Origin of the sequence: Immundisolibacter sp. (genome assembly GCF_014359565.1) — a bacterium.
Lineage (GTDB): Bacteria > Pseudomonadota > Gammaproteobacteria > Immundisolibacterales > Immundisolibacteraceae > Immundisolibacter.
The window spans coordinates 57,672-113,254 of record NZ_JACIZD010000004.1 but is presented as its reverse complement, the minus strand read 5'-3'; the positions used below and the strand labels follow the sequence as shown (position 1 = coordinate 113,254).

The following is a 55,583-nucleotide window of genomic DNA, read 5'->3' as shown; positions in this document are numbered from 1 at the left end:
GCGGCACCCCAGGCACACGGCATCTGACCCATGGAATTCATGCTTCCCGATCTGGCCCCGGCCCTGCCGGAAATGGTTTTGCTGGCGATGGCCTGCGTGGTGTTGCTGGTCGACCTGTTCTGGCCGGGCCGCGAGCGCAGCAACACTTATGTCGTATCCCAGCTGTCGCTGCTGGCAACCTTGCTGGCGGTTGCGCAGGGTTACCACGGGCCGGTCACCACGTTCAGCGGTCACTACACGGTCGACGCCGTTGCGGTCGTGATCAAGGTGGTGGCGTTGCTGATCATGTTCGGCGTGTTCCTGTATGGGCGGGATTACCTGCGCCAGCGGGCTCTTTTGACCGGCGAGTTCCTGCTGCTGTCGCTGTTCGCCACGCTCGGCTTGTTGGTGATGGCCAGTGCCGGCAGCCTGCTGGTGCTGTATCTGGGCCTTGAGGTGCTGTCGCTGTCCTCGTATGCGCTGGTCGCGCTGCACCGCGACAATGGCGACGCCAGCGAGGCCGCGATCAAGTATTTCTTTCTGGGCGCGCTGGCCTCGGGTCTGCTGCTGTACGGCATGTCGCTTCTGTACGGATTGACGGCGTCGCTCGACCTGTCCACCGTGGCGCAGGTGGTGGGTGAACACGCCCGTGCCGGTGACTTCAGCGCCCTGATGGGCCTTGCGCTGGCCATGCTGGTGGTGGGGATCGGCTTCAAGCTGGGCATCGCACCGTTTCACATGTGGTTGCCGGACGTGTACCACGGCGCGCCGACCGCGGTGACGGCGTTTCTGACCACGATCAGCAAACTCGCGGCCTTCGTGCTGGTGGTGAAACTGCTGGCCGGTGCCGCAGCGCCGCTGGTCCAGCAGTGGCAGCAAATGCTGGTGGTGGTGACCGTGCTGTCGTTGGCGGTCGGTAATCTTGTCGCCATTGCGCAGGTCAACATCAAGCGCATGCTGGCCTATTCGACCATCTCGCACATGGGTTTTTTCCTGCTCGGCATCCTGGCCAACAGCCCGGCCGGCATGGCGGCAAGCCTGTTCTACATGATTACCTATGCCCTGACCGGCCTGGCCGCCTTTGGCATGATCATGCTGCTGAGCCGCGCCGGCTTCGAAGCCGACCGGATCGAGGACTTTCGCGGCCTCAACCGGCGCTCGCCGTGGCTGGCGCTGGTGATGATGGTGATCCTGTTCTCGCTGGCAGGCGTGCCGCCCACGGTCGGCTTTTACGCCAAGCTTGGCGTCATCCGCGCGGTGATGCAGCACGACCTGCTGTGGCTGGCCATCATCGCGGTGATCTTTTCGGTCATCGGTGCGTTCTATTACCTGCGCGTCATCAAGGCCATGTACTTCGATGCGCCAGAGGAGCAGCCGGCCATCTCCCCGGCCCTCGACGTGCGCGTGTTCATGGGTGTGAACGGCGCTCTGCTGCTGGGTCTAGGCGTGTTCCCGGCACCGCTGCTGGCGCTGTGCCAGGCGGTTTTTTAGGTCGATCCGGCAGTTCGGGCTTGCCCTGACGGGCAGTTGCCAGTATCATGCGCGGCTCGGTTGCGGGGTGGAGCAGTCCGGTAGCTCGTCGGGCTCATAACCCGAAGGTCGTAGGTTCAAATCCTGCCCCCGCTACCATCCGAAACAGGCAAAAAGGCCAGTCCACAAGACTGGCCTTTTTGCTTTCCGGGGTTTGTCTGCATCGATCGTGTGATCCGCCGATAGTCGCCGGGCTGACCCGGCGCCTTCCCTGCGGTTTTTGGATGGCACGCAAAATCGGCAGTCTGCAGGCACCGCTTTTGGCAGCGACGCCCGGTCGTGAGAATCAGCCCAACGACGGGCGTGCTGCGCTCCGCAGAACCTACGGGCTGGGTATGGTCGCGAAGCGGTAGACGGACACTTCGAGTTGGAAGGTACCGTCACTGCGTTGCGGGGCGACGCGGGACAGTTGCACGCTGAATGGCGCAGTGTCACCGGCCGGGATGGTCACGTTCACGGGGTGTATTTCGACCCAGCTCGGGTCGTCGGTGCCGGGATGCAGCTCGTCAGCCCACAGCCAGCGGTGACGCACCAGAAGTTCGGCTCCAATCAGCGTCGCATCGGTTTGATTGTGAATCTCGCCTTGCAGGCCGGAACCGCTAACGCGCACGTCGGGCACGGACACTTCGACGGCATCCTGTGTCGTGAGAACGGTTTCCGCAGAGATCGACGGGGTGCACAGCACGACCGCGGCGAACGCTGCCGCAAATTTCAGGGCTGAACGCGAAATATGCATGGCTTACTCCTTCACTCGGGCCAAGGTATGGATTGTTTGACCTTGCTCGAAGCCGCCGAGTTCGCGACCGTGGGCACTGCGATGGACTGTCGCACAGGCGGCATCGTATTCGGCGGCTAGCCCCATCGGGGCCGGATGTGTATCAGTGCATGGCAGAGCGGCGTGGGGTGGCGGACACTGTGCCCCTCAAGCTCGCATGAGAGGTCGCGCCATGTTGTTCATAACCAACCGTTTCCCGACGCAGAGCATCAAGAGCCGCGTCGGCCGTGTCTTCGACTTCGATCTCAAGAACAACGCAGCCTCCAACTCAGTGTTCTATTGCCGGCGGCTGGGCAAGGATAAATACGAGGAAATCGGCGGCTTCAATCTGATGTCCGAGCTGAAGTCCTCGCCGTATCGGCAGTTGCTGGTGTACCTCCATGGCTTCTCGAATCTGCCCGAGGCGGTGTTCGACGGGGCGGCGGAATTGCAGGCACTGTGCGACAAAAAGAAGCAAAAGGAGCTGCTGGTGCTGCCGGTGGTATGGCCCTGTGACGATGACCAGGGAATCGTCAAGGACTACTGGGACGACCAGAAGGCGGCCGACGCGAGTGCCTTTTCCCTGGCCCGGGTGCTGGGGCACTTCATGAAATGGCGCGATGACACCCAGCGCAACCCGGCCGACGATCCGTGCCTGAAGCGCATCAACATGCTGGCGCACTCCATGGGCAATCGCGTACTACGCGAGACGCTGTGTGCCTGGGATAAGTACGACCTGCCAAGCGGCGTGCCGCTGCTGTTTCGAAACACCTACCTGGTGGCGGCGGATATCGAGAACGAATCGGTGCACAAGGGGCACGCCGGTGAGCTCATCAGCCACGCATCGCGCAATGTGGTGGTGTATTACGCATCGGACGACCTGGCGCTGCGTTCAAGCAAGGTGGCGAACCTGAAGAACAAGATCGCCTCGCGTCGCCTGGGTCATACCGGCCCCGAGAACATGGCCCTCACGCCAACGAACGTCTACGCCGTGGATTGTGACGACGTGAACACCGCTTACGACACACCCCTGGGCCACAGTTATTTTCGGTCCGGCAAGAAGCCCGGCGAGCCGGGCAAGGTCTTCGACCACATCTGGCAAACCATCATGACCGGCCGCGTGTTCCCGGATGATGAGAATCGCCGCACCAGCATCATCAGGGACTGACGCGGCGCTGACCGTGAGGCTCAGGCGCTGGACTGAAAGCCCTCCGGACGACTCAGGAACTGCGCCAGATCCTGCAGAAACACAGCCGCCGGCACGCCGTCGGCGATGCGATGATCGAACGTCAGGCTCACGGTCATGCATTGGCGCCAGGCGATTCCGTCACCGCTGCGCTGCGCCACCTCACGCACCCGGCCAAGGCCCAGAATGGCAATCTGCGGCGGGTTGATGATGGGCGTGAAGGCGTCGATGCCGTGGCCACCCAGATTCGAGAGGGTGAAGGTGCCGCCGTCGACATCCTGTGGGCGCAGCGTTCCGCTGCGGGCGCGGCTGACCAGCTCGGCCGTCAGTTCAGTCAGGTTCTGCAGGCTTTTGCTGCCGGCGTCGTGAATGACCGGGGTGACCAGGCCGCCTTCCAGGGCCACGGCAAAGCCCAGATTCACCTGCGAGCCGATGCGGACGCGGTCGCCCTCGACGGTGCCGTTGAACGGCGGATGCCCGCCCAACACGCGGCTGACGGCGTAGCCGACGAGGTCGCCCCAGCCCGCACGAAAGGGCAAGCGGGCGCGCCAGTCGGTCAGGTCCGTGACGTCAATGTCCCGGCTCAGCGTCAGCTGTGCGCTGCCGTGCAGGCTGGCGAGCAGGCGCTCGGCAATGCGGCCACGGCGCTGGGCCAGCGAATAGGTTCCGTCGCTGACTTGGCCCAGCAGGGCCTCGATGTCGGCCTCCACGATGCGTCCGTCAGGCCCGCTGCCGCGCACCTGCGTCAGGTCGATGCCGTGCTCGACAGCCAGCTTGCGTGCGCGCGGCGTGACCTGCGTGGCGTTCCCGGCGGACGGGGCTGGGCGCTGCGGGGCAGGCGCGATGGGCGTGGAGGCGGCGTCCCGGGCAAGGGCTGCACCGGCATCGATACGTTCGCCCGGCGCGCCGATCAGGCACAGCGCCGTGCGCACCGGCACCACCTCGCCGACCTCGACCAGCGCGCGCAGGAACACGCCTGCGCGGTCTGCCAGCAGCTCGCCCGCGACCTTCGATGACTCCACCTCGGCGATCGCCTCGCCGTCGGCGACCGGATCGCCCGGGGCCTTCAGCCAGCGTGTGACCTGGCCGTCCTGCATGCCCATCGACCACTGCGGCAGCAGGACTTCATGCGCCATGCGACGGGTACCGATGGTGAGCGGCCTTGGCCCGTCGCGGTAAGACCGCGGGCAGGACGGTGCACGACGGCGCTGGAAACGGGGGCCGGTCGCGCGCCCGAGTGGATGTTGCTGAAATCTTGTGCTGTTTCATTTGTGTTACCGAAAGGCTGCGGTGATGCGCCGATGAGGCAGCGAGTCGATCGTGATGCCGGGAATCGGCGGGTGACTGTAAGGGAACTGTAAAGGTCCGCGGCGAGCATAGCGCCTTGGTCTAAACCGCTTGCGCCTCGCGCCAGCGTCCGGAGGATTGAGACGGCATGAAGGTGGCGAGCAGCGCGGGGCCGCAGCGCTTACCGGCACGCGTGGCCGCCGTGCTGTTTGCCGGGCTCCTGGCGCAGGCCTGCTTCGACCTGTGGCGCAGCCGGCAGGAGGTCCTGGAAGGCCCGGCCGCCGCGGTGCGGGCCGAGCCTGTGGCGTCGCCGTCCGGGGCCGATGTTTCGTTGATCATCGACCGGCATCTGTTCGGTCAGCCGGCGTCCGATGCCGTGGCGCAGGCGGCGCCTGAAACCCGGGCCAACCTGGTGCTGGGGGGTATCTGGTTCGCGCCGGGAACCGAAGGCTACGCCCTGATCGGCGAGCCTGGCCAGCGGCAGCGTCTGTACCGCGTCGGCGCGCAGCTGCCGGCGGAGGCGCAGTTGCTGGAGATTCAGGCCGATCGCGTGCTGCTGCGCCGTCACGGGCAGCGCGAGCTGTTGCTCCTGCGCCCGCAGGTGCCCGAATCCGCCTCGCCCTCCGCGAGCGCGGCCACCCCTGTCGAACTGATGAGAAAAAGGTTTCGATGACCGTTGCTGCGCTGCGTGCCCGCCTGGCGGGACTGTTCCTGGCCTGGTGTGCGCTGACTGCGGTAGCCGAGCCGGTGACGCTGAACCTGAAGGACGCCGACATTCTGGCGCTGGTGGAGCTGGTGGCCGAGGCCACCGGCCGCAGTTTCATAGTCGATCCGCGGGTCAAGGGCACGGTCAACGTCGTATCGCCCGGCCCACTGGACAAGGACGCCCTGTATGAGGTGTTTCTGTCGGTGCTGAAGGTCAACGGTTTCGTGGCCGTGCCCAGCGGCGCGATGACCAAGATTTTGCCGGACACCAGCGCCCGCACCGAGGCGGCCTTCGGCGCCGCGCCGGAAGCACGGGGCGACGCGCCGGCGACGCGGGTGATCAAGCTCGAAAATGTTCCGGCGGCGGCGTTGGTGCCGGTGCTGCGGCCGCTGCTGTCGAAGGACGCGCACCTGGCGGCGGCGCCGGCCAGCAATACGCTGATCATTTCCGACGCCGCCGCCAACGTGGAACGCCTGTCGCAAATCGTGCGCCGCATGGACCTGCCGGCCAGCGGCGACGTGGAGACGGTGGCCCTGCAAAACGCCACCGCCACCGAGGTCGTGCGCGTGCTGGAAACGCTGCAGCAGCGCACCGCCGGTGGCGAAGGCGGCAACGCGCGCGGCGCCTTCGTGGCCGATGAACGCAGCAACAGCGTGCTGATCGGCGGCAGTCGCGACACGCGCCTGGCCCTGCGCGCCATCATCGCCAACCTGGACCTGCCGCAGGCCGACCGCAGCGGCAACATCCACGTGGTCTACCTGCGTTATGCCAACGCCGAGGACATGAAATCGGTGCTCGAGGGCGTCATCAATGCCCTGCAGAAAGTGCCCGCAGCGCAGGGGGAGACGGATCCTTCGGGCGGTCTGTCCACGGTGCAGTCGGACCCGGGCACCAACGCCCTGATCGTGTCCGCCCCGCCCAGGCTGTGGTCGTCCATCGAGGCGGTGGTGCAGAAGCTGGACATTCCGCGCGCGCAATTGCTCGTGGAGGCGGTGGTGGTGGAGGTGTCGAGCACGCTGGCGCGCGAGCTTGGCGTGCAGTGGCGCGGCAGCGCGGATTACGACAACAACCGCGGCGTCGTCGGTGGCACGAGCTTCGACAATACCGGCGCCGGGGCGGATCGCAGCAACCTGAATCCGTTCGGCAACCTGGGCGATGGCCTGAATCTGGGATTTCTGGACGGCACGCGCAGCATCCTGGGCGCCAACATCACCATGGGCGTGCTGGTGCGGGCGCTGCAGGCCGATACCGGCAGCAATGTGCTGTCCACGCCCTCGCTGGTGACACTCGACAACCACGAGGCCGAGATCATCGTCGGCCAGAACGTGCCGTTCATCACCGGCTCCTACAGCACGCCGGCCAATGTGGACAACGCGCCGTTCCAGACCATCCAGCGCGAGGACATCGGCCTGAAGCTCAAGGTCAAGCCGCAGATCAACCAGGATGGCACCGTGCGGCTGGAGATTGCGCAGGAGGTGTCCTCGATCAGCGACGCCACGGTCGGCTCGGACATCATCACCAACAAGCGCGCCATCACCACCACGGCGGTGGTGCAGGACCAGCAGATGGTGGTGCTCGGTGGCCTGATGGACAGCAGCCTGCGGCGCAGCGAATCGCAGGTGCCGGTGTTGGGCTCCATTCCGCTGATCGGGCGCATGTTCCGCTACAGCTCGACCACCGGCGGCAAGACCAACCTGATGGTGTTCATCCGTCCGCAGGTGCTGCGTGATGCCCAGGTGACCGCCCGCGTCACCGGCGACAAGTACGACGCCCTGCGGCGCCTGCAGCGTCTGGATGCCCAGGACCGGGAACAGCTGGCGCCGGGTGCGGCGCCGGTGCTGCCGGCGCTCGAGGAGGTGCTGCGTGGAGCCGAAGGCGCCGCCGCTGCCGCCCCCTGACGCGCCGGCTGTCCCGACGCTGCCGTTCGCCTACGCCAACCGGCACGGCGTGCTGCTGGGCGAGGCGGATGCCGACAGCGCGCTGCTGTTGTACCGCCCCGGCCTGCAGGCGCACACGCTGGCCGAGGTGCGGCGCCTGCTGCAGCGTCCGCTGCAGCTGCAGGCAGTCACGGCCGATGCCTTCGAGGCGGCGCTGCGCCGCGCCTACGAGGACGGCGGCCGCGCCAGCGCGCAGGTGATCGACGACATCGGCGACAGCGCGAACCTGGACGACCTGGCGCAGGCGCTGAGTCAACCGCAGGATCTGCTCGACAGCGCCGACGACGCGCCGATCATCCGTCTGCTGAATGCCCTGCTGGCCGAGGCCATCCGCGAGGGGGCGTCCGACATCCACATCGAGCCGTTCGAGCAGCACCTGGTGGTGCGGTTCCGGGTCGACGGCGTGCTGCGCGAGGTGCTGCGTCCGCAGCCGGCGCTGGCCAGCCTGGTCATCTCGCGCGTCAAGGTAATGGCCAGGCTCGACATCGCCGAAAAGCGTCTGCCGCAGGATGGCCGCATCTCGCTGCGCGTGGCCGGTCATGCGGTCGACGTGCGCGTGTCGACCATCCCCTCGGCGCACGGCGAGCGGGTGGTGCTGCGCCTGCTGGACAAGCAGGCCGGGCGGCTGGACCTGACCCATCTGGGTCTGCCGGACAGCCTGCTGACGCAGGTCGATGCGCTGATTCACCGCCCGCACGGCATCCTGCTGGTGACCGGCCCCACCGGCTCGGGCAAGACGACGTCCCTGTACGCCATGCTGACGCGGCTGAACGACCGCTCGCGCAACATCCTGACGGTCGAGGATCCGGTCGAGTATTACCTGGACGGCATCGGCCAGGTGCCGGTCAACGCGCGCATCGACATGAGCTTCGCCCGCGGCCTGCGCGCCATCCTGCGCCAGGACCCGGACGTGGTGATGGTCGGCGAAATCCGCGACCTGGAGACGGCGCAAATTGCCGTGCAGGCGAGTCTGACCGGTCATCTGGTGCTGTCCACGCTGCACACCAACACGGCCGCCGGTGCCGTCACGCGGTTGCGCGACATGGGTATTGAGCCGTTCTTGCTGGCCTCCAGCCTGATCGGCGTGATCGCCCAGCGCCTGGTGCGCAAGCTGTGCCCGCACTGCAAGCGGGCCTATACCGCCAGTGCCAGCGAGTGCACGTTGCTGGGCATGGATCCGGCCGAGCCGCCGACGCTGCACGCCGCCGTCGGGTGTGCGCAGTGTCTGGACAGCGGCTACCGCGGCCGCAGCGGCGTGTACGACCTGGTGCTGGTGGACGAGACCCTGCGCGGGCTGATCCATGACGGCGCCGCCGAGGCGGCGCTCGAAGAACACGCCCGGCGCCATACACCGAGCCTGTTCGACGATGGCCGCCGCCGCCTGCTGGCCGGCGACACCAGCCTTGACGAGCTGCTGCGCGTCACGCAGATGCAGTGACCATGGCCGCCTATCAATACACCGCGGCGCGTCCGGACGGCGCCAGTACGCGCGGCCTGATCGAGGCCGACTCGGCGCGCCTGGCGCGCGCCGAGCTGCGCCGTCAGGGCCTGCTGCCGCTGGAGCTGACCGAGGTGCGGGCCAGCCGCGCCGGGGCCGGCTTCGCGCTGCGCCGCGAGCACCTGAACGGCCAGGAACTGGCGCTGCTGACGCGCCAGCTGGCGGTGATGGTCGACAGCGGCCTGCCGCTGGAAGAGACCCTGCGCAGCGTGGCCGAACAGGCCGAGGCGCCGCGCCTGAAGCGCGTGCTCACCGCCGTGCGCAGCCGCGTGCTGGAGGGACATTCCCTGAACGCCGCGCTGGCCGAGCACCCGCACAGCTTTGCCGAGTATTACCGCGCCGCGGTCAGTGCCGGCGAGGCCGCCGGGCGCATGGGGCCGGTCATGGATCGCCTGGCCGATTTCATGGAACAGCGCCAGGCGCTGCAGCAGCGGGTGATGCTGGCGCTGTTCTACCCGGCCACGCTGACGGTGGTGTCGATCGCCGTCGTGATCGGCCTGCTGACCTACGTGGTGCCGGAAATCGTGCAGGTGTTCGACCGCATGGGCCAAGCGCTGCCGTGGATCACGCGCGCCATGATCGCGGTCAGCGACTTCCTGCGCACCTGGGGGCTGGCGCTGCTGGTGGCGCTGGCGGCGGCGCTGATCGGCACGCGACTGCTGCTGCGCGTGCCGGCGCTGCGGCTGCGGTTTGCGGCCGGCGTGCTGCGCCTGCCGCTGCTCGGGCGGCTCATGCAGGGTCTGGACGAGGCGCGCTTCACCGGCACGCTGGGCACGCTGGTCGGTGCCGGCGTGAATCTGGTCGATGCGCTGCGCGTGGCGGCGCGGGTGGTCGGCAACCGGCACCTGCGGGCGGGCTTCGAGGCAGCGGCGGAGCGCGTGCGCGAGGGCGCGGCGCTGAACCAGGCGCTGCGCCGCGAACGCCTGCTGCCGGCCATGAGCCTGCGCTTGATCGCCAGCGGCGAGGCCGGCGGCGAACTGGGTGCCATGCTCGAACGCGCCGTCACCCTGCAGGAGCGGGCCTTGCAGAACACCGTGGCGGTGCTGCTGGGCGTGTTCGAGCCGGCGCTGATCCTGTCCATGGGCGGCGCGGTGCTGGTCATCGTGCTGGCCATCCTGATGCCCATTTTCGAACTCAACCAACTGGTGAAGTGATGCGTGCTGACAAGCGGAGTGAGAGCGGTTTCACCCTCATCGAGGTGATGGTGGTGGTGGTCATCCTGGGCATCCTGGCGGCGCTGGTGGTGCCCAAGATCATGGGCCGCCCGGACGAGGCGCGGGTCATCAAGGCCCGGCAGGACATCCAGGCCATCGAGGCGGCCCTGAACCTGTACCGCCTGGACAACCACGTGTATCCGGGCACCGACCAGGGCCTGAAGGCGCTGGTCGAGAAGCCCTCCGGCGAGCCGCCGGCGCCCAACTGGAAGGCCGGCGGTTACCTCGACCGCATGCCGCAGGACCCGTGGGGCCGCGACTACCAGTACCTGAACCCCGGCCTGCACGGCGAGATCGACATCTGGAGCTACGGCGCCGACGGCCAGGAAGGCGGCGAGGGCGTGAATGCCGATCTTGGCAACTGGGCGAAGCCCTGAGCCTGTGTCGATGCACCGTCAGCGCGCCTTCACCCTGCTCGAACTGGTGGTCGTGCTGGCGCTGATCGGTGTGATCCTGTCGTTCGCGCGCCTGTCGCTGGGCGATGGCGGCGCCGCGGCGCGGCTGGAGCAGGACGCCCGCACGCTGGCGGCGGCGCTGCGCCTGGCGCACGACGAGGCGGTGCTGGACGGGCGCGAGTTCGGCCTGCGCCTGGCCGCGGACGGCTACGACTTCATGCAGTTGTCGGGCAAGACCTGGCGGCCCCTGACCGGTCGCCAGCCGCTGCGGGCGCGCCGGCTGAGCGCAGGCCAGCAGCTGACGCTGCGCGTCGACGGCTACCCGGTGGCGCTGGAAGAAAGCCTGGACGGCGTCGACCGGCCGCAGGTCTTTCTGCTGTCGAGCGGCGAGGCGACGCCGTTTTGCGTCGCCGTCGAGGGCCGCGAGCAGCGCGCCTGGCAGGTGTGTGCGCAGGCCGACGGAGAAATTGCCGTGACCGCGCCCGAGGTCGCCGGCTGATGCACGGGCCGATGCGCGGCTTCACGCTGCTGGAGGTGCTGATCGCGCTGGTGGTGGTGGCGGTCACGCTGGCGGCCGCCACGGCGGCGATCGGCGGCGCGGCGCGCCGGCAACGGGGCCTTGAGGAGCGCACCTTTGCCACCTGGGCGGCGCACAACACGCTCGGGCGGCTGCGTCTGGACGGTCTGCCGGGCGATCACGTCGAGCGGCAGCAGGCAATGGCGGGGGAGCGATTGCAGGTCACGGTGCAGGCTCACGACGAGGAAGCGTTGCGGCGGCTTGAGCTGGTGGTGCATCGGGTCGGCGAGGATGAAGTTTTGGCGCGCCTGACCGGATTCCTGCCGCTGCCGACGGTGGAGCCGCTGCCAGGGGCCGAGTCGCCGCAGCAGCCGGCGCCCGCTGGGGCATCGGGGCCGGTACCGGAGCCGCCGCCGTGAGGACGGCCCGCGGCTTCACGCTGCTCGAACTGGTGGTTGCCCTGGCGGTGTTCGCGGTGCTGGCGACGCTCGCCTACGGCAGCCTGGCGCGGCTGCTGTCCGCGCGCGAACAGCTCGCCAGTCGGGCCGAGGCGCTCGGCCGCCTGCAGCTGGCTTACTCCCTGCTGGAGCGCGATTGTCAGGCGCTGGTGGCGCGCCCGGTGCGGGACGAACTGGGCGATCCGGAGCCGCCGCTGCGCCGGGCGCCGGACGGCAGCCTCGAGATCACCCAGGGAGCCTGGAGCAACCCGCTCGATCAGCCGCGCGCGCAGCTGCAGCGCGTGCGCTGGCAGGTGCGAAACGGCGTGCTGTACCGCGATGCCTGGCCGGTGCTGGACCGGGTGCCGGGCAGCCGGCCGCGTTCGCAGCGCGTGCTGGACGAGGTACAGCGCTTCGCGGTCGGCATCGAGACGGGTCGGACTGAGCGGGCCGTGTCGGTAAGGCTCGATGGCCGGCCGTTCGGCCCGATCGAGTGGCTGTTCGTGGTCGCGGGGGACGCATGATGCGTTCCCCGCAGCGCCAGCGCGGCGTGGCCCTGATCCTCGCCCTGCTGCTGATGACGATCGCCACCGTGGTGGCGGTGGCGGTGGCCTCGAACGAGGAATTTGCCATCCGCCGCAGCAGCAACGTCCTGCGCCGCGCGCAGGCCAGCGAGTACCTGACCGCCGGCGAGTATCTGGCGATGGCTCGGCTGCGGCCGGCACCGTCGGATGCAGCGGCGCCGTCACCGGTACGCATCGAGCTGCCCTGGCCGCTGGACCTGCCGGGCCAGGCGCAGGTCCAGGACGCACAGGGCTGTTTCAACCTGAACGTCCTGTCGCTGCCGCCCGGTGAGACGGACCTGGCCGAACAGCGCTTGCGGCGCCTGCTGGAGCTGCTGGACCTGCCGCCCGACATCGCCGACCAGCTGCTCGACTGGCTGGACGAGGACACCAACGCGCGCTTTGCCGGCGCCGAGGACGATGTTTACAGCCGTCGCCGGCCGCCCATGCGCACGCCCAACGCGCCGCTGGGCGACGTCTCCGAGCTGCGCCTGCTGCCGGCCATGGACGCCGAGGCCTACGCCGCGCTGGCGCCGCTGGTCTGTGCCCTGCCGGCACAGGCGGGGATCAACGTCAACAGCGCGCCGCCGCTGCTGCTGATGGCGCTGGCCGAGGGTCTGCGCCCGGGCCAGGCACGCGATCTTGCCGCGCGCGCCGCGGCCACGCCGTTTGCCAGTCTCGACGCCTTCTTGGCGGACCCGGCGCTCAGCGGCGTGCTGCTGGACGGCGGCGGGCTCACGGTGCGTTCGGACTGGTTCACGGTGCGGGCGCAAGTCACGCTCGACCAACTGCTCCTGCAGCGCGACAGCCTGCTGCAGGTGCAGGACGGTCGGGTGCGCGTGCGCCGGCGCCGCGAGCAGGTGGCGGGCTGATGGCGCTGCAGTATTTCCGCTGGGATGGCGCCGATGCCTGGCAGTGGCTCGAGCGCGGCGCGCTGCAGCAGGGCGATACCGCGGCCGCCGCGAGTGCCGCCGGCGGGGAGCCGGTGGGCGTCGTGCTGGCCGCGCCGCAGGTGTGGGTCAGTGCGCAGACCCTGCCGCGCCTGCCGGCCGCCCGGCTGGCCCGGGCGGCGATGTTTGCGCTCGAGGATCAACTGGCGAGCGATCTGGACGCCGTGCAGGTGGCGGTCGGCAAGCGCCGCGCCGACGGCCTGACCGAGCTGGCCGTGATCGGCCGTGCGCAGCTCGATGCCGCGCTTGCCCGCCTGCGCGAAGCGGGGCTGAAGGTCGCCGGCATCACGCCGCTGGCGGCCCTGCTGCCGGTCGACGCCTGTACCGTGCTGGCTGAGCCCACTTGCCTGACCGCGCGCCTGGGCGCCCAGGCCAGCCTGTGTGGCGCCCCGCAGGAGATCGGGCCTCTGCTGGCGGCCTTGGCTCCGGCGAACCTGCGTTGGCTGCAAACGCCAGGCGGGCCGCCGCCCGAAGTCGATGCCGAGGTAATCGCCGTGCCCGCCGAGCAGGCGCTTTGCCTCACCCCCACGCCGGCCAGCCCCGACTTGCTGCAGGGCGCCTACGCACCGGCGCGGCCGCCCGGCCAGTGGCGGCCGTGGCGCCCGGCGGCGGTGCTGGCCGGACTGTGGCTGGCGCTGCTGCTGGCCGGCGGGCTGCTCGAAACGGCGCGCCTTGGCCGGCAGAACGCTGCCCTGCGGACCGCCATCGGTGAGGAATTCACGCGCCTGTTTCCCGAAGAAGGTCGCCCGGTCAGCCTGCGGGCGCAGGCCGAGCGGCGCCTGAAATTGCTGGATCGGGGCGCCCGCGGCGGCGCGCTGCCGCTGCTGACCGTGGCGGTGCGTGCGCTGCCGCCCGGGCAGACGCTGACCGCACTCGATTACCGGGACGGTGCCCTGACGCTGGAATTCGGCCTGCCGGACGTGGCGGCGGTGGAGGCCTTGCGAACCCGCCTCGCGGCCGAGCGCGCGGTAAAGGCCGAGCTTCCGATGGCGGTGGCCGAAGGCGGCGTGGTGCGCACGCGACTGGTACTGCGCCCGGCGCCCGGCGCCAGCGCTGTGGCGCGGCAGGAGGGGCCATGAGTCGCTGGCCGGCTCTGACCGCGCGCTGGCGCCAGCTCGCACCGCGCGAACAGCGCTTGCTGCTGTTGGCCGCGGCCGTGCTGGCGCTGCTGCTCGGTTACGGCCTGCTGTGGTCGCCGTGGCAGGCGGCGCGCGAGCGCCTGCGCGCCGAAAATGCCCGCCTGCGCGCCGACCTTGCCTGGCTGCAACAGCTGGCGCCGCAGGTGCAGGCGCTGCGCGCCCGGCAACCGGCGGCGGGCGCGCCAGCCGGCGTTCCGCTGCCGGTGCGCCTGGACGCCAGCCTGCGCGCGGCGGGTCTGGGCGAGCATCTGTCGAGGCTGGAGCCGGCCGCGGACGGCAGCGTCAAGCTGTGGCTGAACGATGCACCGGCGGACGGCGTGCTGGCCTGGTTGGCCGAACTGGCCGCCCAGGGCGTGGCGGTGGAGTCGCTGGGTCTGGGACCGGGCGCAGGTCCCGGCCTGGTCAATGCCCGCGCGACGGCGCGCGAGTGATGGCCGGGCCGGCGCAGCGGCCGGACGTTGTTATTCCTGTAGCAGGCGCCGGGCGGCGTCCACGATCTGCGCCGCGTCCGGGTAGAAGCCTTTTTCGAGCGCCGGCGAGAACGGTATCTGCATGTCCGGCGCGGTCAGGCGCCGCAGCGGCGCGCGCAGGGACCAGAAGCCGTCCTCGGCGATGGTGGCGAGGATTTCGCTGGCCACGCCACAGCTTTTGTGGCCCACGTCCACCACCAGTGCGCGGCCGGTTTTCGCGACTGATGCCAGGATCGTCGGGCAGTCCAGCGGCACCAGCGTGCGCGGGTCGATGACCTCCAGCGAGATGCCCTCCCGGGCCAGCGTGTCGGCGGCCGTCAGTGCCTCGCGCACGCGCGAGCCGATGGCCACGACGGTCAGGTCGCTGCCCTCGCGGCGCACGGCCGCCTGCCCGAACGGGATCAGGTAATCGTCCTGCGGCACCTCGCCGCGGCTGCCCCACAGCGCGCCATCCTCGAACATGAGCACCGGATCGTCGTCGCGCACGGCGGTCTTGAGCAGTCCCTTGGCGTCGTGGGGCGTGCTCGGCACGGCGATCCTCAGGCCAGGCACCTGCATGAACATGGCGTAGTTGCGGTCCGAGTGCTGCGCCGCCAGGCCGCCGTTGTAGAACAGCGCGGCGCGGAACACCGCCGGTACGTGCGCCTGCCCGCCGTACATGTAGGCGGTCTTGGCGGCCATGCTGACCAGCTGGTCCATGGCCAGGTACATGAACGAGGCGATGGTGAAATCCACGATCGGCCGCATGCCGACCAGCGCCGCGCCGATCGCCACGCCGGTGAAGCCGGCCTCGCTGATCGGCGTGTCGCGCACCCGCTCCAGGCCGAAGCGCTCGGCCAGACCGCCGGTGCTGCCGTAGACGTTGAAGGACACGTCCTCGCCCAGGATGAACACGCGCGGATCGCGCGCCATCTCCTGCTCCTGCGCCTCGCGGATGGCCTCGAGAAAGGTCAGTTCACGCATGGTCGAAACCCGCAATCGGCGTGCGGTACAGGCCGCGGTGGGCCTCGGCCGGATCCGGCCAGGGGCTTTGTTCGGCGAATTCGAGCGCCGCGGCGACCTCGGCGGTGATGGCGTGCTCGATGCTGGTCAGTGTTGCCGTGTCAGCGATGCCGGTGTCTTCAAGATGCCGGGCGAACAGCGGCAATGGATCGCGCGCCTGCCAGGCGGCCAGTTCCGATGCGTCCCGGTAGGCGATGGCGTCGTACAGCGGACCTTCGGAGTGGTGCGGGTAGCGGTAGGTCTTGGCCTCGATCAGGCTGGGACCGGCGCCGTCGCGGGCGCCTTGCACGGCCTGCGCGACGGCAGCATGGACAGCCAGCGCGTCCTGGCCGTCGACGATCTGGCCGGGAATCCCGTAGGCCGCCGCGCGGGCTGCCACGTCCGGCACGCGGCTGATGCTGCTGAACGCGGTAGTCACGCCGTAGCCGTTGTTCTCGCACAGGAACACCACCGGCACCTGCCAGGCGCTGGCCATGTTCAGCGCCTCGTGGAAATAGCCCTCGTTCGAGGCGCCGTCGCCGAAGAAACACAAACACACGCGGTCGCTGCCCTGCATTTTGGCGCCCAGTGCGGCGCCGACCGCCACCGGCAGGCCGGAGCCGACGATGCTGCTCTCGCCCAGGCTGCCGACCGAAAAATCGGCCAGGTGCATTGAGCCGCCCTTGCCGCCGTTCACGCCGGTGGCCTTGCCGAGGATCTCCGCCAGCAGCGGACCCAGCGCCGCGCCCTTGCCGATGGGGTGGCCGTGCGAGCGGTGGTTGCCGACCATGGTGTCGTCAGTGCGCAGGGCCATGCAGGCGCCGACGACCTCGGCCTCCTGGCCGATCGACAGGTGCACCGAGCCGGGGATGCGGCCACGGCCGAACAGCGTCTTGACGGTCTCGTCGAAACGCCGGATGCGCAGCATGCGCCGGTACATTTCGAGCTGCGTGGCAGGATCGGGCGTGGACATGGGCAGGCGTGCCTGGCGGGTGATTTCGAGGCGCCGGAAATCTCGCACCGATGCGGCGGCAGGTAAAGCGCGGGCCGGGCGCCTGTGCATCCGGCCCGCGTGCGACTGCCGCCGGTCAGACCCCCGCCGCGGCGTGCGAGCGCGCCGCCAGCACCAGGTTCAGGCAGTTGACGTAGGCCTTGGCCGACGCGATCACGATGTCGGTATCGGAGCCGGAACCGTTCACGGCCATGCCGTCGCGCGCCAGGCGCACGCTGACCTCGCCCTGCGCGTCGGTGCCGGAGGTGATGCTCTGCACCGAGTACAGCTGCAGCTGCGCGCCGGAATTCACGATTGCCTCGATGGCCTTGAAGGTGGCGTCCACCGAACCGTCGCCTTCGGCGGTGGCGCTGCGCTCCTCGCCGTCGACGACCAGCGATACGGTGGCCTGCGGCGTCTCGCCGATCTCGGCACAGGCCTTCATGCCGACCAGCTTGATGCGCTCGTTGGCCTGGCTCAGGTCCATGTCCGTGACCAGCGCCATCAGGTCCTCGTCGAAGATCTCGCGCTTCTTGTCGGCCAGCTCCTTGAAGCGCCGAAAGGCTTCGGCCATTTCTTCCTGGCTGGCGAACTCGAAGCCGAGCGCGGTCATGCGCTGCTTGAAGGCGTTGCGCCCGGACAGCTTGCCCAGCGTCAGGCGGTTGTCCTGCCAGCCGACGTCCTGCGCGCGCATGATCTCGTAGGTCTCGCGGCTCTTGAGCACGCCGTCCTGGTGAATGCCGGACTCGTGCGCGAAGGCGTTCAGACCCACGATGGCCTTGTTCGGCTGCACGTGAAAGCCGGTGATGGCGGCCACCAGCTTCGAGCAGGCCAGCAAGTGCCGGGTGTCGACGCCCACGTCGCAGGGGAACAGGTCCTGGCGCGTGCGCACGGCCATGACGATCTCCTCCAGCGCCGCGTTGCCGGCCCGCTCGCCAAGGCCGTTGACGGCGCATTCCACTTGCCGGGCGCCGGCCATCACGGCGGCCAGCGAATTGGCCACGGCAAGGCCCAGATCGTTGTGGCAGTGGGCCGAGAAGATGGCCTTGTCCGAGTTGGGGATGTTCTCGATCAGGTAGCGGAACTTCTCGCCGAACTGCTGCGGCAGGTTGTAGCCGACCGTGTCCGGCACGTTGATGGTGGTGGCACCGGCGTCGATCACCGCCTCGAAGATGCGGCACAGGAATTCCATCTCCGAGCGCCCGGCGTCCTCGGCCGAGAACTCAACGTCGTCCGTGTACTGGCGCGCCCGCTTGACCGCCCGCACCGCCGCCTCGACCACCTGGTCGGGCGTCATGCGCAGCTTCTTTTCCATGTGCAGCGGCGAGGTGGCGATGAAGGTGTGGATGCGCGGCGCCGCCGCCGGCTTGATGGCCTCCGCGGCGCGGTCGATGTCGGCATCGCCGGTGCGCGCCAGGGCACACACACGCGCGTCCTTGATGATCTCGGCCACCGCCTTCACGGAGGCGAAATCGCCGGGGCTGGAGGCCGGGAAGCCGGCCTCGATGACGTCGACCTTCAGCCGCTCCAGGGCGCGGGCGATGCGCAGCTTGTCCTCGCGGCTCATGGCGGCGCCGGGGCTTTGCTCGCCGTCGCGCATGGTGGTGTCGAAAATGATCAGTTTGTCCTTGCTCACGACCGGTCTCCGGAACAGTAACGGGCGGCCGCGCAGGCTTGCCGCCGCGGCCTTGTTGTCTGAGTGAGTGTGCGTACTGGGGGCCCTCGCCAGGGCATGCGTGTGTCTGCCTTACGGCAGTCGCAGCGTCAGTGGCAGGAGGCCGTGCGGCCGGCAGGTCAGGGCAGCGGACGCACGCGGGCCGGCGCCGCGCGGGGCGCGGGCGGGGAGGGCACGGACAGGCGGGCGGTTGCGGGTCATGGAATTTGCAATTGCGAGGAGCGCCGGCACTATAGCACTGCGTTTTGACGCTGCAAACGCAGTTTTTACCGCTCCGGATCAAGCTGATGAACGATTCTGCAGGTTTCGTGGCCCACGCCCGCTGGGTGATTCCGGTCGAGCCCGCCGGGCGGGTGCTGGACCATCACGCCGTGGTCGTTCGGGACGGGCGCATCCTGGCCGTGCTGCCCAGTGCGCAGGCGCGCGAACAGTTCGCGGATCGGGTCCAGGTAGAACTGCCGCGCCATGCCCTGATTCCCGGTCTGGTCAACGCCCACACGCACGCCGCCATGACGCTGCTGCGCGGCCTGGCCGACGATTTGCCGCTCATGCCCTGGCTGCAGCAGCACATCTGGCCGGCCGAGCAGCGCTTCGTCGGGCCGCAGTTCGTGCGTGACGGCAGCGCGCTGGCGGTGGCGGAGATGCTGCAGGCCGGCGTGACCTGCTTCTCGGACATGTACTTCTTTGGCGAGGAGACGGCGCAGGTGGCCGCCGCGGCCGGCATGCGGGCGGTGGTCGGCCTGATCGCCATCGATTTTCCGAGCGCCTACGCCGCCGATGCCGACGACTACCTGCGCAAGGGCATCGCCCTGCACGACGCCTGGCACGGCCATGCGCTGATTCGTACCGCATTTGCGCCGCATGCGCCGTATACGGTGAGCGACGAGCCGCTGCGGCGCATCGCCACGCTGGCGGAAGAACTCGACCTGCCGCTGCACATCCACCTGCACGAGACGGCGCACGAGGTGGCCCAGAGCGAGGCCCGCTACGGCGTGCGGCCGCTGGAACGGCTGGCCCAGCTGGGCCTGCTGTCGCCGCGACTGATCGGCGTGCACGCCACGCAGCTGCTGGCCGGCGAGATCGCCAGCCTGGCCGCCCAGGGCGCCAGCATCGTCCACTGCCCGGAATCGAACATGAAGCTCGCCTCCGGCGCCTGCCCGCTGCCGGCCCTGCTGGCAGCCGGCGTGAACGTGGCCATCGGCACCGACGGCGCCGCCAGCAACAACGATCTGGACCTGCTGGGGGAGCTGAAAACCGCCGGCCTGCTGGCCAAGCTGGGTTCCGCCGATGCCGCCGCGGCGCCGGCGCCCGCGTTGCTGCACATGGCGACGCTGGGCGGCGCCAGGGCGCTGGGTCTGGATGAGGAAATCGGCTCGCTGGTGCCCGGCAAGGCGGCCGACATGGTGGCGCTCGACCTGTCGGCCCCGCACTGCCAGCCGGTGCACGATCCGGTCTCGCAATTGATCTACGCCGCCGGCCGCGAGGCGGTGACCGACGTGTGGGTGGCCGGCTGGCGCCTGCTGCACGAGCGGCGCCTGAGCACGCTGGATGCGGCCGCCATCGTCGCGAAAGCCGCCGAATGGGGCGAGCGCATCGGCGCCGCCGATCACGATCACAGCAGCGGCTAGCCGGCCCTCCCTCACATCCGACACCGGGCCTGCCCAGGTCCAGACGCAAACCTCGCAAGGACACCCATGCCCAAAGCGCTCGCCCCCGGTCCGCTGGTGATCGGTCTTCCCGGCCCGCAGCTCGCGCCGGCCGATGCCCAGCTGCTGCTGCAGCCGGCCATCGGCGGCGTGATCCTGTTCGAGCGCAACTTCGTCGACGCGGATCAACTGCGCGCGCTGTGTGCCGACATCCACGCCCTGCGTGAGCCGCGGCTGCTGATCGCCGTGGACCAGGAGGGCGGGCGGGTGCAGCGCCTGCGCCCCGGTTTCACGCCGTTGCCGCCCGCGGCTGCCTATGGCCGGGCCTACGCTGAGGACGCAACGCGAGGCCTCGCGCTGGCGCGCGCCGGCGGGCTGGTGATGGCGGCCGAGCTGCTGGCGCTGGGCATCGACCTGAGCTTTGCGCCGGTGCTTGATCTGGACTATGGCGTCAGCGAGATCATCGGCGCCCGGGCCTTTCATGCGCAGCCGCAGGCTGCCGCGGCGCTGGCCGGCGCCTTCATGGCCGGCATGGCCCAGGCCGGCATGGCTGCCTGCGGCAAGCATTTTCCCGGTCACGGTGCGGTGGCGGCTGACACGCACCTGACGCAGGTGATCGATCGGCGTGCCCGCGACGCCATCGAGGCCGACCTGCTGCCCTACCGGCGGCTGATTGCGGACGGTCTGGCCTCGGTGATGATGGCGCATGTCGTGTTCCCGGCCGTGGACGCCGAGCCGGCCGGCTTCTCGCGCCGCTGGGTGCAGGAGGTCCTGCGCGGCGAGCTGGGCTTCGATGGCGCCGTGTTTAGCGATGACCTTGGCATGGCCGGCGCCGCCGGGGCTGGTGGCTTTGTCGAACGCGCCCGGCGCGCGCTCGACGCCGGCTGCGATTACCTGCTGATCTGCAACGATCCGGATGCGGTAAATGCCACGCTGGCGGCGCTGTCGCCGGCAGCCGTTCCACTGCCTCGGCACCTCGCCCTGCTGGCGCGGCCGGTCGGGCAGGTGCACGGCCAGCTCGGCGCAGCGCGCCAGGCGCTGGCCGGTTGTCTGGCATGAGCGTTTGCCGCGCCCGGGCGCGGGTGTGGACTCAGGGGGTCTGGTTGCCGATCGCGAGCGACGCGCAGTAGCCGGCGATCATGGCCGGAACCCGCTGTGGGTCCTGGTCGTAGGCCAGCACGTACTGGGCTTTGCCCAGCAGCAGCCACAGCGGCGGCGTGTCGGTACCGTGGCGCAGGATTTCAAGGCCACAGCGCAGCTCGCGGGATTTTTGGGTGGCACGGGCGTAGTCCATGTAGCCGGATTTGAGTTCCGCCCGCGGGCCGATGCGCACGGCGCCGGTCGGGCCCTGAAACAGCGTCTTGCTGCCGACCTGGTTGCCCTCGAAGACATAACCGGGCGGCAGTGTCAGTACGCCTTCGAATATCCGTACATAGACCTTGGCCGGCGCGGCGACCGGCGGCGGGCAGGCAGCGGTCGGCGTCGCCACCGGCGCAGGTTTTGGCGTCGTTGCGCAGGCGGCCAGCAGGCAGGGCAGGGCGACGACGAGGGCGCGGCGCACGTTCAGATGTCCCGCGCCAGGCGCGCGGCAAGTCCGGTATAGGTGGCCGGGCTGAGCGCCGCGAGACGGGCCTTTTCGGCCGGTGGCAACGGAAGGTTGTCGATGAAGGCGGTCAGGGTCGCGGCATCGATGGCCTGGCCACGGGTCAGGGCCTTCAGTTGCTCGTAGGGGTTTTCCACGCCATGGCGGCGCATGGCGGTCTGGATGGCCTCGGCCAGCACCTCGTGGGCGTGGTCCAGATCGCGCGCCAGGGCTGCGGTGTCGACCACCAGCTTGCCCAGGCCCTTGTGCAGGGACTGCCAGGCCAGCAGCGTGTAGCCGGCCGCCACGCCCACGTTGCGCAGCACCGTGGAGTCGGTCAGGTCGCGCTGGAAGCGCGAGATCGGCAGCTTGCGCGCCAGGTGCTCCAGCAGCGCATTGGCAAGCCCCAGGTTGCCCTCGGCGTTCTCGAAGTCGATCGGGTTCACCTTGTGCGGCATGGTGGACGAACCCACTTCGCCGGCCACCACCTGTTGACGGAAATAGCCCAGCGACACGTAACCCCACACGTCACGGCACAGGTCGATCAGGATCGTGTTGCAGCGGGCGAGGGCGTCGAACAGCTCGGCCATCCAGTCGTGCGGCTCGATCTGCGTGGTATAGGCGTTGAATGCGAGGCCAAGCCCGCTCACCAGCCGCTGCGCCAGGGCCGGCCAGTCGCTGTCCGGGTAGGCGGCCAAATGGGCGTTGTAGTTGCCGACCGCGCCGTTGAACTTGCCCAGAATCTGCACCGCCGCGATGCCGTCGCGCTGGCGGCGCAGGCGCGCGACGACGTTGGCCAGCTCCTTGCCCAGCGTGGTCGGCGTGGCCGGCTGCCCGTGGGTGCGGGCCAGCATGGGCGCCTCGGCGGCACCGTGGGCGAGCCCGGTCAAGTCGCCGATCAGGGTGTCCAGGTACGGCAGCAGCACCAACTCCCGTGTGTCGCGCAGCATCAGCGCGTAGGCCAGGTTGTTGATGTCCTCGGAGGTGCAGGCGAAGTGCACGAAGCCCTTGGCGGCGGTCAGCTCCGGATCGCCCTCGAACTGCTCGTGGATGAAGTACTCGAGCGCCTTGACGTCGTGATTGGTGGCTTTCTCGAGCGCCTTGACGCGCGCGGCACCGGCCTCGCCGAAGTCGTTTTCGATGGCCGTCAGGCGCGCCAGCGCGGCCGCGCTGAAGGGCGGCAGCTCGCGGATGTCGGGCGTGTCGGCCAGCAGCCGCAGCCAGGCCAGCTCGACCCGCAGGCGATAGCGGATCAGGCCGTACTCACTGCACAGCGGGCGCAGGGCGGCGGTTTTCTCCTGATAACGCCCATCCAGCGGCGACAGGGCGGTGAGTTCGAAGATCGACATGAGGCTCCGGGAGCAGTCGGCGGCTTGTGCAGTGCCGAAAAAAGGCCGGCATGTTAGGCGGGGTTGACTATAATTCTAGCCCGCCCGCGCCTATCCCACGGCGCGACCGGCCGGCCTCGCAGCCGGCTGTCACCTGTCAATCTTCGGAGTCGTCATGGGTCAGACCTCGCTCGCCGCTACCCGCCGCACGCTTGCCCTCGCCAGTGGCGAGTCGGCCGCCTATTACAGCCTGCCGGCGCTGGCCGAACTGGGCTTCGGCGACCCAAGCCGCCTGCCGTATTCGGTGCGGGTGTTGCTGGAATCGGCGTTGCGCCACCAGGATCACCCGGCGGTCGAGCCGCACCACGTCGAGGCCCTGCTGGCCTGGGGCCGCGGCGATCCGGATGCCGAGGTGCCGTTCATTCCGGGGCGAGTGATCCTGCAGGACTTCACTGGCGTGCCCTGCGTGGTGGACCTGGCGGCATTGCGCAGCGCCATGGCGGCGGCCGGCAAGGATCCGAAGAAGATCGAGCCGCTGGTGCCGGTGGACCTGGTGATCGACCACTCGGTGCAGGTGGACTTTGCCGGTTCGGCCCAGGCGCTGGGCCAGAACATCCGGCTCGAATTCGAGCGCAACCGGGAGCGTTACGAGTTCCTGCGCTGGGGCCAGGCGGCGTTCGAGACGCTGAGCATCATTCCCCCGGCGGTCGGCATCGTGCATCAGGTCAATCTCGAATACTTTGCCCGTGGCGTGCTGCGTAACAAGGAGGGCGTGCTGTACCCGGACTCGCTGGTCGGCACCGATTCGCACACCACCATGATCAACGGCCTGGGCATCGTCGGCTGGGGCGTGGGCGGCATCGAGGCCGAGGCCTGCATGCTCGGTCAGCCGATCTACATCAAGATGCCGCAGGTGGTCGGCGTGCGCCTGACCGGGGCGCTGCGCGAGGGTGTCACGGCCACCGACCTGACCCTGACGCTGGTGCAGATGCTGCGCAAGTTCGGCGTGGTGGAGAAGTTCGTCGAGTTCTTCGGACCGGGCCTGGACGTGCTGCCGCTGGCCGATCGGGCCACCATTGCCAACATGGCGCCCGAGTACGGCGCCACGATCGGCTTCTTCCCGGTCGATGCCGAGGCGATCAAGTACCTGCAAAACACCGGCCGGTCGGCCGAGGTTTTGGACGAGGTGGAGCGCTACTACCGCGCCCAGGGCATGTTCCGTACCGCAGACAGCGCCGAGCCGCAGTTCACCGACGTGCTGGAGCTGGACATGAGCACGGTCGAGCCGAGCCTGGCCGGCCCCAAACGCCCGCACGACCGGGTCAGTCTGTCCAAGGTGAAGGAAAGCTTCCTGGCCGCGCTCGCCGCGCCGCTGGACAAGGACGGTTTTGGCGTGCCGGCCGACCAGCTTGGCGCCGGCGCGCCGGTGGCCGGCAGCGGCGAGACGCTGCGCCATGGCTCGGTGACCATCGCCGCCATCACCTCGTGCACCAATACCTCGAACCCGTCGGTGATGGTGGGTGCCGGCCTGGTGGCCAAGAAAGCAGTGGCCCGTGGCCTGCACATGCCGGCCTACGTCAAGACCAGCCTGGCACCCGGCTCGCGGGTGGTGAACGAGTACCTGGCCAAGGCCGGACTGCTCGAACCGCTGAATGCGCTGCGCTTCAACATCGTCGGCTACGGCTGCACCACCTGCATCGGCAACTCGGGCCCGCTGGACGAACCGGTGGTCGACGCCATCAACGGCGGCAACCTGGTGGCCGCCGCGGTGCTGTCCGGCAACCGCAACTTCGAGGGTCGCGTCAGCCCCCACACGCGCGCCAATTACCTGGCCTCGCCGCCGCTGGTGGTGGCCTACGCACTGGCCGGCCGGGTGGACATCGACTTCGAGCGCGAGCCGATCGGCACCGGCAGCGACGGGCAGCCGGTGTACCTGCGCGACATCTGGCCGAGCGGCGCCGAGGTGGCGCAGGCCATGACCGCCGCCAGCGATCCGGCTCTGTATCGTCAGGAATACGGCAACGTGGCGCAAAGCAATCCGGACTGGAACGCCATCCCCGTCGACACCGGTTCGGCCGTGTACAACTGGCGGGCGGATTCCACCTACATCCAGCAGCCGCCGTTCTTCGAGCAGTTCCCGCAGCAGCCGTCGGCCATCGCGCCGGTCTGGAACGCCCGCGCGCTGCTGATGCTGGGCGATTTCGTCACCACCGACCACATCTCGCCGGCCGGCAACATCGCCGCCAATTCGCCGGCCGCCCGCTACCTGCTCGAACACGGCGTGCAGAAGGCCGACTGGAACAGCTACGGCTCGCGCCGCGGCAACGACCGGGTGATGACCCGCGGCACCTTCGCCAACATCCGCCTCAAGAACGCGCTGGTGGCGCCCCGCGAAGGCGGCTGGACCAAGTACCTGCCGACCGACGAGGAAATGTCCGTGTATGACGCCGCCATGCGGTACAAGGCCGACGGCACGCCGCTGATCGTGCTGGCCGGCAAGCTGTATGGCGCCGGTTCGTCGCGCGACTGGGCGGCCAAGGGGACCTATCTGCTGGGCGTACGGGCGGTGCTGGCGGAAAGCTTCGAGCGCATCCATCGCTCGAACCTGATCGGCATGGGCGTGCTGCCGCTGCGCTTCAAGGAAGGCGACAGCGCCGCCTCGCTGGGCTTGAAGGGCGACGAGGTGTTCTCGCTGCCGGATCTGGCCGATGACCTCAAGCCCGGCCAGACGCTCACGCTGCGCGTGCAGGCGGCCGACGGCGCGCTGCGCGAGGTGCCGGTAGTGGCCGGCATCGACACGCCGATCGAGGTCGAGTACTACCGCCACGGCGGCATCCTGAACTACGTGCTGCGGCAGTTCATGGCGGCGGCCTGAGCCACCAGGGCCGGACAGAGGTACAGATGAACGACTCGGACCCGGTCGCCGCCCATCCCACGCCGGCGCTGCTGATGGAAGCGCCGGGCGCCCTGCAGAAGGCGCTGGCGGTCAACCTGCATCCGGCCCAGTACGGCAGCATCGTCGAGATCGGCGCCGGCCAGGAAACGGCGCGTTACTTCTTTCGTGCCGGCGGCGCGGCCGGCACCGTGGCCAAGACCATGTCGGCCTACGACATGACCTTCTCGGACGCCATCTATGGCCGCGCACCGGGCGGGCGTTACGTCAGCCGCGCCCGCCTGGGGCGCATGCTGGAGCACGAATTCGGTCTGCTGATCGAACGCCTGGAAGGCCGGCGCGAGCGCGAGACCACGTTCTTTGCCTATGCGGCCACGGTGGCGGCACAGGGCTACAAGCACCGCTCGGAATGCCATGGCTGGCTGGGTTTGCGATTGCAGCTCACGCCGGGCGGCCCGCCCAACGACATCGTGCTGCACGTGCGCATGCTGGACGAGGACGCCCGCGCCCAGCAGGAGGCGCTCGGCATCCTGGGCGTGAACCTCATCTACGGCGCCTTCAACTACGCCGACTCGCCCGAGAAACTGATCGAGAGCCTGGCCGATGATCTGTCCGGCGGTGCCAGCGCCGGTTCGGACCGCATCGAGATCGACATGATCGAGTTCAGCGGTCCGTCTTTCGCCGCTTGCGAAAACCGCCTGCTGAACCTGCACCTGATCCGCAGCTGGCTCACGCGGGCGGTGATGTTCGACCCGGATGGCCACGTGGTGCAGCCCGGCGAGGCGCTGCGCCGCAAGGACGTCCTGGCCGTGCGCTCGAACTTCCGCCCGGTGACCCGCCGTCACGAGGACATGTTCCGGGCCGGCATGGCGGCGTTCGCCGCACAGGCCGGTGGCGAGCGCGAGGACGTGCTGCCGGTGGCCGAGATGACCATGGCCACCGTCATGGAGGACGGCGATCAGGTCAACAACGCCGACTTCCTGGCCCGCGTCGACACGCTCACCGCACTCGGCTACCACGTGCTGGTGTCCGACTATCTGCGCTATTTCCGTCTGCGGGCGTTCCTGCGTCGCTACACGCAGGGCCGCATCGGCATCGTCGCGCGGCTGGACAATCTGCGCGACATCTTCAGTCCGGCGTTCTACTCCGACCTGGAAGGGGGGATTCTGGAGGCCTTCGGGCGTCTGTTTTGCGACAAGACATGGATGTATGTCTATCCAGGGCGGGCTGCCGACGGCACTCTGATCACCGCCGACAATTTCGACCCGAACCCGGCGGTGCACCACATCTACCGCCACCTGTACGAAGGTGGACAGATTCTGGCCCTGGCCGGTGCCAACGAAGCGGTGCTCGACATCGACTGGCGGCAGGTACTGCCGGCGCTGCGCGCCGATGCGCCCGGCTGGGCCAGGCAGGTACCGCCGGTGGTGGCCGAACTGATACGCAACCGCGGCTTGTTCGGTTTTCCATCCAGGGAAGGCTCCTGAGGGCGCGGCAAGCACCACCGGCGCATCGTTCCTGACCGGCGCTTGCCGCAGCGGCTCATGTGACACGCGGTTGACAGTGTCGGCGGGCAAGACCGAGACTTGCCCGCCCTTGCTCCATACCCCTCCATGAATAACAACCAAGACAGTGTCGCCGCTGAGCCGCTGATCCAGATCCGGGGCCTCAGTTTCCGGCGCGGCGCGCGGGTCATCTTCGACCGGGTGGACCTCGATATCCCGCGTGGCAGGATCACCGCCGTGATGGGCCCGAGCGGCACCGGCAAGACCACGCTGCTGAAGCTGATCAGCGGCGTGCTCAGGCCGCAGGCCGGCTCCATCAAGGTGGCCGGCCAGGAAGTGACCACCTTGTCCAGGTCGGACCTGTATGCGCTGCGCAAGCAGATCGGCATGCTGTTTCAGAGCGGTGCGCTGCTGACGGACCTCGATGTGTTCGACAACGTGGCCTACCCGGTGCGCGAGCACACTGACCTGCCTCCGACGCTGCTGCGCTCGCTGGTGCTGATGAAGCTGCAGGCGGTCGGCCTGCGCGGCGCCCGCCACCTGATGGCGAGCGAGCTGTCCGGTGGCATGGCGCGGCGCGTGGCGCTGGCCCGGGCCATCGCGCTGGACCCGATGCTGATCCTCTACGACGAACCGTTCACCGGCCAGGATCCGATTTCCATGGGCATCCTGACGCGGCTGATCGCCGCCCTGAACCGGGCGCTTGGCCTGACCAGTCTGGTGGTGTCGCATGACATCCATGAGACCTGCCGCATCGCCGATTACGCCTACGTAATTGCCCAGGGCAAGGTGATCGGCCATGGCAAGCCCGAGGATCTGCTGGCCTCGACCGAACCGATGGTGCACCAGTTCCTGAGCGGCGAGCCCGACGGCCCGGTGCATTTCCACTACCCGGCGGTCGAGTACCGCGACGACCTGCTGGCGGATGCCTCATGAGCGGTCCGTTGCAAGGGCTGGGTGCGCGCACGCTGGATGGTTTGGCGCGCCTGGGGCGGGCCGGCGGGTTCCTGTTGCCGCTGCTGGCGGCGGTGCCGGCGCAGTTCCTGGCGCCGCGGCGCCTGGCCAAGCAGGTGTTCAGCGTCGGCGTGCTGTCGCTGGTCATCATCCTGGTGTCAGGTCTGTTCGTGGGCATGGTGCTGGGCCTGCAGGGCTACAATACGCTGGTCGATTTCGGCTCCGAGAGCAGTCTTGGCATCGTGGTGGCGCTGTCGCTGGTGCGCGAGCTGGGGCCGGTTCTGAGCGCTCTGCTGTTCGCCGGCCGTGCCGGTTCGGCGCTGACCGCCGAGATCGGCCTGATGAAGGCCACCGAGCAACTGTCGGCGCTGGAAATGATGGCGGTGGACCCGTTCCGGCGCGTGCTGGCGCCGCGCTGGCTGGCCGGCTTCATCAGCCTGCCGTTGCTGGCGGCGGTGTTCAGCGCGGTCGGTATCCTGGGTGGCTACCTGGTCGGGGTAAAACTGCTGGGACTCGACCCCGCGCCGTACTGGTCGCACATGGAAAGCGGCGTCGATTTCTTCGACGACATCCTGAACGGCGTCATCAAGAGTGTGGTGTTCGGTGCCGTGGTGACCTGGGTTGCGGTGTTCGAGGGCTACGATGCCGTGCCGACCGCAGAAGGGGTCGGTCGCGCCACCACGCGCACCGTCGTGACCGCCTCGCTGGCGGTGCTGGGCGCAGACTTTTTGCTCACCGCGCTGATGTTCGGCGAGCCCTGAGGAGAATCCGGTTTCATGCAATCGCGTACCGTCGAGGTGTGGGTGGGTCTGTTCGTGGCGCTGGGGCTGGCGGCGCTGGCGTTTTTGTCGGTGCGGGCGAGCAACCTGGCCGAGTATCGCGATGGTGATGCCTATACCTTGGTGGCACGCTTCGACAACATCGGCACCCTGCGCGTGCGGGCGCCGGTCACGGTGGCCGGCGTGCGGGTCGGGCGCGTGGCGGCGATCGATTTCGACAACGAACGATTCAAGGCGGTGGTCAAGATGGCCATTACCGCCCGCTACGACAACCTGCCGCAGGACACGGTGGCGGCGATCCGTACCGCCGGCTTGATTGGCGAACAATTCGTCGGCCTCGATCCGGGCGGCGCGCCGGACCCGCTCAAGGACGGTGACGAAATCGAGATCACCCAGTCGGCACTGGTGATCGAGCAGCTGATCGGCCAGTTCCTGTACGGGCAGGCCGGCAAGAGTGACAAGGACGGAGGCAAGTGATGGTGAAGCGAATTGCAACGGCGATGTTGGGCCTGCTGTTGGCCGGCACTGCGTGCCTGACGACAGCGTCGGATGATCCCACCGCGGTGGTGCGCGAGACCGCCGAGCGGGTGCTCGACAGCCTGCGCAGCGACCGGGCCCGCTACCAGGACGACCACGCCCTGTTCCAGCTGGTTCGCGACGTGGTGTTCCCGCGTCTGGACCGCGAGCGCACCGCGCAGTGGGTGCTGGGTGCCCACTGGCGCACCGCCACGCCGGCCCAGCGCGAGCAGTTCATCGCCGAATTCTCGGACCTGCTGCTGCGCACCTACGGCACGGCGCTGCGCCAGTACGACAGCGAGAAGCTCAACTACCTGCCGGCGCAGGCTCCGGCCGGCGCCGATCGGGTCACCGTGCGCACCGAGATCATCCGCCCGGACGGCCCCAAGGTCAGCGTGGATTACCTGCTCACCAACCGCAGCGGCGAGTGGAAGGTGTATGACGTGATCATCGAGAACGTCAGCCTGGTGGTGACGTATCGGTCCGAGTATTCGGCCATCATCAAGCGCGACGGCATGGACGGCCTGCTCAAGCAGCTGGCCGACCGCAACCGCAGCGCGAATTCCTGATCGGCGCCCGATGAACGTCGATGCCGACGGCCGGGTGCGGGTCGACGGTCCGCTGACCTTCGCGACGGTGAGCGCGCGCCTGGCGGACAGCGCGCCGCTGTTTCGGCCCCGCCAGCGGCTGAGCTTCGATCTTTCCGGCGTCACCGCGGTGGACAGCGCAGCGCTGGCGCTGCTGGTGGAATGGCTGCGCATGGGCCAGCAAAAGGGCGTGCAGGTCGAATTCACCGCCGTTCCTGCGGCGCTGCGCAGCCTGGCCGAAGTGAGCGAACTGGATCAGATCGACGCCAGCCTGGCGGCTCCATGACGGCGGCCATCGCCGTCCGACAGCTGCACAAGCATTTCGGGCAGGTCCATGCCCTGCGCGGCGTGGACCTGGAAATCCAGCCCGGCGAGTTCTTCGGCCTGCTGGGTCCCAACGGCGCCGGCAAGTCCACCCTGATCAACATCCTTGCCGGCCTGACCCGACCGGATGCCGGTTCCGCCGCCGTGCTGGGCCACGACGTGCAGCGCGATGCCGTGGCGGCGCGCCGGGCCATCGGCGTGGTGCCGCAGGAGCTGGTGTTCGACCCATTCTTCGAGGTGCGCGATTTCCTGCGCATCCAGGCCGGCTACTACGGCGTGGCGCGCAGCAACCGGGCCTGGATCGACGAGCTGCTGCGGGCGCTGGGTCTGGCCGACAAGGCCGGCACCAACATGCGGAACCTGTCCGGCGGCATGAAGCGGCGCGTGCTGATTGCCCAGGCGCTGGTGCACAAGCCGCGTGTGCTGGTGCTCGACGAACCGACGGCCGGTGTCGACGTGGAACTGCGCCAGACCCTGTGGGCCTTCGCGCAGCGCCTGCACGACGAGGGCATGACCATCGTGCTGACCACGCATTACCTCGAAGAGGCCGAGGCGATGTGCGACCGCATCGCCATCATGAGCCACGGCACGGTGGTGGCGCTCGATGACAAGCGCAGCCTGCTGGGGCGCCATCCCTGGTACCAGGTGCACCTGCGCCTGGCCAGCGAGCCGGCCCAGTTGCCGCCGCAAGTCCTCGCCTGCCTGGTTTCGCGCGAACACGGCTGGCTGGTGCTGCGCCTGCAGCGCGGCGGGGACGACCTGTCGCGCGTGCTGTCGGCCTTGCACACGGCCGGGCTGTCGGTGCTGGAGATCAGCACCCGGGAGCAGACGCTGGAGCAGGTGTTCCTGGAACTGACCGCCGGGCATCACCTGCCCGCCGGTGCGTGATGGCCGCGGCATGATCGGCAACTGGCCCGGCCTGTGGACGCTGTTCGTGAAGGAGGTCAAGCGCTTCACGGTCGTGTTCATGCAGACCGTGACCGCGCCGGTGGTCAGCGCGCTGCTGTACCTGTTCATCTTCTCGCACGCGCTGGCCGGTCGGGTGGAGGTGTACCCAGGCGTCAGCTATCCGCAGTTCCTGGTGCCGGGTCTGATGATGATGACCATCATCCAGAACGCGTTTGCCAACACCTCGTCCAGCCTGATTTTCTCGAAGGTCACCGGCAACATCGTGTTCGTGCTGCTGGCGCCGCTGTCGCATCTGGAGTTCTATCTCGCCTTCGTGGGTGCGGCACTGGTGCGGGCGGTGGTGGTCAGCATTGGCGTCTTCGTGGTGGCGTTCTTCTACCTGGGCACGACGGCGTCGCATCCGCTGCTGCTGCTCGTGTTCGGTCTGCTCGGTGGCGGGCTGCTGGCCACCTGCGGCCTGCTGGCCGGCATCTGGGCCGACAAGTTCGACCAGGTGGCCACCGTGCAGAATTTCGTGATCCTGCCGCTGACGTACCTGAGCGGCGTGTTCTATTCCATCCACAGCCTGCCGCCGGCCTGGCAGGCGCTGTCGCGCGCGAATCCCTTTTTCTATCTGATCGACGGCTTCCGGTATGGCTTCTTCGGCCACTCCGACGTGTCGCCGTGGCTGAGCGTGGCGGTCATGGCCGGGGCCAATGTCGCCTTGTGTATACTGTGCCTGCGCCTGCTTTCGCGCGGCTACAAGCTGCGCGGCTGAGGCCCGGAAGGCGCCGCTGCTCCAGCGCTTCCCCAGTTCTGATCTGCACGCCAAGATTCCCGGTCATGGATCCTGCAACCATCAAGCAACTGATCGAAAAGGGTCTGCCGGACTCGCTGGCCCTGGTCGACGGCGACGGTCGCCATTTCGAGGCGGTGGTGGTGTGTGACGCCTTCGCCGGCAAGCGGCTGGTGCAGCAGCATCAGATGGTCTACCAGACTCTGGCCGGGCAGATGCACGATGACGCCGTGCACGCCCTGTCGCTGCGCACCTTCACGCGCGCCGCCTGGGAACAGCGTTGAGCCCCTCACTCCCCCACGCGAGGTAATGGCCATGGATGTGCTCGAAAAGATCGACCGCTTCGTCAATGCGGTGCCGGTGGTGCTGTTCATGAAGGGCGACCGGCGGTTTCCGCAGTGCGGCTTCTCCGGCAAGGCGGTGCAGATGCTGGAGGCCTGCGGCGTCGAGTTCGAAACCGTCAACGTGCTGGCGGACGATGAGGTGCGCCAGGGCATCAAGGCCTACTCCAGCTGGCCGACCATTCCGCAGCTGTACGTCGGCGGCGAGTTCATCGGCGGCAGCGACATCATGCAGGCGCTCTACGAGAGCGGCGAATTGCAGGAACTGCTGGAGTCCGTCAAGGGCTGATCATCGCGCCGGCCCCGGTGCCGGCTACTCGCAGCGCAGGCCAGGATCCACCTTGGAAAAGCTTATCGTTCAGGGCGGCGCGCGCCTGACCGGCGAAATTCGTATTTCGGGCGCCAAGAACGCGGCCCTGCCGATTCTTGCCGCCACCCTGCTGGCCGACGGGCCGATGACCATCGGCAACGTGCCGCATCTGCATGACATCACCACCACGCTGGAGCTGCTCGGGCGCATGGGTGCCACCGTGTCCGTGGACGAGCAGATGCAGATCGAGGTCGACCCGCGCACCGTGACCAACCAGTTCGCGCCCTACGAGCTGGTCAAGACCATGCGCGCTTCCATTCTGGTGCTGGGGCCGCTGCTGGCGCGCTTCGGGCACGCGGAGGTGTCGCTGCCGGGCGGCTGTGCCATCGGTCAGCGGCCGGTCAATCTGCACCTGGACGGCCTGGCCGCCATGGGTGCCCAGATCAAAGTCGAGAACGGCTACATCAAGGCCACGGCGCCGCGCCTGCACGGTGCGCATCTGGTCATGGACCTGGTGTCGGTGACCGCCACCGAGAATTTGATGATGGCGGCTGCCCTGGCCGAGGGCACGACCATCATCGAGAATGCCGCCCGCGAGCCGGAGATAAGCGATCTGGCGCTGTGTCTGACGGCCATGGGCGCCCACATCCAGGGTGCCGGTACCGACACGCTGATCATCGAAGGGCGCCAGAGCCTGTCCGGCGCCCACCACACGGTGGTGCCCGACCGCATCGAGACCGGCACCTACCTGGTCGCCGCCGCGCTCACCGGCGGCCGCGTGAAGCTCAAGGACACCCGGCCTGAACTGCTGGAAATCGTGCTGCACAAGCTGCGCGATGCGGGCGCCCGGATCGACACCGGTCCGGACTGGATCAGCCTGGACATGCAGGGCCGCCGGCCGTTGGCGGTCAGCCTGCGCACCGCGCCGTATCCGGCCATGCCGACCGACATGCAGGCGCAGTTCATGGTGCTGGACATGATCGCCGAGGGCGCCGCCACGGTGACCGAGACCATCTTCGAGAACCGCTTCATGCATGTGCAGGAGCTGCAGCGCATGGGCGCCGACGTGCGCCTGGAAGGTTCCACGGCCTTCATCCGCGGCGTCGAGCGCCTGACCGGGGCGCCGGTGATGGCGACCGACCTGCGCGCCTCGGCGTCGCTGGTGCTGGCTGGACTGGTGGCGGTCGGCGAGACGCAGGTCAGCCGCATCTACCACATCGACCGCGGCTACGAGTGCATCGAGGAGAAGCTCTCGCAGCTTGGTGCCGACATCCGCCGTGTGCCGGACCGCCGCGCGGCCTGAGATCGTCATGGAAGGCTTGCGCATCGCGGTCTCCAAGGGCCGCATCCTGGACGAGACCCTGCCGCTGCTGGCGCGGGTGGGGATCGCGCCGGTGGGCGACATCGGGCGGCGGCTGATCGTCGATACGACCTCCCCCGGCGTGCAGCTGATCATCATCCGTGCCACCGACGTGCCGACCTACGTCGCCTACGGCGCGGCTGACGCCGGCATCGCCGGCAAGGACGTGCTGCTCGAGCACGGTGGCGAGGGCCTTTACGAGCCGCTGGATCTGGGTATCGCCCGCTGCCGGCTGATGGTGTGCGGACGCGCAGACGTGGCGCTGCCGACCGGCCGCCTGCGCGTGGCCACCAAGTACCTGAACATCACCCAGCGCTACTACGCCGAGCGCGGCGTGCAGGTGGAGCCGATCAAGCTCTACGGCTCGATGGAGCTGGCGCCGCTGGTGGGCCTGGCCGACTGCATCGTGGACCTGGTCGACACCGGCAACACGCTGCGCGCCAACGGCCTGGCGCCGCTGGCGCATATCGCCAACATCAGCTCGCGCCTGGTCGTGAACCGGGCCTCGATGAAGCTCAAGCAGCCTGCGCTGGAACGGCTGATCGGCGCGCTGGAAGCCTTGACCCGGCAGGTGACCGATGCGTCGGCTTGACAGTCGGGCGGCCGGTTTCGAGGCTGCCTTCGCCTCACTGCAGGCGGCCGGCGCGCCGGACGACATCGAGGTGCAGGCGCCTGTACAGGCGATCCTGAGCGCGGTGCGCGAGCACGGCGACGAGGCACTGCTGGACTGCACGCGCCGTTTCGACGGCTGGACTCCCGCCGGCGCCGGCGCACTCGAAATCCCCCGCGCGCAGCTCGAGGCGGCCGTGGTGACCATCACGCCGGCCCAGCGCGATGCCCTGCTGGCTGCCGCCGAGCGCGTGCGCGCTTACCACCGGCACCAGCGCCAGGAATCCTGGCAGTACAGCGAAGCCGACGGCAGCGTGCTCGGCCAGCGGGTGACGCCGCTGGACCGGGTCGGTGTGTACGTGCCGGGCGGCAAGGCGGCGTACCCGTCGAGCGTGCTGATGAACGTCATTCCGGCCAAGGTGGCAGGGGTTGCTGAAATCATCATGGTGTCGCCCACCCCGGGTGGTATCGAGAACCCGCTGGTGCTGGCGGCGGCGCACGTTGCCGGTGTGGATCGGGCGTTTCGCATCGGCGGCGCGCAGGCGGTGGCGGCGCTGGCCTACGGCACGGCGACCGTCCCGGCTGTGGACAAGATCGTCGGTCCGGGCAACCGCTACGTGGCGGCCGCCAAGCGGCAGGTGTTCGGCACCGTCGGCATTGACATGATCGCCGGCCCGTCGGAGGTGGTGATCGTCGCCGACGGCAGCGCCCCGGCCGACTGGCTGGCCCATGACCTGTTCGCGCAGGCCGAGCACGACGAGCAGGCGCGGTCCATTCTGCTGTGCCCGGATGCGGCCTATCTGGACCGCGTGGCCGAGCGCATGGCGGCCCTACTGCCGAGTCTTGAGCGGCGCGTCATCGTCGAGGCCGCGCTGCACCGGCACGGAGCCTTGATCCTGACCCGCGATCTGACCGAGGCCGCCGCGCTCGCCAGCGCGTTGGCGCCCGAGCACCTGGAGCTGGCGGTGGCCGATCCGCAGGCGCTGTTGCCGCACATTCGCCACGCCGGGGCGATATTTCTGGGCGCCCACTCGCCGGAAGCCATCGGCGATTACTGCGCCGGACCCAACCACGTGCTGCCGACGGCGCGCACGGCGCGCTTCAGCTCGCCGCTGGGCGTGTACGACTTTCAGAAACGCAGCAGCCTGATTGGCCTGAGCGCCGCCGGTGCCGCGGCGCTGGCGCCGCTGGCCGCGGAGCTTGCCCGTGGCGAGGGTCTGAGCGCCCACGCGCGTTCGGCCGAATGCCGGCTGGAGCGGCCATGAGCGGGTCACCGGCCGCGCGCATCGACGCCTTGCTGCGGCCTGAAATTCGGGCGCTGAGTGCCTATCACGTGCCGCCGGCGGCGGGCCTGCTCAAGCTCGACGCCATGGAGAATCCCTACCCGTGGCCGGGCGAGCTCGAGGAAGAATGGCTGGCCGGCCTGCGTGGCGTGGAACTGAACCGCTACCCGTTGCCGCACCCGGCCGAACTGGCGCAGGCGCTGGCCCGCCAGGCCGGCGTGCCGCCAGGTCGCGGACTGCTGCTGGGCAACGGTTCGGACGAGCTGATTCAGCTGATCGACCTGTGTCTGGCGCGGCCTGGCGCCAGCGTGTTGCTGCCCACGCCGACCTTCTCGATGTACTCGCTGATCGCGCGCGTGGCGGGCCTGGACGTGATCGACGTGCCGCTGCGGGCGGATTTCGGTCTGGACCTGCCGGCGATGCGGGCGGCCATCGACCGCCACCGGCCGGCCCTGATTTATCTGGCCTGTCCGAACAATCCCACCGCCGGGCTGTTCGCCCCGGCCGACCTGCGCGCGCTGATCGGCGCCGCGCCCGGCCTGGTGGTGGTGGACGAGGCCTACTTCCCGTTCGCCGGGCGCAGCGTGTTGCCCTGGCTGCTGGAATTCGATCATCTGCTGGTACTGCGCACGCTATCGAAGGTGGGCCTGGCCGGCTTGCGGCTGGGCTATCTGATCGGCCACCCGGACTGGCTGGCACAGTTCGACAAGGCCCGGCTGCCCTACAACATCAACACCCTGACGCAGCGGTCGGCGCGGTTCGCGCTGGCGCACGCGGACCGGCTGGCCGCCGAGGCGGCGCGCATCTGCGAGCAGCGCCAACGCCTGTTGCAGGCACTGAAAGCCCTGCCGGGCGTCACGGTTTATCCAAGCGACGCCAATTTCATCCTGCTGCGTCTGCCGCCCGGCCAGGCGCCGGCCACGCACGGGGCGCTGCAACAGGCCGGTATACTGGTCAAGAACGTCCACGGCGGCCATCCACTGCTGACCGATTGCCTGCGGGTGACGGTCGGCACGGCGGCCGAGAACGAGGCCCTGCTTGCCGCCCTGCGGGCGCATTTGACCGGTACGGTATGAACAGCCAGCGCAGCGCCGACATCCGGCGCACCACCCGCGAGACCGACATCCGGGTTCAGGTGAATCTGGACGGCAGCGGCGCCTCGAAGCTGGCCAGCGGCTTGCCTTTCCTGGACCACATGCTCGAACAGGTGGCCCGCCACGGCGCGCTCGACATCACGGTCGAGGCCACCGGCGACCTGCACATCGACGCCCACCACACGGTGGAAGACATTGGCATCACCTTCGGCCAGGCCGTGCAGCAGGCGCTGGGCGACTGCGCCGGCATCACCCGCTACGGCCACGCCTACGTGCCGCTCGACGAGGCGCTGTCACGGGTGGTGCTGGACTGTTCCGGCCGGCCGGGGCTGGTCTACGCGGTGGACTATCCACGGGCCCGGGTCGGGGACTTCGACGTCGACCTGCTGCGCGAGTTCTTCCAGGGCTTCGTCAACCATGCGCTGGTGACGCTGCACATCGACTGCCTGCGCGGCGGCAACGCGCACCACATCGCCGAGACCGTGTTCAAGGCCTTCGGCCGGGCACTGCGCACGGCATTGGCCATCGATCCGCGGGCCGCCGGCAGTGTGCCGTCGACCAAGGGCAGCCTTTGACAGCAACCGGTCGATTTTCCTGACGCGCCATGAACGACACCGTCGTCATCGACTTTGGCATGGGCAACCTGCGGTCGGTGGCCAAGGCGCTGGAGCACGTCGGTGCCCGCGTGCAGGTCAGTGCCGATCCGGCCGTGATCCGCAACGCGGCGCGGGTGGTGTTTCCCGGCCAGGGCGCGATCGGCGCCTGCGTGGTGCGCCTGGCCGATAGCGGCCTGGCGGATGCGGTGCGCGAGGCGGCCTTGACCAAGCCGTTCCTGGGCATCTGTCTTGGCCTGCAGGCGCTGCTGGAGTTCAGCGAGGAAGACGGCGGCGTGCCCGGCCTGGGTCTGGTTGCCGGGCGCGTGGCGCGCTTCGCGGACGGCGAGTTGCTGCCGGGCGGCGAACGGCGCAAGGTGCCGCACATGGGCTGGAATCAGGTCGGCTTCACGAAATCGCATCCCGTGCTGGCCGGCATCCCGGATGGCGCGTGGTTTTACTTCGTGCACAGTTACTACGTGTGCCCCGCGGATGAGGCACTCGTGCTTGGGCGCAGCCAGCACGGCAGCACGGCGTTCGCCTGCGCGCTGGCGCGCGGCAACCTGCTGGCGACACAGTTTCATCCGGAAAAGAGTCATCACGCGGGCCTGCGTCTGCTGGCCAACTTCGTGAGCTGGGACGGCACTACCCGAGGAGAGGACTGATGCTGCTGATACCCGCCATCGACCTGAAGGGCGGCAAGTGCGTGCGCCTGCGCCAGGGGCACATGGATGACGTGACGGTGTTCGACGACGACCCGGTCGCCGTGGCCCGCCGCTGGGTGGAGCAGGGTGCCACGCGCGTGCACGTGGTGGACCTGGATGGCGCCGTGGCGGGCCGGCCGGTCAACGCCAAGGTCATCGCCGCGATCACGGCCGCAGTCGCCGGCGTGGACGTGCAGGTCGGCGGCGGCATCCGCGACGAGGACACCATCGAGGCCTATCTGGACGCCGGCGTGCGCTACGTGATCCTGGGCACGCAGGCGGTCAACGTGCCGCACTTCGTGGGCGATGCCTGCACCGAGTACCCGGGCCATATCATCGTGGGGCTGGACGCCCGCGACGGCAAGGTAGCCATCGACGGCTGGTCCAAGCTGTCGCAGCACGGCGTGATCGACATGGCCCAGCATTTCGAGCGCGACGGCGTGGAAGCCATCATCTATACCGACATCGGTCGCGACGGCATGCTGCGCGGCGTCAACGTGGACGGCGTGGTCGAGCTGGCGCGCGCCGTGACGGTGCCGGTGATTGCCTCCGGTGGCGTGACGGATCTGGCCGACATCGAGGCCCTGTGCGCCGTCGCCGGCGAGGGCGTGTCCGGTGTGGTGATCGGCCGCGCCCTGTACGAGGGCAGCCTCGACCTGCCGACGGCGCTGCGGCGCGTCGTGGAACTGGGCGGCTAGGGCGTGCTCGCCAAGCGCATCATTCCGTGTCTGGACGTCGACCACGGGCGCGTCGTCAAGGGCGTGCGCTTCGTCGAACTGCGCGACGCCGGTGACCCGGTGGAAACCGGCAAGCGCTACAGCGAGGCCGGCGCCGACGAACTGGTGTTCCTGGACATCACCGCCAGCGCGGACGACCGCGACACGCTGCTGCACGTGGTGGAAGCGGTCGCCGAGCAGGTGTTCATCCCCTTCACGGTCGGCGGTGGCGTACGCAGCGTCGAGGACATCCGCCGCCTGCTGGTGGCCGGCGCCGACAAGGTGTCGATCAACACTGCCGCCGTGCAGCGGCCGCAGCTGGTGGCCGAGGCGGCGCAGCAGTTCGGCAGCCAGTGCATCGTGGTCGCCATCGACGCCAAGCAGGTCGGGCCGCAGCGCTGGGAGGTGTTCACCCACGGCGGGCGGCGCGCCACCGGCCTCGATGCCATCGAGTGGGCGCAGCGCATGGTGGCGCTCGGCGCCGGCGAGCTGCTGCTGACCAGCATGGACCGCGACGGCACCCGCGAGGGCTTTGACCTGGAACTCACGCGCCGCGTGAGCGACGCCGTGCCGGTGCCGGTGATCGCCTCCGGCGGCGTTGGCAATCTGGATCACCTGCGCGACGGCGTGCTGCTGGGGCATGCCGACGCGGTGCTGGCGGCCAGCATCTTTCATTTCGGCGACTACAGCATCGACCAGGCCAAGGCGCGCCTGGCAGCGGCCGGCGTGGTGGTGCGCCGTGACGATCCGGCGCTGGCCGATGCCTGATTTTCTGGACGCCGTGCGCTGGGACGAACGGGGTCTGGTGCCGGCCATCGCCCAGGACGCCGGCAGCGGCCGGGTGCTGATGATGGCGTGGATGAACCGCGAGGCGCTGGCCGCCACCGTGGCCGAGGGCGTTGCCGTGTATTGGTCGCGCTCGCGCGGGCGGCTGTGGCGCAAGGGCGAGACCTCCGGACACACGCAAATCGTGCGCGAGCTGCGCCTGGACTGCGACGGCGACACCGTGTTGCTGACCGTGGAACAACGGGGCGGCATCGCCTGTCATACCGGCCGCGAGCGGTGCTTTTTTTTGCGCCTCGCCGACGGCGAGTGGCTCGCCGACGAGCCGGTGCTGCGCAGCCCAGACGCCATTTATCCGGGCGCAAGCGGCCATGAGTGACGTGCTTGCCCGCCTGCAGGCGGTGCTGGAAGCGCGCCGCGGCGCGGCGCCCGAAAGCTCTTACGTCGCCAGGCTGCTGGCCGGTGGCGCCGACGGCATGCTGAAGAAAATCGGCGAGGAAGCCACCGAGCTGGTCATGGCCGGCAAGGATGGGGTGCCCGAGCGCATCGTCGCCGAGGCGGCCGATCTGTGGTTTCACACGATGGTCGTGCTGGTGGCGCAGAATCTGTCGGTCGACGACGTGCTGGCGGAACTGGAGCGGCGCTTCGGGCGCTCGGGACTGGACGAGAAGGCCAGCCGCGGCGTGCCCTGAGCGTCCGATAGCCGGTTCGAGCGGCAGGATCAATGATTCACCCAACTTGGAGGATAGGGCCATGGGCCTGGAAGGCATCACGCCGCTGCGACTGCTGATCATTCTGGCGATCGTGCTGGTGCTGTTCGGCGGCAAGCGCCTGCGCAGCCTGGGCGGGGATCTGGGCGGCGCCATCAAGGGCTTTCGCAATGCCATGAAGGAAGGCGAGAAGGACGAGGCGACGCGCGAGGCCGAGCGCCTGGCCGACCGCCGCAGCGAGCCGGCGCGCCCCGCCGACAGCACCTCGCAGCGCGAGCATCACGACGGCTGAGGCAGCGTGTTCGACATCGGATTCAGCGAGCTGCTGCTGTGTGGCGTGATCGCCCTGCTGGTGCTGGGCCCGGAACGCTTGCCGCAGGCAGCCCGCACGGCCGGCCTGTGGATGGGCCGCTTGCGCGCGACCGTGCAGCGTTTTACGGCTGAGGTCGACCGCGAGCTGAAGGCCGAGGAACTGCGCCAGACCCTGCGCGAAGAGGCCCGGCGGTTGGCAGAGCCCGTCGAGGCGCTGCACAAGGACGTGGTGGAGGCCGGTACGGAACTGGCAGCTGCGGCCAGCGCGCAGGTGGATTCGTCGGCACCGACCCAAAGCCCTGAATCCAACAAAACGAGTGCCGCCAGCGATGGAACCTGAGGAAGCACCCCAGCAGTCCCTGATGTCGCATCTGCTGGAGCTGCGCACCCGGCTGCTGCGGTCGGCGGTGATCATCGTGGTGCTGATGTTCTCGCTGATGCCGTTCGCCAACCCGCTGTACACGACGCTTGCGCAGCCGCTGATGCAGCGCCTGCCGGAAGGCGCCTCGATGATCGCCACCGGCGTTGCGGCGCCGTTTCTGGCGCCGTTCAAGTTCGCGATGATGCTGGCGGTCTATCTGGCCATGCCACTGGTGCTGCACCAGGCCTGGGCCTTTGTCGCGCCGGGCCTGTACCTGCGCGAACGGGCCCTGGCCTTGCCCATGCTGATCAGCAGTGTGCTGCTGTTTTATCTGGGCATGGCGTTCGCGTATTTCGTGGTGTTCCCGATCATCTTCGGCTTCTTTGCCGCCGCAGCGCCAGCCGGCGTGCTGGTAATGACCGATGTGACCAGTTACCTGGATTTCGTGCTGACGCTGTTCCTGGCCTTCGGGGTTGCCTTCGAGGTGCCGGTGATCGTGGTTCTGCTGGTGTCGCTGGGCTTCGTCGACATCGCTACCTTGCGCAAGGGACGGCCGTACGTGATCGTCGGCGCGTTCATCGTCGGCATGCTGCTGACGCCGCCGGACGTGTTCTCGCAAACCATCCTGGCGGTGCCGGTGTGGCTTTTGTTTGAGCTGGGGTTGCTGGTGGCCAAGCTGCTCGCGAGGCGTGCGCAGCGGCGTGAAGCAGCCTCGACCAGCGAGTGACCGGTTGGAGCCGGCGAATCTGGCCTGACTGTTGCTAAATGATGCGGCGCCGGACTGGCGTTTACGGCACGGATCAGTATCATGCGCAGCCGCGCCTAACGTTCATTCAGGAATAAAAAACCAATGCCGCCTGCAACAGACAAGCTCATCCGTCGCCTGAGCAAGGAAGACATCCTGGAAAAAACGGCGCCGCTGTTCGCCGCCGGTGGCTACGCGGCCACCTCCATGCGCGACCTGGCCAAGGCCTGCGGCATCACGCCGGCGGCGCTGTATCACCACTTCACCGACAAGGACCAGCTGTATCTGGAAGTGCTGGAGTACACCTTCCGGCGCCGCATCGGCCGCATGGGCGAGGCCCTCAAGGGCCTGACGACGTTCGAGGACAAGGTGCGCCGGGTGGTGGAAGTGCTGGTCGACGCCATCCACGGCGACGAATTGTTCCTGCCCATGTTGCGGCGCGAGCTGCTGGAGCGGGACGAGAAGCGGCTCGAATACCTGGCAACCCGGGTATTCGCCGAACCGTTCCGGGAAATCATGCGCGTGGGACGCGACCTGCCGCCCGGCAACTACCGGCCCTCGTTCCTGGCGAGCTCTGCGTTGGCACTGACCATCGGGCACTACACCCTGGAGCCGGTACGGCGCTATCTGATGCCCTCCGACACGCCGGACGATCTGCGTCAGGCGATCATCGATCACGTCACGGACCTGGCCCTGCACGGTATGCGCAAGGATCCGAAGTAATGCTCCGCCGGCCAGGGATTGGCCGCCCGCTGCTGTTTGTGCTGTTACCGCTGCTGCTGGCAGCCTGCGGCGATTCGACTCCATCGTCAGCGCCGCGCAGCCGCAACGATCTTGAACTGGCCACCGCCGGCGTCAGCACGGTGCCGCGCTATTACACGGCCCCCGGCAGCGTGATTGCCGATGAGCGCGTGCAGCTGTCGTCGCGCATCAGCGGCTTCATCCGCAAGCTCGCAGTGCGGGAAGGGGACCTGGTCCGCGAGGGCCAGGTGGTGGTTGAAATCGACCCGTCCGACGTGGAGGGTGCGGTGCGGCGGGCGGCCGCGGCGCTCGCCTCGGCGCAGGCCGATCTGGCCGATGCACGGGTGGACGTGGACAAGTTCACCGCCCTGACCAAGACCGGCGCCGTGCCGATGGACACCCTGCGCAAGGCGCAAGTGCGGCGCCAGGTGGCGCAGGCGCGCCTGGCCGAGGCCCAGGCGGCACTCGAAACCGCCAATGCCCAGCGGGCCTACACCAGCATCATCAGCCCGGTCGACGGCGTGGTGGTCGCGCGGCTGCGCGAGGCCGGTGATCTGGCCACGCCGGGCGTGCCCATTCTGGAAATCGAGGCCCGGAACACGCTGGTGTTCCAGACCTACGTCGCCGAGAGCCGCGTCACGCAGCTCGACCCGGCGCAGCCGGTGCGCGTGAAACTCGACGCCGCGCCGCAGGCCTACGAAGGGCGTCTGTTGCGGGTGGTGCCGTCAGCCGATCCAGCCACCCGGCGCTACGAGGTCAAGGTCAGTCTGCCGATTGCCGCCGGGCTGCTGCCGGGCATGTTCGGGCGCGCCCAGTTCCACGTGGGTGAAGATCAGCCCCTGACCGTGCCGCAGGCGGCGCTGACCGAGCGCGGTGGTCTTTCGGGCGTGTTCCGGGTGGCGGCGGACGGTCGGGTCGAGTTTCGCTGGCTGCGCACCCGTCGACAGATCGACGGGCGGGTGGAGGTCACGGCCGGCCTTGTGGACGGCGACCGGCTGGTGCTGAACCCGCCGGCCGACCTGCGTGACGGGGATCGCCTGGCGGTCAGCACGCCTGCCGCGCAATGAGCGATCCGCGCTTCAACGTCGCTGGCCGTCTGGCCAGCTTTTTTGTCGATTCGAAGCTCACGCCGCTGGTGATCCTGGGCGTGTCCCTGTTCGGCACGCTGGCCCTGCTGCTGACCCCGCGTGAGGAGAACCCACAGATCCTGGTGCCGGCCGCGCAGGTCAGCGTGGCGCTGCCCGGTGCCAGTGCGCAGGAGGTCGAACGCCTGCTGCTGACGCCGCTGGAAGCGGCGTTGTCCGAAATGCCGGACGTGAAGCACACCTATGGCACGGCCAGCAACTCCCTGGCCTCGGTGCAGGTCGAGTTCGACGTGGGCGTGCCCAAGGAAGCGGCTCTGGTGCGCGTCTACGACAAGGTCGAGCAACTGCGCCCGCGCCTGCCGCCGCAGGCCGGTGCGCCGACCGTCACGCCGATCGACGCCGACGACGTGCCGGTGGTCACCATTACCCTGGCCTCGGCCGAGTATGACGACCATGCCCTGAAACGCGTGGCCGACCGCATGGCCGAACGCCTGCGCAGTGTGCGCGGGGTGTCGATCGTGCAGGTCTATGGCGGGCGTGATCGCGAGCTGCGGGTGGAGGTGGAGCCCGAGCGCATGCAGGCCTTCGGCATCACCCTGGATCAGGGCCTGGCGCGCCTGGCGGCGTCCAACCTGGCGCGCCCGGTGGGCGACATCACCGAGCGCGGCGAACGGGCCGGTGTGTATCTGGACAACCAGCTGGCGTCGCTGGAAGACCTGCGGCACCTGGTGGTGGGCGAGAGCAAGGGCCGGCTGATCTACCTTGAAGACGTCGCGGAAATCATCGACGGCCCGCCGCAGGACCGCCACAGCATGGCCCGGCTGGCCTTCGGTGCGGCGGATCCGCGTTTTGCAGCGCTGGGTGGCCAGGAACTGCCGGCAGTGACCATCGCCGTGGCCAAGAAGTCCGGCCAGAACGCCGTGCGCATCGGCCAGCAGGTCCAGGAGCGCGTGCTGCGCATGCAGCGCCAGTTCGTGCCCGCCAGCGTGCAGGTGGTGACCACGCGCAACGACGGCGACAAGGCCGACGACGCCGTCAACACGCTGGTCGAACATCTGGCAGTCGCCATCCTGGCGGTGGTCGGGACGCTGTTGCTGACGCTGGGCTGGCGCGAGGGCCTGATGGTGATGCTGGTGGTGCCGCTGGTGATGCTCACCGTGGTCATGGCCGACGGCTTTGCCGGGGTCACCATCAACCGTGTGGCGCTGTTCGCGCTGATCCTGGCGCTCGGCTCGCTGGTGGACGACGCCATCGTGGTGGTGGAGAACATCTACCGCCACTACACCGACAATCCGGCCGGCGACCGGCGGGCGATGGCCGTGCTGGCGGTGGCCGAGATCGGCAACGCCACCAATTTCGCCACCTTTTCGATGATGGCGGTATTCGCGGCCATGATCGTGGTCAGCGGCATGCCGGGGGAGTTTTTCTTCCCGATCGTGTTCAACCTGCCGACGGCGATGTTCACCTCGCTGCTGTTCGCCTATGTGGTCACGCCCTGGGCGGCGCGCCGGTGGCTGCGGCCCAAGCCCCTGCTCGGTGATTTTCAGGCCCACAGTGCGCAGGCCTACGGCGCCTACGATCGGGTGCTGTGCCTGCTGCTGGACCGGCCGCTGGCGCGCCGCGCGCTGTATGTGGCCATGGTCGGGCTGATTGCGCTCAGCGCCCTGATGCCGGCCTGGCAGTACCTGCGCCCGTCCGGGCCGGTCGGCGAGAAGTCGCTGCTGGGCCTGCTGATGACCTTCCTGCCCAAGGACGACGTCAACACCTTCAACATCTTCGTCGACCTGCCGGAGAACGCCAGCGTCGAGCAGACCGACGCGCTGGTGCGCGAGGTCGGGCGCGAGCTGCGTGCCACGCCCGAGGTCAGCAACTACCTGGTGGCGCTGGCCCAGCCGGGGGTCACGGACCTGTCGAACCTGCTGCGCGGCAGCCTGAATCGGTACGCGCCGTACCAGGCCGAGGTGCGCGTCAACCTGATCCACCGCCGGCAGCGGGCGCGCACCTCGCTCGACATCGTGGCCGAGCTGCGCCCGCGCCTGCACGCGGTGAGCCAGCGCTATCCGGGCAGCGTGATCCGTACCTTTGACGATCCGCCGGGGCCGCCCAGCCGCGCCAAGGTGCTGGCCGAGGTGTACGGCACCGATCAGGACGACATGCGTCGCGTGGCGGCGGATGTGCTCACGCAGTTCGAGGCCACGGCCGGCGTGGCCGAGGTGTTCGATTCGGTCACCGAGCCGGTGCACCGCCACCGCGTGGTGGTGGACGAGGAAAAGGCCGCCCTGTCGGGCGTGTCCAGTCGGCAGATCGCGGACGTGCTGCAGGTGCTGTTCGAGGGCGTCGCGGTCGGGCGCGTGCACCTGCCGGACGAGCGCAACGTGGTGCCGATCCGCATCCAGGTGCCGCGCCGCGACGAGCTGCGCCCGCAGGACCTGGACCGCATTCAGCTGAGCAACGCCGCCGGCCAGATCGTGCCGCTGTCGGAACTGGTGCACGTGGTGGCGGATCGCGAGGACGAGCCGATCCTGCACAAGGACAACGAGCGGGTAATCTTCGTCGGCAGCGAGTACCTGACCGGCGCCGGTCTTTACGCGGTGCTCGGCTTGAACCAGCGGCTGGCAGCCGTCGAAGGCAGCCAGGGCCAGCCGCTGCGGGTCGGCAACCTGGGTCTTTACGACGAACCGCCGGACACCATCCGCGGCACCAACATGCTGTGGGAAGGCGAGACGCGCATGATGCTCGACGCCTACCGCGACATGACCTACGCGCTGCTGCTGGCGATCTGCGTGGTGTACCTGATGCTGGTGGCGTACTACCGCTCGTTCGCGATCCCGCTGGTGGCGCTGGCGGCGCTGCCGCTGGCCTTCATCGGCGTGTTTCCGGGGCACCTGATCATGGGGGCCGAATTCTCGGGCGCCTCGATGGTCGGCATCATCGCCCTGGTCGGCATGGTGGTGCGCGCCTCGCTGCTGATCATCGAGTTCGGCCGCGACGCCGAGGCGCAGGGCATGACCCTGCGCGAGGCCATGCGCACGGCCTGCGCGCTGCGCCTGCGCCCGATCGTGCTGACCTCGCTGACCAACATCCTGGGCGCCACCGTGATGCTGCTGGACCCGGTGTTCCAGGGTCTGGCCATCAGCGTCATATTCGGCACGCTGTTCTCGACCGGGCTGACCATGATCGTGGTACCGGCGCTGTACTACGCCTATCGCCAGCGGCTGCTGCGAGTGGCGGCGGTCTGAACACGGCCTCGGGCCCGAACTAACGAGCCCCTGAAGGCAGGGGCTGCGGGCGGCGTCCCCGTGGGAGCGGCGCCCCCGCCGCGAATCTTCCAATTCGAGCAATTCGGCCCGAGGGCGGCCTCCCACATCGAGAACCGCTGCGGCTTCAGCCGCGAATCTGCGGCGAGCACACCGGGTGGGTCCTGACCAAACGCCGCCGGACCGGAGGCCTCACACCGGCGCCAGCCCCTCCACCAGCAACTGCAACTGGCGCTCGCCCCGCCAGGCGTTGACCTGCGGTCGGTAGGCCACGCGCAGGTGCGATCCCAGCTGCTCGCGCAGCGCCGCTGCGCGCCAGGCGATGGCCGCAACTGCCTCGCCGCCGGCCGGCGGCGCCAGCAGCAGGCGCAGGTGATCGGCGCCCACCATGCGCGCCTCGCGCAGCTCGAATTCATCGTCGAACAGCGGCGCCGCAAAGCCCTGGCCCCACGGTCCGGCGCCGTGCAGGCGTTCGGCCAGGTCCAGCGTCAGCAGCGCCGGGTCGAGCGCGCCGTCGCTGAGCAGGGCGTCCTCGGGCAGAACCCCGCCGGTTTGTTCGAGCACCGCATCCGCCAGCGCCGCCGCAAAGGCGGGCAGATGTTCGCCCGCCAGCGTCAGGCCGGCCGCCATCGCATGACCGCCGAATTTTTCGATCAGTCCCGGCTGGCGTGCCGCCACCGCGGCCAATGCATCGCGTATGTGCACGCCGGGCAGCGAGCGGGCCGAGCCGCGCCAGCGGCCGTCTTCGGCCGGTGCGAAGGCGACCGCCGGGCGGCCGTGACGCTCGCGCAGGCGCGCTGCGATGATGCCGATCACGCCCGGGTGCCAGTCGGCGTCGTGCAGGCACAGCGCCGCCGGCAGCGGGTCGGGCAGGGCGCGGGTCAGCGCCGTGGCCTGGGCCTGCATCTGCGCCTCCACGGCGCGGCGGTCCTGGTTCAGCGCGTCGAGCTGGGCCGCCATGTCAGCCGCGGCGCTTGGGTCGTCGGTCAACAGGCATTCGATCCCCAGGCTCATGTCGTCCATGCGCCCGGCGGCGTTCAGGCGCGGCCCGGCGCGAAAGGCCAGATCGCCCGCAGTCACCTGCGTGCGCTGCGGCGCAAGGCTCAGCAGCGCGCGCACGCCGGGCTGGCCGCCGCCGGCGTTGAGTCTGGCCAGGCCCTGCGCCACCAGCAGGCGGTTGTTGTAGTCGAGCGGCACCACGTCGGCCACCGTGCCCAGCGCCACCAGGTCGAGCAGGCGGGCCAGATTCGGTTCGGGCCGCCCGCCGCCGAACCAGCCGTCCGCGCGCAGCCGGGCCCGCAGTGCCAGCAGCAGGTAGAACATCACCCCCACGCCGGCCAGATGCTTGCTCGCAAAGCCATCGCCCGGCAGGCGTGGATTGACGATGGCGTCGGCCGGCGGCAGCCGTTCGCCCGGCAGGTGGTGGTCGGTGACGATCACCGGCACGCCGGCGGCGCGCAGGCGGGCGATGCCGTCCAGGCTGGCGATGCCGTTGTCGACTGTGATGAGCAGGTCCGGCCGGCGGGCGAGGGCGGCTTCGGCGACCTCGAGCGACAGGCCGTAGCCGGTGGTAAAGCGGCTCGGCACCAGGTAATCGACCGCTGCGGCGCCCAGCGCGCGCAGGCCGCGCACCGCCAGCGCGCAGCCGGTGGCGCCGTCGGCGTCGTAATCGGCCGCCACCAGCAGCCGTCCACCGCCGGTCAGCACCCGCGCCGCGAGCCGGGTTGCCGCATCGATGCCGAGCAGCGAATGGGGCGGCAACAGGCGCTCGGTGGCATAGCCGATCTCGTCCGCGACCACGCCGCGCGTGGCATAGACCCGTGCCAGCACCGGGCAGCCGAGGCGGGCTTCGAGCGCGGCGACCTGCTGCGCCGGCGGCGTCGGACGGCGCCGGATCGTCTGCCCGAGTTTCACCGCAGTGCGCGGCGGCGCAGGCCACGGCGCAGCCGCGCCAGCAGGCTGCGCCGCTGCAAGTGAAAGCGTGCGCCGCCCGCATGCAGCGTGATGGCTTCCAGTCGTCCGCCGTCGAGCGCGGCCTGCAAGGCATCGAGCCAGTGCGCGGCGCGTTCCGGTGCCGCCGCGTCGGCCGCCAGCCCGAGCAGCGCGTGACCTGCGGGCAGGGCATCGAGCCACTCGGTGACCGATTCTGGCGCCGCCTGCGGCGCGCACCCGGCCAGGCGGGCAAGCCCGCCGATGAGGGCTTGATCGGTCCACACGGTATCGAAGGGCGCCGGCGGGAGGACAGGCGTCATTCCGCCGCCCCACAGCCACAGGCCGTTGGCCGGCGGCAGGTCGCGCGCCTCGCGGGCCAGATTTGGCGCGGCATCGAACAGCAGCATCTGCAGCTCGTTCAGCCAGCCCTGCCAGCGGGGCGCGTGTGTGCCGCGCGGCTGGCCGGCGGCCACATCCCCACCGGGCAGGCTGTCGGGCGGGCAGGTCCGGACATCCGGCGTATCGGTACTCTCCACATACCAGCGCTGCGGCGCGCCAAACCGCCACTGCACGCCGGGAATCACGCCGGCTTCGCTGACCCGGTCGAACAGCTCGCGGGCGTCCGCTTCCGAAAGCGGCGTCTGGGTGAGTTCAATCAGGCGCAGCGTGGCGCCGGACGGCATCAGGCACACCGGGTCCAGGCGTGCACACCAGGCCGGCGGCGACGTGCTGAAATCGTGGGTGTAGGTGATGGCCGCCAGCGGCAGATCGGGGCCGCTCAGGCCGAACAGGGCGCAGGCGTCGGCGGCGGAATCGCCCGCCGGCGTGGCAACGGGCGTGAGACCGGACACGGCGGCCAGATGAGCGGCCGGGACGCCGGAGAAATGAACGGTGAGGCGGGCGGACATGCGCGGCGAGTGTGCCAGAAACGGCCATCGCTCAAGGAAAGCATGCCCCCGGCACGTGCGGCCGGGGGCATCGAGCAATCAACGGATTACTGTCAACCGATCTTGGCCAGGCGCGCCTTCCAGCGCTCGATGGCCTCGGGGTTCTTGGTGTACAGCGGCGGCTCGCCGCGCAGCACGCGCTCGACGTTGGCCTTTGCAGCCACCGGCAGCGAGGCCATCACATCGTAGGAGTGGCCGATGATGTGCGGCGTCAGGATCACGTTGTCTGAGCCCACGAACTCGCGCAGCGGGCTGCTCATCGGCAGCGGTTCCTCGACGAAGGCATCCAGTGCCGCGCCGGCGATCGCGCCTTCCTTGAGCACCTTGTACACGGCGGCTTCGTCCAGCGCCGCGCCGCGGGCGGTGTTGACCAGGTACGCCGTCGGCTTCATCAGGCGCAGCTCGCGCTCGCCGATCATGGCCCGCGTCTGGTCGGTCACCGTCACGTGCAGGCTGACGAAGTCCGAGCGCTTCAGCAGCTCGTCAAGCTCCACCTTCTTGGTGCCGGCCGGCGCCTTGTCCTGCGGCACGTAGGGGTCGAAGTAGAGGATCTCGGTTTCCCAGCCCTGCAGGCGGTCGACCACGCCGCGCGCGATGCGGCCCATGCCGACCAGACCGATGGTGCGGCCGCGCACGCTGCGGGCCGTGAGCTCGCGCGGCCGGGGTGCGTTTTCCGCCAGCAGGCGCTGCTTGAACGGCAGCTGCATGGCCAGCGCCGCGATGAACAGCACGGTCGCCTCGGACATGCCTAAGAAGTTCTCCGGCGTGGCGCCGTGGCCGACGATGATGCCAAGCTCGGTGGCGGCGTCGACGTCGATGCTCTCGACCCCGATCACCGGCGACATGATGGCCCGCAGGCGCGGCGCGGCTTCCATGATCGAGCGGTCGATCTTGGTGATGGGGCTGGCCACGATCACGTCGGTGCGACCGAACAGCCGCTCATAGTCGGCCGGGTTGTAGACGGTGAAACCCGGGCCGGTGGCCGCCGGGCCGCGGATGATTTCGCAGTCGAGCGTGCCGAGTGCGTCGGCCAGCACGTCCGAAATCCAGTCCGTGGAAACAAAAATGACCCCCTTGCTCATGCGGATTCTCCTCGCGCAGTGTGTGGATGCGGATGGCGTGGTGCGCCGACGGACGCCGTCACCGGCACCGACCGACCGTTTGGATTGTAGGTGGCGGCAGTTGTGCGCGCCAAATGGCGTCCAGGCTTTGAGCGAGCGCCGAGCGACGGCTCAGTCGAACACCACGGTCTTGTTGCCGTAGGCCAGGATGCGGTGTTCCAGGTGCCAGCGCACGGCGCGCGAGAGGACCATCTTCTCCACGTCGCGGCCTTTCTGGATCAGGTTTTCGACCTGGTCGCGGTGCGACACGCGGATCACGTCCTGTTCGATGATCGGCCCCTCGTCCAGGGTGTCGGTGACGTAGTGACTGGTGGCGCCGATGATCTTGACGCCGCGCTCGAAGGCCCGGTGGTAGGGGCGGGCGCCCAGGAAGGCCGGCAGGAAGGAGTGGTGGATGTTGATGATGCGCGCCGGGTAACGGGCCACGAAGCGCGGCCCCAGAATCTGCATGTAGCGCGCCAGCACGATCAGATCCACGGCGTTCTGTTCGAGCAGGGCCAGCTGCGCCGCCTCGGCATCGGTCTTGCCTTCCGGGGTCACCTCGATCAGGTGAAACGGCACGTCGTAGAACTCGACCAGCTGGCGCGTGTCCTCGTGGTTGCTGATCACCAGCGGAATGTCGCAGTACAGTTCGCCGGCGCGGTGGCGGTACAGCAGGTCGGCCAGGCAGTGGTCGTAGCGGGAGGCGAAGATGGCCACCCGCTGGCGCCGGTCGGATTCTTCCAGCCGCCAGTGCAGGGCATGCTTTTCGGCCAGCGGCGTAAAGGCGGTGGTGAAGTCGGCGGCCGACATGTCGAAGCCGGCCAGCGACCATTCCACGCGCATGAAAAACAGCCCGGCGGCGATGTCCACGTGCTGGTCGGCGTGCAGGATGTTGGCGCCGTGGCGGTACAGGAAGTCCGCGACGGCGGCGACGAGGCCGCGCTGGTCGGGACAGGTAACGAGCAGGATGGCGGTGTTGCGGGACATGTTCGGCGGCTTGGGCGGCTTCTTTGCGGCGCAGAACTATAAGCCAATCCGCGGCGCCGACCTGTCCTTTGGACGCAGCGGCTACCATTGCTGCCATCTGGAGGGGCCATGCACGTCACTGAATCCCGAACCGCGGATCACGCCGGCCTGCTGGCGGCGCTGCGCCGCGTACTGCCGGCGGACGGCCTGCTGACGGCCGAGGCCGAGCGCCGCGTCTACGAGTGCGACGCGCTTTCGAACTACCGCGCCCTGCCGCTGGCGGTGGCGTTGCCGGAGACGGTGCAGCAGGTGCAGGCGCTGCTGCGGCTGTGCAAGGAGCACGGCGTGCCGGTGGTGCCGCGCGGCGCCGGGACCGGGCTGTCGGCCGGCGCGCTGCCGCGCACGGACGGCATCCTGCTGTCCATGACGCGCTTTGACCGCATCCTGGAAATCGACCCCGACAACCGCATCGCCCGCGTGCAGCCGGGCGTGCGCAACCTGGCCGTGTCCGAGGCAGCCGCGCCGCATGGGTTGTTCTACGCGCCGGACCCGTCCTCGCAGTTCGCCTCCAGCATCGGCGGCAACATCGCCGAGAACTCGGGCGGCGTGCACTGCGTCAAGTACGGCCTGACCACCCACAACCTGCTCGAAGTGACGCTGGTCACCATGGACGGCGATCTGCTGACCCTGGGCAGCGGCGGCCTGGATGGCCCCGGTTACGACCTGTTGGCGCTGGTCACCGGTTCCGAGGGCATGCTCGGCGTGGTGGTGGAGGCGCGCCTGAAACTGCTGCCGCTGCCCGAATCCATCGTGCTGCTGCAGGCGGCGTTTCCGGACCTGGAGCGCGCCGGGCGGGCGGTGATGGACATCGTCGCCGCCGGCGTGGTGCCGGCCGGGCTCGAAATGATGGACCAGGTGGCCATCGAGGTGGTCGAGGGCTACATCCAGATGGGCCTGCCGGTGGATGCCGCGGCGCTGCTGCTGTGCGAACTCGACGGCGCCACGGCGGAGGTCGAGGCCCAGCTCGAACGCGTGCAGGCACTGATGCGTGCCTGTGGCGGCTACGACCTGCGCCTGGCGCGCGATGCGGACGAGCGCACGCGCCTGTGGGCCGGGCGCAAGGGCGCGTTTCCGGCCATGGGCCGCGTGTCGCCGGATTTCTACATCGTCGATGCCACCGTGCCGCGCCGGCACCTGTCCGGCATCCTGCGCCGCATCGGCGAGCTGGCCGAGGAGTACGGCCAGCGCGTGGCGACGGCGTTTCATGCCGGCGACGGCAACCTGCACCCACTGATCCTGTACGACGGCGGCGTGCCCGAGCAGGTGGAGCGCACCGAAAAACTCGCCAGCCGCATCCTGGACGAATGCCTGGCCGTGGGCGGCACCATCACCGGCGAGCACGGCATCGGCGCCGAGAAGATCGACAAGGCCTGCCGGCAGTTCGCCGACCCGGTGCTGGAGGACTACTTCGCCGTCAAGCGGGCCTTCGATCCTTCGGGCCTGCTCAACCCCGGCAAGGCCATCCCGACGCTGACCCGCTGCGCCGAGCTGCGCGGCAGCCACGTGCACCACGGCCACCTGCCGCACCCGGAACTGGATCGGTTTTGAGCATGGACCAGGATCACACCGAGGCGCTTGTCGGCGCCGTGCGGCGCGCCATCGAAACGCGCCAGCCGCTGCGCGCCCACGGCCACGGCAGCAAGGCGTTTTATGGCAACCCGCGCGCCGGCGAGGCGCTCCACATCACGGGCCACCGCGGCGTGCTCAGTTACGAGCCGGGGGATCTGGTCATCACCGCCCGCGCCGGCACGCCGCTGGCAGAGATCGACGCCGTGCTGGCCGCGCAGGGGCAGATGCTCGGCTTCGAGCCGCCGCAGTTCGGCGGTCGCGGCACGCTGGGCGGCGCCATCGCGGCGGGTCTTTCCGGCCCGCGCCGGCCGTGGGCGGGCGCGGCGCGCGACTTCGTGCTCGGCGTGCGGGCCATCAACGGCCGCGGCGAATCGGTGCGCTACGGCGGCGAGACCATCAAGAACGTCGCCGGCTACGACCTGGCACGCCTGTACGCCGGCTCGCTCGGCGCCTTTGGCGTGCTGCTCGAAGCCTCGCTGCGCGTGCTGCCGGTGCCGGAAACGGAACTCACGCTGGTGCTGGAACCCGCCGATCCGCTGCAGGCGATGATCGACTGGCAGCGCCGGCCCTGGCCGCTGTCCGGCCTGTGCGTGGACGACGGACGGGTGTGCCTGCGCCTGTCGGGCACCGCCGATGGCGTCAACGCCGCGCGCCAGCAGATTGGCGGCGAGGAACTGCCGGCCGGCGCCGCCTTCTGGCAGGCGCTACGCAATCTCGAACTGCCCTTCTTCGCGGGCGACGCGCCGCTGTGGCGCGTGTCCCTGCCGCCGGCCACACCGCCGCTCGACTTGCCCGGCGACTGGTTGCTCGACTGGGGCGGCGCCCAGCGCTGGCTGCGCAGCCCGGCACCACCGGCGCAGGTCTGGGCGAAAGCCGCCGCCGCGCATGGCCACGCCACGCTGATGCGCGGCGGGGATCGCAGCGGTGGCGTGTTCCAGCCGGTCTCGGCGGCGCAGGCGGCCATCGAGCGGCGGCTCAGAGCGGAGCTTGATTTGGATGGCGTTTTCGGTGGCGGTAGGGCGGCACGTTGAGCTTTGGAACACTCGGCAAAACGGCGCAAGGCCCTACGCTTGTTACGCCTACGCGGGCCTGGCCTTTGCTACGTTAGCCGCACCAGAAAGGACTTTTACGCGTGGAGGCATCATGAACAAAGCCCGTTTCCTCGTTGTGGCGCTGCTGTTCGCGGCGGGGCTTGCCGCGTGCGGCCAGAATGCCGCGACGGCGGAGAATGCCGCCGCCACAGAGGGCGCGGCAGAAACGGAAACCGGAAGCGCGCCGGACGCTTCCGCTGCTGCCGCACAAGCCGATACCGGCACCGCAAACCAAGCCGCCGCACCGGCTGCGCCGGAAACCGCGCCTGCCACCGCACAAGCGGCCACGATCGCCGCGCTGCCGCTCAAGCGCGGCTATTACGTCGCCAGCGATACGCCCTGCGGCCAAGCCTCAAACGCGACGGTCATGCTGCTCCGCCGCGAGGGCATCGGCGGTGCGCGTGACTTCTGCGAGTTCAAGAACATCGAGCAAACGGGGCCGAACACCTACCGCGTCACCGAAGCCTGCGGGGATTTGCAGGACAATGCTTCGCCGGAAACCAGCGTCACGACCTACACGCTCGAGGGCGATGCGGCATTCACATCCAAGAGCGCAGACGGCTGGGAGCGCAGCGCCCGCTATTGCGCCCAATCGAACATGCCGCCCGACTTTCGCGCCAACGATATCAGCGATGTAACGGACTGATACCGAAAACGTCGATTTCTTCTCTCCAGTCGCAGGAGCCCAGTCTATATGAACTGGTTGCGCAGCCTGGCACCACTGGCACAGGTCTGGGCGACAGCCGCCGCGCATGGCCACGCCACGTAAATCTGTCGCGGGGATCGAAGCGGCGGCGTGTTTCAGCCGGCGTCGGCGGCGCAGGCGGCCATCGAGCGGCGGCTCAAGGCGGAGCTTGATCCGGCTGGGGCTTTTGTGGCGGGAGGGCGGTAAGTTGAGTGTTGG

55 protein-coding genes, 1 tRNA gene and 1 pseudogene are annotated in these 55,583 nt (G+C 69.1%); 46 read left to right on the top strand and 11 right to left on the bottom strand.

The window, feature by feature from the left end; translation table 11 throughout:
* The first annotated feature begins 30 nt into the window (after positions 1–30).
* Together nuoN and H5U26_RS08145 are read left to right on the top strand one after the other, a co-directional pair.
* Entirely contained in the window at positions 31–1,470 is a 1,440-nt protein-coding gene (nuoN, locus tag H5U26_RS08150; RefSeq protein WP_290618495.1) for an NADH-quinone oxidoreductase subunit NuoN, read from the top strand.
* A 61-nt stretch (positions 1,471–1,531) separates the two neighbouring features.
* Positions 1,532–1,608, top strand: a tRNA-Met gene (locus tag H5U26_RS08145).
* Between the two features lie 223 nt (positions 1,609–1,831).
* On the opposite strand, the gene H5U26_RS08140 is transcribed toward H5U26_RS08145, so the two are convergent.
* Positions 1,832–2,245, bottom strand: a complete 414-nt coding sequence (locus H5U26_RS08140) for a hypothetical protein (RefSeq protein WP_290618492.1) — start codon at positions 2,243–2,245, stop codon at positions 1,832–1,834.
* Positions 2,246–2,456: 211 nt separating this feature from the next.
* Here H5U26_RS08140 and H5U26_RS08135 point away from each other — a divergent pair, with 211 nt between their 5' ends.
* Complete coding sequence (locus H5U26_RS08135) at positions 2,457–3,431, top strand: alpha/beta hydrolase (protein WP_290618491.1); 975 nt, start codon at positions 2,457–2,459, stop codon at positions 3,429–3,431.
* A 20-nt stretch (positions 3,432–3,451) separates the two neighbouring features.
* On the opposite strand, the gene H5U26_RS08130 is transcribed toward H5U26_RS08135, so the two are convergent.
* Positions 3,452–4,585: a dihydrolipoamide acetyltransferase family protein gene (locus H5U26_RS08130; RefSeq protein WP_290618489.1), complete on the bottom strand. Its 1,134-nt coding sequence runs from the start codon at positions 4,583–4,585 to the stop codon at positions 3,452–3,454.
* 299 nt (positions 4,586–4,884) lie between these two features.
* Between H5U26_RS08130 and H5U26_RS08125 the strand changes: the two genes are divergently transcribed.
* Genes H5U26_RS08125 through gspM form a run of 11 tightly spaced genes read left to right on the top strand, consistent with a single transcriptional unit; the run spans position 4,885 to position 14,523 of the window.
* Positions 4,885–5,409 carry a type II secretion system protein N gene (locus tag H5U26_RS08125; RefSeq protein WP_290618487.1) on the top strand — a complete coding sequence of 175 codons (525 nt, stop codon included), beginning with the start codon at positions 4,885–4,887 and terminating at the stop codon, positions 5,407–5,409.
* Positions 5,406–7,340 carry a type II secretion system secretin GspD gene (gspD, locus tag H5U26_RS08120; protein WP_290618485.1) on the top strand — a complete coding sequence of 645 codons (1,935 nt, stop codon included), beginning with the start codon at positions 5,406–5,408 and terminating at the stop codon, positions 7,338–7,340. The genes H5U26_RS08125 and gspD overlap by 4 nt, the downstream gene beginning before the upstream one ends.
* On the top strand, positions 7,306–8,817 hold the full coding sequence (gspE, locus tag H5U26_RS08115) for a type II secretion system ATPase GspE (protein WP_366055916.1): 1,512 nt from the start codon (positions 7,306–7,308) through the stop codon (positions 8,815–8,817). The genes gspD and gspE overlap by 35 nt, the downstream gene beginning before the upstream one ends.
* A gap of 2 nt (positions 8,818–8,819) precedes the next feature.
* A complete protein-coding gene (gene gspF / locus H5U26_RS08110) occupies positions 8,820–10,031 on the top strand; it encodes a type II secretion system inner membrane protein GspF (protein WP_290618481.1) in 1,212 nt (403 codons plus the stop codon).
* Positions 10,031–10,468 carry a type II secretion system major pseudopilin GspG gene (gene gspG / locus H5U26_RS08105; protein WP_290618479.1) on the top strand — a complete coding sequence of 146 codons (438 nt, stop codon included), beginning with the start codon at positions 10,031–10,033 and terminating at the stop codon, positions 10,466–10,468. Before gspF ends, gspG begins: the two co-directional genes overlap by 1 nt.
* A gap of 10 nt (positions 10,469–10,478) precedes the next feature.
* A complete protein-coding gene (gene gspH, locus H5U26_RS08100) occupies positions 10,479–10,985 on the top strand; it encodes a type II secretion system minor pseudopilin GspH (RefSeq protein ID WP_290618477.1) in 507 nt (168 codons plus the stop codon).
* Positions 10,985–11,422 carry a type II secretion system minor pseudopilin GspI gene (gene gspI, locus H5U26_RS08095; protein ID WP_290618475.1) on the top strand — a complete coding sequence of 146 codons (438 nt, stop codon included), beginning with the start codon at positions 10,985–10,987 and terminating at the stop codon, positions 11,420–11,422. Before gspH ends, gspI begins: the two co-directional genes overlap by 1 nt.
* Complete coding sequence (gene gspJ, locus H5U26_RS08090) at positions 11,419–11,964, top strand: type II secretion system minor pseudopilin GspJ (RefSeq protein ID WP_290618473.1); 546 nt, start codon at positions 11,419–11,421, stop codon at positions 11,962–11,964. Before gspI ends, gspJ begins: the two co-directional genes overlap by 4 nt.
* On the top strand, positions 11,961–12,875 hold the full coding sequence (gene gspK / locus H5U26_RS08085; protein WP_290618471.1) for a type II secretion system minor pseudopilin GspK: 915 nt from the start codon (positions 11,961–11,963) through the stop codon (positions 12,873–12,875). Before gspJ ends, gspK begins: the two co-directional genes overlap by 4 nt.
* Entirely contained in the window at positions 12,875–14,032 is a 1,158-nt protein-coding gene (gene gspL / locus H5U26_RS08080; protein WP_290618469.1) for a type II secretion system protein GspL, read from the top strand. The genes gspK and gspL overlap by 1 nt, the downstream gene beginning before the upstream one ends.
* Positions 14,029–14,523, top strand: a complete 495-nt coding sequence (gene gspM, locus H5U26_RS08075; RefSeq protein WP_290618468.1) for a type II secretion system protein GspM — start codon at positions 14,029–14,031, stop codon at positions 14,521–14,523. Before gspL ends, gspM begins: the two co-directional genes overlap by 4 nt.
* A gap of 30 nt (positions 14,524–14,553) precedes the next feature.
* Here gspM and H5U26_RS08070 read toward each other — a convergent pair whose 3' ends face one another.
* The 3 genes from H5U26_RS08070 to H5U26_RS08060 form a co-directional block, all read right to left on the bottom strand.
* Positions 14,554–15,525: an alpha-ketoacid dehydrogenase subunit beta gene (locus tag H5U26_RS08070; protein ID WP_290618467.1), complete on the bottom strand. Its 972-nt coding sequence runs from the start codon at positions 15,523–15,525 to the stop codon at positions 14,554–14,556.
* On the bottom strand, positions 15,518–16,516 hold the full coding sequence (locus tag H5U26_RS08065; protein ID WP_290618465.1) for a thiamine pyrophosphate-dependent dehydrogenase E1 component subunit alpha: 999 nt from the start codon (positions 16,514–16,516) through the stop codon (positions 15,518–15,520). Before H5U26_RS08065 ends, H5U26_RS08070 begins: the two co-directional genes overlap by 8 nt.
* 115 nt (positions 16,517–16,631) lie before the next feature.
* Entirely contained in the window at positions 16,632–18,170 is a 1,539-nt protein-coding gene (locus tag H5U26_RS08060) for a 2-isopropylmalate synthase (protein WP_290618463.1), read from the bottom strand.
* A gap of 326 nt (positions 18,171–18,496) precedes the next feature.
* On the opposite strand from H5U26_RS08060, the gene H5U26_RS08055 reads away from it, so the two are divergent.
* Positions 18,497–19,837: a TRZ/ATZ family hydrolase gene (locus H5U26_RS08055; protein WP_290618461.1), complete on the top strand. Its 1,341-nt coding sequence runs from the start codon at positions 18,497–18,499 to the stop codon at positions 19,835–19,837.
* Positions 19,838–19,903: 66 nt separating this feature from the next.
* Entirely contained in the window at positions 19,904–20,914 is a 1,011-nt protein-coding gene (gene nagZ / locus H5U26_RS08050) for a beta-N-acetylhexosaminidase (protein ID WP_290618459.1), read from the top strand.
* 31 nt (positions 20,915–20,945) lie between these two features.
* Here the strand turns inward: nagZ and H5U26_RS08045 are convergent, their stop codons facing one another.
* Together H5U26_RS08045 and purB are read right to left on the bottom strand one after the other, a co-directional pair.
* On the bottom strand, positions 20,946–21,416 hold the full coding sequence (locus H5U26_RS08045; RefSeq protein ID WP_290618457.1) for a hypothetical protein: 471 nt from the start codon (positions 21,414–21,416) through the stop codon (positions 20,946–20,948).
* Positions 21,417–21,418: 2 nt separating this feature from the next.
* Complete coding sequence (purB, locus tag H5U26_RS08040) at positions 21,419–22,786, bottom strand: adenylosuccinate lyase (protein ID WP_290618455.1); 1,368 nt, start codon at positions 22,784–22,786, stop codon at positions 21,419–21,421.
* Positions 22,787–22,940: 154 nt separating this feature from the next.
* Between purB and acnA the strand changes: the two genes are divergently transcribed.
* The 27 genes and pseudogenes from acnA (at position 22,941) to H5U26_RS07905 (ending at position 46,993) form a co-directional block, all read left to right on the top strand.
* Positions 22,941–25,640 carry an aconitate hydratase AcnA gene (acnA, locus tag H5U26_RS08035; RefSeq protein ID WP_290618453.1) on the top strand — a complete coding sequence of 900 codons (2,700 nt, stop codon included), beginning with the start codon at positions 22,941–22,943 and terminating at the stop codon, positions 25,638–25,640.
* 26 nt (positions 25,641–25,666) lie between these two features.
* Entirely contained in the window at positions 25,667–27,145 is a 1,479-nt protein-coding gene (locus tag H5U26_RS08030) for a hypothetical protein (protein ID WP_290618451.1), read from the top strand.
* Between the two features lie 126 nt (positions 27,146–27,271).
* Complete coding sequence (locus tag H5U26_RS08025) at positions 27,272–28,099, top strand: ATP-binding cassette domain-containing protein (protein WP_290618449.1); 828 nt, start codon at positions 27,272–27,274, stop codon at positions 28,097–28,099.
* Positions 28,096–28,878, top strand: coding sequence for a lipid asymmetry maintenance ABC transporter permease subunit MlaE (mlaE, locus tag H5U26_RS08020; protein ID WP_290618447.1), 783 nt, complete (start codon positions 28,096–28,098; stop codon positions 28,876–28,878). The genes H5U26_RS08025 and mlaE overlap by 4 nt, the downstream gene beginning before the upstream one ends.
* Before the next feature lie 15 nt (positions 28,879–28,893).
* Positions 28,894–29,373, top strand: a complete 480-nt coding sequence (gene mlaD / locus H5U26_RS08015; RefSeq protein WP_290618445.1) for an outer membrane lipid asymmetry maintenance protein MlaD — start codon at positions 28,894–28,896, stop codon at positions 29,371–29,373.
* On the top strand, positions 29,373–29,981 hold the full coding sequence (locus H5U26_RS08010; protein ID WP_290618443.1) for an ABC transporter substrate-binding protein: 609 nt from the start codon (positions 29,373–29,375) through the stop codon (positions 29,979–29,981). The genes mlaD and H5U26_RS08010 overlap by 1 nt, the downstream gene beginning before the upstream one ends.
* A gap of 10 nt (positions 29,982–29,991) precedes the next feature.
* Positions 29,992–30,285, top strand: a complete 294-nt coding sequence (locus H5U26_RS08005) for an STAS domain-containing protein (RefSeq protein WP_290618441.1) — start codon at positions 29,992–29,994, stop codon at positions 30,283–30,285.
* Positions 30,282–31,211: an ABC transporter ATP-binding protein gene (locus H5U26_RS08000; RefSeq protein WP_290618439.1), complete on the top strand. Its 930-nt coding sequence runs from the start codon at positions 30,282–30,284 to the stop codon at positions 31,209–31,211. The genes H5U26_RS08005 and H5U26_RS08000 overlap by 4 nt, the downstream gene beginning before the upstream one ends.
* 10 nt (positions 31,212–31,221) lie before the next feature.
* Complete coding sequence (locus tag H5U26_RS07995; protein WP_290618437.1) at positions 31,222–31,989, top strand: ABC transporter permease; 768 nt, start codon at positions 31,222–31,224, stop codon at positions 31,987–31,989.
* A 65-nt stretch (positions 31,990–32,054) separates the two neighbouring features.
* A complete protein-coding gene (locus H5U26_RS07990) occupies positions 32,055–32,291 on the top strand; it encodes a BolA/IbaG family iron-sulfur metabolism protein (protein ID WP_290618435.1) in 237 nt (78 codons plus the stop codon).
* A 31-nt stretch (positions 32,292–32,322) separates the two neighbouring features.
* On the top strand, positions 32,323–32,637 hold the full coding sequence (grxD, locus tag H5U26_RS07985) for a Grx4 family monothiol glutaredoxin (protein ID WP_290618433.1): 315 nt from the start codon (positions 32,323–32,325) through the stop codon (positions 32,635–32,637).
* A 52-nt stretch (positions 32,638–32,689) separates the two neighbouring features.
* Positions 32,690–33,961 (top strand): UDP-N-acetylglucosamine 1-carboxyvinyltransferase, encoded by a 1,272-nt coding sequence (gene murA, locus H5U26_RS07980; RefSeq protein ID WP_290618431.1) that lies wholly within the window; start codon positions 32,690–32,692, stop codon positions 33,959–33,961.
* 7 nt (positions 33,962–33,968) lie between these two features.
* Positions 33,969–34,610 carry an ATP phosphoribosyltransferase gene (hisG, locus tag H5U26_RS07975; RefSeq protein ID WP_290618429.1) on the top strand — a complete coding sequence of 214 codons (642 nt, stop codon included), beginning with the start codon at positions 33,969–33,971 and terminating at the stop codon, positions 34,608–34,610.
* Positions 34,597–35,892, top strand: a complete 1,296-nt coding sequence (hisD, locus tag H5U26_RS07970) for a histidinol dehydrogenase (RefSeq protein ID WP_290618427.1) — start codon at positions 34,597–34,599, stop codon at positions 35,890–35,892. The genes hisG and hisD overlap by 14 nt, the downstream gene beginning before the upstream one ends.
* Complete coding sequence (hisC, locus tag H5U26_RS07965) at positions 35,889–36,986, top strand: histidinol-phosphate transaminase (protein ID WP_290618425.1); 1,098 nt, start codon at positions 35,889–35,891, stop codon at positions 36,984–36,986. The genes hisD and hisC overlap by 4 nt, the downstream gene beginning before the upstream one ends.
* Positions 36,983–37,579: an imidazoleglycerol-phosphate dehydratase HisB gene (hisB, locus tag H5U26_RS07960; protein ID WP_290618423.1), complete on the top strand. Its 597-nt coding sequence runs from the start codon at positions 36,983–36,985 to the stop codon at positions 37,577–37,579. The genes hisC and hisB overlap by 4 nt, the downstream gene beginning before the upstream one ends.
* Before the next feature lie 29 nt (positions 37,580–37,608).
* A complete protein-coding gene (gene hisH, locus H5U26_RS07955; RefSeq protein WP_290618421.1) occupies positions 37,609–38,262 on the top strand; it encodes an imidazole glycerol phosphate synthase subunit HisH in 654 nt (217 codons plus the stop codon).
* Positions 38,262–38,999: a 1-(5-phosphoribosyl)-5-[(5-phosphoribosylamino)methylideneamino]imidazole-4-carboxamide isomerase gene (gene hisA, locus H5U26_RS07950; RefSeq protein ID WP_290618419.1), complete on the top strand. Its 738-nt coding sequence runs from the start codon at positions 38,262–38,264 to the stop codon at positions 38,997–38,999. Before hisH ends, hisA begins: the two co-directional genes overlap by 1 nt.
* A gap of 3 nt (positions 39,000–39,002) precedes the next feature.
* On the top strand, positions 39,003–39,785 hold the full coding sequence (hisF, locus tag H5U26_RS07945; RefSeq protein WP_290618417.1) for an imidazole glycerol phosphate synthase subunit HisF: 783 nt from the start codon (positions 39,003–39,005) through the stop codon (positions 39,783–39,785).
* On the top strand, positions 39,778–40,179 hold the full coding sequence (hisI, locus tag H5U26_RS07940; RefSeq protein ID WP_290618415.1) for a phosphoribosyl-AMP cyclohydrolase: 402 nt from the start codon (positions 39,778–39,780) through the stop codon (positions 40,177–40,179). Before hisF ends, hisI begins: the two co-directional genes overlap by 8 nt.
* Positions 40,172–40,492: a phosphoribosyl-ATP diphosphatase gene (locus tag H5U26_RS07935; protein ID WP_290618413.1), complete on the top strand. Its 321-nt coding sequence runs from the start codon at positions 40,172–40,174 to the stop codon at positions 40,490–40,492. The genes hisI and H5U26_RS07935 overlap by 8 nt, the downstream gene beginning before the upstream one ends.
* Before the next feature lie 61 nt (positions 40,493–40,553).
* Positions 40,554–40,802 carry a Sec-independent protein translocase subunit TatA gene (locus H5U26_RS07930; protein WP_290618411.1) on the top strand — a complete coding sequence of 83 codons (249 nt, stop codon included), beginning with the start codon at positions 40,554–40,556 and terminating at the stop codon, positions 40,800–40,802.
* A 6-nt stretch (positions 40,803–40,808) separates the two neighbouring features.
* On the top strand, positions 40,809–41,162 hold the full coding sequence (tatB, locus tag H5U26_RS07925; protein ID WP_290618409.1) for a Sec-independent protein translocase protein TatB: 354 nt from the start codon (positions 40,809–40,811) through the stop codon (positions 41,160–41,162).
* Positions 41,152–41,886, top strand: a pseudogene (gene tatC, locus H5U26_RS07920) (twin-arginine translocase subunit TatC); the annotation flags it as partial. The gene tatB and the pseudogene tatC, both read left to right, overlap by 11 nt.
* 147 nt (positions 41,887–42,033) lie before the next feature.
* Complete coding sequence (locus H5U26_RS07915; RefSeq protein ID WP_290618405.1) at positions 42,034–42,651, top strand: TetR/AcrR family transcriptional regulator; 618 nt, start codon at positions 42,034–42,036, stop codon at positions 42,649–42,651.
* The gene (locus H5U26_RS07910) at positions 42,651–43,736 is read left to right on the top strand and encodes an efflux RND transporter periplasmic adaptor subunit (RefSeq protein WP_290618403.1); all 1,086 of its coding nucleotides are present in this window, start codon (positions 42,651–42,653) and stop codon (positions 43,734–43,736) included. The genes H5U26_RS07915 and H5U26_RS07910 overlap by 1 nt, the downstream gene beginning before the upstream one ends.
* Positions 43,733–46,993 (top strand): efflux RND transporter permease subunit, encoded by a 3,261-nt coding sequence (locus H5U26_RS07905; protein WP_290618401.1) that lies wholly within the window; start codon positions 43,733–43,735, stop codon positions 46,991–46,993. Before H5U26_RS07910 ends, H5U26_RS07905 begins: the two co-directional genes overlap by 4 nt.
* A 210-nt stretch (positions 46,994–47,203) precedes the next feature.
* On the opposite strand, the gene recJ is transcribed toward H5U26_RS07905, so the two are convergent.
* The 4 genes from recJ to purU form a co-directional block, all read right to left on the bottom strand.
* On the bottom strand, positions 47,204–48,925 hold the full coding sequence (gene recJ / locus H5U26_RS07900; protein WP_290618399.1) for a single-stranded-DNA-specific exonuclease RecJ: 1,722 nt from the start codon (positions 48,923–48,925) through the stop codon (positions 47,204–47,206).
* A complete protein-coding gene (locus tag H5U26_RS07895; RefSeq protein WP_290618397.1) occupies positions 48,922–49,851 on the bottom strand; it encodes a hypothetical protein in 930 nt (309 codons plus the stop codon). The genes recJ and H5U26_RS07895 overlap by 4 nt, the downstream gene beginning before the upstream one ends.
* 92 nt (positions 49,852–49,943) lie before the next feature.
* The gene (locus H5U26_RS07890) at positions 49,944–50,972 is read right to left on the bottom strand and encodes a 2-hydroxyacid dehydrogenase (RefSeq protein ID WP_290618395.1); all 1,029 of its coding nucleotides are present in this window, start codon (positions 50,970–50,972) and stop codon (positions 49,944–49,946) included.
* Between the two features lie 150 nt (positions 50,973–51,122).
* Entirely contained in the window at positions 51,123–51,980 is an 858-nt protein-coding gene (purU, locus tag H5U26_RS07885) for a formyltetrahydrofolate deformylase (RefSeq protein ID WP_290618393.1), read from the bottom strand.
* Between the two features lie 108 nt (positions 51,981–52,088).
* Here purU and H5U26_RS07880 point away from each other — a divergent pair, with 108 nt between their 5' ends.
* The 3 genes from H5U26_RS07880 to H5U26_RS07870 all read left to right on the top strand — a co-directional run bounded on the left by H5U26_RS07880 (position 52,089) and on the right by H5U26_RS07870 (position 55,325).
* On the top strand, positions 52,089–53,567 hold the full coding sequence (locus H5U26_RS07880; RefSeq protein ID WP_290618391.1) for an FAD-linked oxidase C-terminal domain-containing protein: 1,479 nt from the start codon (positions 52,089–52,091) through the stop codon (positions 53,565–53,567).
* Between the two features lie 2 nt (positions 53,568–53,569).
* Positions 53,570–54,619 carry a glycolate oxidase subunit GlcE gene (gene glcE, locus H5U26_RS07875; protein ID WP_290618389.1) on the top strand — a complete coding sequence of 350 codons (1,050 nt, stop codon included), beginning with the start codon at positions 53,570–53,572 and terminating at the stop codon, positions 54,617–54,619.
* A gap of 112 nt (positions 54,620–54,731) precedes the next feature.
* The gene (locus H5U26_RS07870; protein WP_290618387.1) at positions 54,732–55,325 is read left to right on the top strand and encodes a hypothetical protein; all 594 of its coding nucleotides are present in this window, start codon (positions 54,732–54,734) and stop codon (positions 55,323–55,325) included.
* Positions 55,326–55,583: the final 258 nt, after the last annotated feature.

Bases quoted from the DNA above. Each gene is read 5' to 3' on its own strand.
- H5U26_RS08055 (WP_290618461.1), top strand. From the start codon at position 18,497: ATGAACGATTCTGCAGGTTTCGTGGCCCACGCCCGCTGGGTGATTCCG.
- gspK (WP_290618471.1), top strand. From the start codon at position 11,961: ATGATGCGTTCCCCGCAGCGCCAGCGCGGCGTGGCCCTGATCCTCGCC.
- H5U26_RS08010 (WP_290618443.1), top strand. From the start codon at position 29,373: ATGGTGAAGCGAATTGCAACGGCGATGTTGGGCCTGCTGTTGGCCGGC.
- gspL (WP_290618469.1), top strand. From the start codon at position 12,875: ATGGCGCTGCAGTATTTCCGCTGGGATGGCGCCGATGCCTGGCAGTGG.
- H5U26_RS07915 (WP_290618405.1), top strand. From the start codon at position 42,034: ATGCCGCCTGCAACAGACAAGCTCATCCGTCGCCTGAGCAAGGAAGAC.
- H5U26_RS07995 (WP_290618437.1), top strand. From the start codon at position 31,222: ATGATCGGCAACTGGCCCGGCCTGTGGACGCTGTTCGTGAAGGAGGTC.
- H5U26_RS07895 (WP_290618397.1), bottom strand. From the start codon at position 49,851: ATGTCCGCCCGCCTCACCGTTCATTTCTCCGGCGTCCCGGCCGCTCAT.
- acnA (WP_290618453.1), top strand. From the start codon at position 22,941: ATGGGTCAGACCTCGCTCGCCGCTACCCGCCGCACGCTTGCCCTCGCC.
- hisA (WP_290618419.1), top strand. From the start codon at position 38,262: ATGCTGCTGATACCCGCCATCGACCTGAAGGGCGGCAAGTGCGTGCGC.
- mlaE (WP_290618447.1), top strand. From the start codon at position 28,096: ATGAGCGGTCCGTTGCAAGGGCTGGGTGCGCGCACGCTGGATGGTTTG.
- H5U26_RS08025 (WP_290618449.1), top strand. From the start codon at position 27,272: ATGAATAACAACCAAGACAGTGTCGCCGCTGAGCCGCTGATCCAGATC.
- hisC (WP_290618425.1), top strand. From the start codon at position 35,889: ATGAGCGGGTCACCGGCCGCGCGCATCGACGCCTTGCTGCGGCCTGAA.
- H5U26_RS07930 (WP_290618411.1), top strand. From the start codon at position 40,554: ATGGGCCTGGAAGGCATCACGCCGCTGCGACTGCTGATCATTCTGGCG.
- H5U26_RS07905 (WP_290618401.1), top strand. From the start codon at position 43,733: ATGAGCGATCCGCGCTTCAACGTCGCTGGCCGTCTGGCCAGCTTTTTT.
- H5U26_RS08135 (WP_290618491.1), top strand. From the start codon at position 2,457: ATGTTGTTCATAACCAACCGTTTCCCGACGCAGAGCATCAAGAGCCGC.
- H5U26_RS07910 (WP_290618403.1), top strand. From the start codon at position 42,651: ATGCTCCGCCGGCCAGGGATTGGCCGCCCGCTGCTGTTTGTGCTGTTA.
- H5U26_RS08030 (WP_290618451.1), top strand. From the start codon at position 25,667: ATGAACGACTCGGACCCGGTCGCCGCCCATCCCACGCCGGCGCTGCTG.
- H5U26_RS08130 (WP_290618489.1), bottom strand. From the start codon at position 4,585: ATGGCGCATGAAGTCCTGCTGCCGCAGTGGTCGATGGGCATGCAGGAC.
- hisH (WP_290618421.1), top strand. From the start codon at position 37,609: ATGAACGACACCGTCGTCATCGACTTTGGCATGGGCAACCTGCGGTCG.
- grxD (WP_290618433.1), top strand. From the start codon at position 32,323: ATGGATGTGCTCGAAAAGATCGACCGCTTCGTCAATGCGGTGCCGGTG.
- hisB (WP_290618423.1), top strand. From the start codon at position 36,983: ATGAACAGCCAGCGCAGCGCCGACATCCGGCGCACCACCCGCGAGACC.
- H5U26_RS08070 (WP_290618467.1), bottom strand. From the start codon at position 15,525: ATGCGTGAACTGACCTTTCTCGAGGCCATCCGCGAGGCGCAGGAGCAG.
- H5U26_RS07880 (WP_290618391.1), top strand. From the start codon at position 52,089: ATGCACGTCACTGAATCCCGAACCGCGGATCACGCCGGCCTGCTGGCG.
- mlaD (WP_290618445.1), top strand. From the start codon at position 28,894: ATGCAATCGCGTACCGTCGAGGTGTGGGTGGGTCTGTTCGTGGCGCTG.
- gspG (WP_290618479.1), top strand. From the start codon at position 10,031: ATGCGTGCTGACAAGCGGAGTGAGAGCGGTTTCACCCTCATCGAGGTG.
- gspH (WP_290618477.1), top strand. From the start codon at position 10,479: ATGCACCGTCAGCGCGCCTTCACCCTGCTCGAACTGGTGGTCGTGCTG.
- hisI (WP_290618415.1), top strand. From the start codon at position 39,778: ATGCCTGATTTTCTGGACGCCGTGCGCTGGGACGAACGGGGTCTGGTG.
- H5U26_RS07990 (WP_290618435.1), top strand. From the start codon at position 32,055: ATGGATCCTGCAACCATCAAGCAACTGATCGAAAAGGGTCTGCCGGAC.
- purU (WP_290618393.1), bottom strand. From the start codon at position 51,980: ATGTCCCGCAACACCGCCATCCTGCTCGTTACCTGTCCCGACCAGCGC.
- nuoN (WP_290618495.1), top strand. From the start codon at position 31: ATGGAATTCATGCTTCCCGATCTGGCCCCGGCCCTGCCGGAAATGGTT.
- nagZ (WP_290618459.1), top strand. From the start codon at position 19,904: ATGCCCAAAGCGCTCGCCCCCGGTCCGCTGGTGATCGGTCTTCCCGGC.
- hisD (WP_290618427.1), top strand. From the start codon at position 34,597: ATGCGTCGGCTTGACAGTCGGGCGGCCGGTTTCGAGGCTGCCTTCGCC.
- H5U26_RS08140 (WP_290618492.1), bottom strand. From the start codon at position 2,245: ATGCATATTTCGCGTTCAGCCCTGAAATTTGCGGCAGCGTTCGCCGCG.
- H5U26_RS08065 (WP_290618465.1), bottom strand. From the start codon at position 16,516: ATGTCCACGCCCGATCCTGCCACGCAGCTCGAAATGTACCGGCGCATG.
- gspM (WP_290618468.1), top strand. From the start codon at position 14,029: ATGAGTCGCTGGCCGGCTCTGACCGCGCGCTGGCGCCAGCTCGCACCG.
- H5U26_RS07870 (WP_290618387.1), top strand. From the start codon at position 54,732: ATGAACAAAGCCCGTTTCCTCGTTGTGGCGCTGCTGTTCGCGGCGGGG.
- H5U26_RS07935 (WP_290618413.1), top strand. From the start codon at position 40,172: ATGAGTGACGTGCTTGCCCGCCTGCAGGCGGTGCTGGAAGCGCGCCGC.
- H5U26_RS08125 (WP_290618487.1), top strand. From the start codon at position 4,885: ATGAAGGTGGCGAGCAGCGCGGGGCCGCAGCGCTTACCGGCACGCGTG.
- H5U26_RS08005 (WP_290618441.1), top strand. From the start codon at position 29,992: ATGAACGTCGATGCCGACGGCCGGGTGCGGGTCGACGGTCCGCTGACC.
- H5U26_RS08000 (WP_290618439.1), top strand. From the start codon at position 30,282: ATGACGGCGGCCATCGCCGTCCGACAGCTGCACAAGCATTTCGGGCAG.
- gspD (WP_290618485.1), top strand. From the start codon at position 5,406: ATGACCGTTGCTGCGCTGCGTGCCCGCCTGGCGGGACTGTTCCTGGCC.
- gspF (WP_290618481.1), top strand. From the start codon at position 8,820: ATGGCCGCCTATCAATACACCGCGGCGCGTCCGGACGGCGCCAGTACG.
- H5U26_RS07890 (WP_290618395.1), bottom strand. From the start codon at position 50,972: ATGAGCAAGGGGGTCATTTTTGTTTCCACGGACTGGATTTCGGACGTG.
- glcE (WP_290618389.1), top strand. From the start codon at position 53,570: ATGGACCAGGATCACACCGAGGCGCTTGTCGGCGCCGTGCGGCGCGCC.
- purB (WP_290618455.1), bottom strand. From the start codon at position 22,786: ATGTCGATCTTCGAACTCACCGCCCTGTCGCCGCTGGATGGGCGTTAT.
- gspI (WP_290618475.1), top strand. From the start codon at position 10,985: ATGCACGGGCCGATGCGCGGCTTCACGCTGCTGGAGGTGCTGATCGCG.
- hisG (WP_290618429.1), top strand. From the start codon at position 33,969: ATGGAAGGCTTGCGCATCGCGGTCTCCAAGGGCCGCATCCTGGACGAG.